Raw genomic sequence first — 53437 nt, 5'->3', positions numbered from 1 at the left:
CGGCACCGTCCTGGCCACCGACAACCAGGGCCAGCCCGTCAACGACCCCACCGGCAAGCCCCTGATGGTCCCCACCCTCACCGGCATCGCCACCACCACCAAGATCGGCGGGGTGCCCAGCGACACCTGGACCACCCTCGGCTCGGACGGTGACATCACCGGCAACGGCAACGCCGCCCTCTGGGGCACCAAGGCCGACGGCTCCATCGACATCTGGTGGGGCAAGGTCACCACCCCGGGCAACCCGACCGCCGGCTACACCTGGCAGGTCGGCCCCAACACCATCGCCAACACCGCCGTCAACCCGTCCCAGTGGGTGCTCGACGGCCGCACCAGCGGCGACACCGGCGACACCAACAAGCTCTACCGCAACGGCGACGACCCCAAGAACAGCTACCCGACCGGGGCCACGCTGACCGCGGACCACAACCGCACCGCCAACAAGGCCACCGCCTTCGACGGAGCGTCGGTCTACCGCACCACCGCCCCCGTCAACAGCGGTCTCGACACCTCCCGCAGCTACAGCGTCTCGGCCTGGATCAAGGTCAACAACCTCGACAACTTCCAGACCGCCGTCTCCCTCACCGGTGACGTGGCCAGCCCGTTCTACCTGCAGTACTCGAAGACCTTCCACAACTGGGCCTTCGTCGCCCCCAGCAGCGACAGCACCAACCCGACGGCCTGGTACTCCGCCTACGACCGCAGCGGCCGCACCAACGCCACGGTCGGCCAGTGGACCCACCTGACCGGCACGTTCAACGCCGACACCTCGACCATCACGCTGTACGTCAACGGCGCGGCCGTCGGTTCCGACAAGATGCCCAGCGGCTGGAAGCCGGCCCCCGGCAGCCTGAACGCCGGCGGCGCCGCCTACAACAAGTCCGCCGCCAGTGACCTGGTCAACGGCGCGATCAGCGACGTCCGGGCCTACCCGTACGCGCTGACCGACCAGCAGGCCAACACGCTCGCCACCACCGACTCGGCCATCCAGATCCGCAGCGCTGTCGACAGCCGCAAGTGCCTGGACAACTGGGGCGGCAACGCCGGCGCCCAGCTCCGGATCTACGACTGCTGGAACGGCGAGGGCCAGCACTTCGTGATGACCAAGGACAACCGGATCAAGATGCCGATCTCCGGTCGCTGCCTCGGCACCGCGGACGCCGCGGCCGTCAACGGCACCCCGGTCGTCGCGCAGGACTGCGGCAGCAACCCGGCCTCCCAGGCCTGGGTCCGCCGCTTCGACAACTCGCTGTACAACCCGACGTCCGGCCTCTGCCTGGACCTCAACGGCTGGAACACCGCCAACGGCCAGGGCCTGGACGTCTGGCAGTGCGCCGACCAGGGGAACCACCACTGGATCTTCGAGGCCCAGCAGACGGTGTAACACCCGCAGGACCTCGTCACCGCACAGCGCTGTCCCCCGTCGGGAGTCCACCCGGCGGGGGACGGTGTCGTTCGGGCGCCCGGCGCCGGACCTCCCCGGGGATTTTGCTCCGGCACCACCCGGTGTGATCAACCTGCTTCTCCGAGTAAGGTCCAGCCACGGCCGGGTACCGGTCGGTGACGAACCCTCCGGAGCCGAGGAGTGCGACCGTGCCCGAGCAGGACCGGCAGGCAGGCCAGTTCGAGCACCTGCGGCCGCGGATGCGGGCCCTCGCGTACCCGCTGCTGGGCTCGCACGCGGAGGCGGAGGTCGCGGTGCGGGAGGTGTGGGTCAGGCTCGGCCGGATCGATCCGGAGGAGGTGGCGGACCTCGCCGAGTGGTTGACCACGGTGACCGGGCGGGTCTGCCTGGGGCTGCTGGGTTCGCGGGACGCCCGGCCGCGGCGGGCGCCGGAGGCGGTGGCCGGGCCCGCGCGCCCGGTGCCGTCGGACGGGTCGGTCGGGCCCGCGCTGCTGGCCGCGCTGGAGGCGCTGGCCCCGGCCGAGCGGGTCGCCTTCGTGCTGCACGAGGTGTTCCGCCTGCCCGTCGACCTGGTCGCGACCGCCCTCGACCGGACCACCGCGGACACCCGCGGGCTCGCCGAGCAGGCCCGCCGCCGGGTGCACGGGCCCCGTGCGACGGGTGCCGGGGGCAGCCCGGCCGGCCCGCGGCGGTGGACGTTCTCGGTGCGGCGCCCCGCCACGGGGACCGGGCGGCACTGACGGCCCGGCGGCCCGGCGGCCCGGCACGGGTCACTGCGGCCCAGCTGCGCCGGTCAGCTGCCCGCGGTGTCCAGGCGGTGGCGCTGGTCCGCGTCGAGGACCAGGTCCAGGGCGGCCAGGCTCTCCTCCAGGTGGGCGACCGAGCCGGCGCCGATCACCGGGACGGTGGGGACGGGGTGCCCGATCAGCCAGGCCAGGACGACCTGGTTGACGGTGGCGCCGGTCTCCTGCGCGACCTCGGCCAGGGCCGCGAGCCGGGCGTCCGTCCCCGGCCAGCGGTACTCCTCGCGCAGGGGGCGGTCGGGGCGGGTGTAGGAGCCCCCGAGGAGCGGCGAGTAGGCGAGCAGAGTGAGGTCCGGCCGGTCCGCGAGGTGGGCCAGCAGGGCCCGGTCGGCGTGCCGCTGGATGCCGAGGTCCGCGCCGGGCCGGGGCTGGAGGTGGCTGTGGCGCTGCTGGACGCACCGGTAGCCGGGCCAGCCGCGCGCGTCGGCGAGGTCGTTGGCCGCGGCGAGGTCGGCGGCGCGGTGGTTGCTGCAGCCGAGGGCGGTGACCTTGCCGTCGGCGACCAGGCCGGCGAAGGCGCCCATGGTCTCCTCGACGGGGGTGGCCGGGTCCGTGACGTGGGCGTAGTAGAGGTCGATCCGGTCCGTGCCGAGCCGGCGCAGGCTGCCCTCGGCCGCGCTGCGCAGGGCGGGGGCGGAGAGGCCTTCGAGGTGTTCGGGGTAGGGCAGTCCGGGGACGGGACGGGCGCCCGCCTTGGTGGCGAGGACGAGCCGGTCGCGGTTGCGGCGGCGGGCGGTCCAGCGGCCGAGGAGTTCCTCGCTCTCGTGGCCGGTGCCGCCGGGGGCCCAGAACGCGTAGTTGTTCGCGGTGTCGATGAAACTCCCGCCGGCCTCGGTGAACCGGTCGAGGATCGCGGTGGCGGTCCGCTCGTCGACGGTGGTGCCGAAGGTCATCGCGCCGAGGCACAGCGCGCTGACCTTCGGTCCGTCAACTCCCAGGCTGAGGTGCAGCATCGGTGGTCCCCTCCCCTGGTCCGAGGGATCGACCCTACGGCGTCCGCCGCCCGGCCGCGAGCACGATCCCGGCGCAGGTACTGCCCAGCAGGGCGCCGGCCAGGACGTCGCCCGGGTAGTGGACGCCGGTGTGCACCCGGGAGTAGCCGACGGCGGCGGCGAGCAGGCCGAGCGGGGCGGCGGTGGCGGGCAGCAGGGTGCCGACGGCGGTGGCCAGGGCGAAGGCGGAGGCGGTGTGGCCGGAGGGGAAGGAGGCGCTGGCCGGCATCGGGACGTGCCGGCCCAGCACCACCCGGGCGGCCTCCCGGTCCGGGCGGGGCCGGCGGACCAGCTGCTTGCCGAGGACGTTGGCGGTGAAGGAGGCGAGGGCGACGGCGGCCGCGCCGGTGAGCCCGGCGCGGCGGCAGCGGCCGGGGACGAGGGCCAGGGCGGCGGCGACGGAGAGGTTGATCTTCGAGTGGTCGGCGGCCGCGGAGAGGGTGCGCAGGGCGGAGTCGAGGGCGGGGGTGTCGGTGGCGGCGACGGCGGCGTAGAGCGCCGCGTCGAGTGCGGTGAGGTCGCGCAGGACCGGGCCGGTCACCGGTGGCCCCCGGAGGGCCGGGCGGCCTGCGCCGGGTGCGTGCCCGCCCCGGACAGGGCCAGCCGGGTGACGTCGCGCCAGTCCAGCGGGTGGGCGTGGGGCCGCTGGGCCGGGTCGGCGCCGGGGCGCTCGCGCGGGACGCGGACCCGCAGGGCGCGGTGCCGCAGGGTGCAGACCACCGGGGTCGGCAGGGTCAGCGCCTCGCCGTCGACGGCGACGGCGATCTCGGGGACGTCGGCGTGCACGGTGACCTGCCGTGCCGAGAGCAGGGTCAGTGCGGCGGCCCGCTCGCCGAGCAGGACGAGTTCGGCGGCCTGGGCGGCGCCGTCGACCCGGACGCCGACCACGCCCAGCAGGCCCTCGTCCAGCCGGGGGCGGCGGCCGAGGTCGACGGGGTCGGGGGCGGCGTACGGGTTGTTGCTGACGAGCAGGGCCTGCGGGGCGTCGATGCGGTGCCCGTCGGCGCGGGCGGTGAGCGTGGGCCCGGCCTCGCCGGTCAGCAGGTCGGGCAGGGCGCCGAGGGCGGTGGCGGTCTTGGCGTCGCGGTACTCGGGGCTCTGCACGATCTCGGCGTAGGCGCCGAAGGAGACGGTGTTGACGAAGGTCCGGTCGCCGACCCGGCCCAGGTCGACGGTGAGTTCGACGCCGTCGCGGAGGGCGTCGAGGCAGGTGGCGGGGTCGGTGCGGTCGAGGCCGAGGTCCATCGCGAAGTGGTTGCGGGTCCCGGCGGAGACGACCAGGAACGGCAGGCCGTGTTCGGCGGCGACGGCCGCGACCAGGGCCTGGGTGCCGTCGCCGCCGGCCACGCCGAGCAGGTCGGCGCCGTCGGCAATCGCCCGGCGGGCGAGTTCGGCGACGTCCTGCTCGGCGGAGGTGTCCAGCAGCACCACCCGGGCGCCCAGTTCCTCGGCGCGCCGGACCAGGTCGAAGCGTTCGACCTTCCCGCCGCCGGACTTCGGGTTCATGATCAGGACGGGCTGCCGCGGCGGCGGGGTCTCCCGGGCGGGCATCGGGCGCGGCGGCCGGGCGGCGCGCAGCGCGGCGCGGCCGCACGCGAGGGCGGCGAGCCAGAGGGCCACGGCGGCCACCGTGAGCGCCAGCACCCCGGTGTCGTAGGCGAGCAGGACGCCGGCGGCCGGCGCGGCGACGGCCAGCAGCGCGCCGATCAGCCGCCACAGGGCCCGCCGGGTGATCGCCCACCAGACGCCGACGGCGGTGACCACCAGGCCGACGAACTCGGCGAGCAGCACCAGCGGCCCGTGCGGGCCGGTGAAGGCGAGCACGACCACGGCGGCCAGTGCGCACAGCAGGGCGAGCCGCGCGAGTCGGCGCGGTCGGCGCCGGTCCACCACGTCCGCCACGTCCCCCGCACCCTCCACGTCCGCCATACCCTTCACCGACCCGCTCCCCGTCGACCCACCCGCCGTCGACCTCGACCCGCTCGCCATCGGCCCGCCCTCCTCCGTTCGGCCCCGTCCGGTCCGGTCACCGTAACCTGAGGGCCCGTTCGGGGCGCGTCGAACGGGCCGTGCGGCGCGGCCGGTTCAGGGGCCCGGCGGGCCGCTCCCGAATGTCCAAAAACAATTCCGGGGCCGCCCGCCGGGGGCCCCGCCCCGGAGAATCCGTCCGGACGCCCCGACGAAGCCGGCACGTGTACGAAGCATCTGCGTCAGCCATGGTCAGCCCAGGATCACGTACGATAGCGCGGGGGTTATGGCGAGAATTCGCCGGGCGTACAGAAACCTCCCGCACGGACTGTCCGGTTAATGCTGTGACTGTAGTGTCCACGGGGGAATCTGGTGTATACCAATACGCTGAGCGCGTTTCGGTTGACGGGGAGGAAGGCATGCTGCTACGGCTGCTGGGGTCGGTCGAACTGGTCCATGAGGGGCGCTCGCTGGACCTGGGGGGCCCGCGGCAGCGGGTGGTCCTGGCGATGCTCGGACTGAACGTCGACCGGACCGTCTCCACCGAACAGCTGATCGACGCGGTGTGGGGGGACGCACCGCCGACCACGGCCCGCGGACAGATCCAGGTCGCCGTCTCCACCCTGCGCAAACGTTTCACCCAGGCCGGCCGGCCGGAGGCGATCACCACCCGCTCCCCCGGCTACGCGCTGGAGCTGGAGCCCTCCGACGTGGACGGCCTGGAGTTCGAGCGGCTGGTCGCGCTCGCCCGGGAGGAGGGCGGCGCGGGCCGCGTCGAACGGGCGGCCGCCACCATGCGCGAGGCGCTGGCCCTGTGGCGCGGACCGGCGCTGGACGGGGTGCCCGGCGAGCTGGCCCAGCGGGCCGCGACCCACCTGGACGACCGGCGGCTGACCGTCCTGGAGGAACGCGTCCGGCTGGACCTGCTGCTCGGCCGGCACGGCGAGCTGGGCGCCGAACTCGCCTCGCTGACCGCCCGCCACCCGCTCCGGGAGCGGCTGTACGGGCACCTGATGCTGGCGCTGTACCGCTCGGGCCGGCAGGCGGACGCGCTGGAGGCGTTCCAGCGGGCGCGCCGGGCCCTGGTGGAGGAGATCGGCATCGAGCCGGGCCAGGAGCTGCGGGAGCTGGAGCGGGCGATCCTGTGCCAGTCCCCCGGACTGGACCTGCCGGGGCACCGCGACGGGCACGCCCGGCACGCCGCCGCCGACCCGGCCGCACCGTCGCTCGCCCCCGCACCGGCGCCCGTACCCCCGGTGCCCCTGGTGTCCGTGGCGCCGCTGTCGCCGCCCGCCGACCGGGGCACGGCGGACCCGGGCTCCGCTCCCCCGCCCGCGCCCACGGCTCCCGCCGCCGCCGCGCACCCCGGCAACCCCGGCCACCTCGTCCACACCGGCCAGGCCACCCACACCACCCACACCGTCCAGGCCACCCTCACCACGCACCCGGCACACCCCGCCGCCGAGGCCGCCTTCCGCCTCACCCCCCGCCAACTCCCGGCCAGCATCAGCGACTTCATCGGCCGCCGGAGCCAGCTCGACGAGATCAAGAAGCTGATCGTGCCCTACGCCGGCACCCAGGCCCCCGGCTACGCGGTGCCGATCGTCAACATCTGCGGCCCGGGCGGGGTCGGCAAGTCCGCGCTGGCGGTGCGCGCCGCGCACGAGGCCGGCGCCCACTTCCCGGACGGCCACCTCTACGCCGACCTGCACACCCCGACCACCGAGCCGGGCGCCCCCGGCGAGGGCGGCGAGGGCCGGACCGGGACGCTGCTCGCCCGCTTCCTGCGGGCGGTCGGGGTGCCGGCCAAGGCGATACCGGAGGACCCCCAGGAGCGGGCCGAGATGTACCGCAGCCGGCTGGCCGACAGCCGGGTCCTGGTGGTCCTGGACGGGGTGACCAGCGCGGAGCAGGTGACGCCGCTGCTGCCGGGCAGCGCGAGCTGCGCGGTGCTCGCGACCAGCCGGGTCCGGCTGTCCCGCGTCCCGGGGATCCACCGGGTGGACGTCGAGGTGTTCGACATGTCCAACGCGCTGGACCTGCTCGCCGGGATCATCGGCAGACCGCGGGTCCAGGCCGAACTGGACACCGCCGTCGAGCTGGTGCACCTGTGCGACGGGCTGCCGCTGGCGCTGCGGATCGCCGGCGCCCGGCTGGCCTCGCACCCGCACTGGCCGGTGGAGCGGCTGGTCCGGCGGCTGCGCAACGAGCGCCGCCGGCTGGACGAGCTCAGCCACCACGGCCTCGAACTGCGCTCCACCATCAGCCTCACCTACCGCGCCCTGCCGCCTTCGGCGCAGCGGCTGTTCCGGCTGTTCTCCCTGGTCCAGCTGCCGGACGCGCCCGCCTGGATCGCGGCGGCGCTGCTGGACTGCGATCCGTACACCGCCGAGGACACCCTCGACCTGCTGGTCGAGGCCCAGGTGATGGACATCGTCCAGTACCCGAACCAGCCGGGGCCGCGCTACCGCTTCCACGACCTGGTCCGCGCCTACGCCCACGAGCAGCTGGTGGCCACCGAGGACGCGGCCGAGCGGGAGGCCGCGCTGACCCGGATGCTGGGCGGCTGGCTGGCCCTGGCCGAGGACGCCCACCGCCGGGAGTACGGCGGCGACTACACCGTCATCCACGGCACGGCCGAACGCTGGCGGCCGCCGCTGGAGGGCCGCTCCGGCGCGGCCGGGACCGGGGTGGACGGCTGGGACACCGAGCGGCTGGCCCTGGTGACGGCCGTACGGCAGGCCGCCGCGGCCGGGCTGGACGAACTCTGCTGGGACCTCGCGCTCACCTCGGTCACCCTGTTCGAGGCCAAGGGGCACTTCGACGACTGGGAGGAGACCTCCCGGCTGGCCCAGGAGGCGGCCGTCCGGGCGGGCAACACGGTCGGTCGGGCCGCGATGCTCTACTCGCTCGGGACCCTGCACATGTTCCAGACCCGGCACGAGCAGGCCCAGGAGCACTTCGCGCTCGCCCGGGAGCTGTTCGAGGCGGCCGGGCACGACCACGGCCGGGCCCTGGTGCTGCGCAACGACGCCTTCCTGGACGGGGTGCGCGGCGACGACCTGGCGATGCGGGAGAAGTACGACGAGGCGCTGACCGTGATGCGGCTGGTCGGCGACCGGATCGGCGAGGCCCACATCCTGCGCAGCCTGGCCGGCTGGTGGATGACGGCGGGCCGGCCCGAGCAGGCCCGCACCCTGCTGGAACAGGCCCTGGTGATCTGCCGGGCGGAGCACTGCGTCCGGGTGGAGGCCCAGGTGCTGCAACGCTTCGCCGAGCTGCACCTGTCGGCCGAGCGGACGGACCTGGCCGAGGACGCCCTGCGGGAGGTGCTGCGGATCGTCCGGGCCGGCGGCGACCGGATCGGCGAGGCCTACGCGCTGCACGGCCTCGGCACGGTGCACCGCCGGGAGGGCCGGCTGGACGGCGCGGTGGACACCCTGACCCGGGCGCTGGAGCTGTCCCGGCAGGTCGGCGAGCGGGCCGTGGAGGGCCGCTCGCGCTACGCGCTGGCCGAGATCGCGCTCCGCCGGGCCGACCGCGCCCAGGCCGCCGGGCACCTCAAGGCCTGCCGGACGCTGTTCACCGAACTCGGTTCCAAGCCCTGGCTGGAGCGCACCGAGGACCTGCTGGCCGAGTCGCGGCGCAGCCCCGAACCGGCCGCCGAGGCCGGACCGGCGCTGCGCCTGGGGAGCCGCCCGGACCGCTGCTGACGGCGGACCACCGCCCGGCCCGTCCTGCCTACTGCCCTGCCTACTGTCCTGCCGCGAGGGGCTGTTCGTCCGCCGCCCGCCCGATCAGCTCGGCCAGCTCCGCCACGGCCAGGCTGCCGGGCTCGCGGCGCTCCCGCACCCAGCGGTGCACCAGCTCCTGGAGCAGCTCGTTGACGGGCGTCGGCACCCCGCAGCCGCGCCCCAGCAGCACGACCTCCCCGTTCAGGTAGTCCACCTCGGCGGACCGGCCGCCCCGCTTGAGGCTCTGCCAGGTCGAGCCGTGCCCGGCCCCCGGGTCCGACGGCCGGCGCTCGACCGCGCCGAGGCGCAGTTCGGTCAGCTCCTCGGGCGTCGCGAACGCGATGCCCGAACGCTCCAGCACCGCGACGGCCTCGGCCCGCGCCCGGACGGCCAGCTCCGCGGATTCGGCCCCGGGCCGCTGCCCGCACAGCGCGTCGACGGCGTTGGCCAGGTTGTCGACCAGCTTGCCGTACTTCCAGCGCAGCACGTCCTCGACCACCTCGGCCCGGAAGTCGGCCGCGGTGAGGTCGGCGGCGATCTGCCGGACGGTGTCGTCGGCGCCGTCCGGGTAGCGGCCCAGGGCGAGGGCGCCGGTGCGCGGCCCGCACCAGGTGCGCACCTCGCCCGGGGTGAGGAAGGCGGCCGGCAGTACGACCATGGCGCCGTACACCCGGCGGAAGTGCCGCAGCGCCAGCCGCTCGTTCTCCACCCCGTTCTGGAGGCAGACCAGCGGCAGCCGGGCGCCGGCCCGCGCACCGGCCGGGCCGACCGGGCGGTCGGCCCAGTCGGCCAGCGCGGCCGCGGTGTCCTGGGTCTTGACGGCCAGCAGCAGGACGTCGCCCTCGCGCAGCTCGACCTCCTGCGGACCGGCGGCCACCGGGATCCGGGCGGTGTCCGCCCCCGCCGGGCCGTGCACGGTCAGCCCGTGCTCGCGCAGCGCCGCGCCGTGCTCGCCGCGCGCGACCAGGACCACCTGCCGCCCGGCCCGGTGCAGCCGCGCGCCGACCACGCCGCCGACCGCCCCGGCGCCGATCACGATGTACCGCTCGTCCATCGACTCCTACTCCTCCCAGCTGATCCCGTTCGCGTACCACGCGGCCAACTCATCGGCGTTGGCGGCGATTTCGGCCGCGTCCCGGCCAATGATCACATAGCCGCCGAGGTAGTCCCCGGACTTCTCGCCGCCGTGGTAGCGGTGTCCGACCGTGCCCTTGATCCGCTCCTCGACCACGAAGGACGGCGGGTCCTGCGGCAGCCCGGTCAGCCGGCCCTGCCCGGGGTAGAACAGCACCCAGCCGCCGGAGCCGCCCGGCGGCACGGCCCGCAGCTCCTCGGCCCGGGGGATCCGCTCGCCGAGCTGGGCGGCGAACCAGCGCTGGTCCAGGTCGAAGCCGGTGGCGGCGCGGATCGCCCCGGTGGTGCGGGCCCCGCCGGTCCGGCTGGCGACCTCGCAGAGCACCAGGCGGTCGTCGGGGGTGAGGAAGACCTCCAGGTGGAAGTTGGTGCAGTCCGGCGTCGGGAGCACCGCCAGCACCGTCTCGGCGTACTCGATCAGGCGCTCCACCAGCGGCTCGCCGCGGTTCATCTGGGCCGAGCCGAGGTAGCCGCCGGAGTGGAAGGTGAGGCAGTCGTTGAGGTAGTGCGAGACGAACACGGCGGCCAACCGGCCCTCGGTGACCAGGCCGTCGACGACGTACATCCGGCCGTCGACGAAGCGCTCCACCTCGGCGTGCTCGGGCAGGCCCCCGGCGAGCAGTTCGGTGAGGTCGGCCTCGTCGCGCAGCACCACGGTGCCCTTGGAGCCGGAGCCCAGGGCGGGCTTCACCACCACCGGGTAGCCGTGCTCGCGGAGGAAGCCGAACAGGTCGAGGGCGACCCGCACCGGCGCGAACTCCGGTACGTCCAGGCCCTTCTCGCGCAGCATCGTCTTCATCAGGACCTTGTCGCGGAAGGCCAGGGCGCTGTCCCAGTGCTGGCCGGGCAGGCCGAGCAGCTCGCGCAGCCGGGCGGCCCGCAGCACGTCCCGCTCGCCGCGGGCGATCACCGCGGCGAAGTCCTGGTCGGCCAACTCCATGGCCACCCGCTCCAGTTCGCTGCCGCCGTGGTAGCCGGAGATCGACCGGGCGGCCGGCAGGTGGGCGTACTGCGGGTACTTCTCCTCGGAGACCAGCAGGGTCAGCCGGACGCCGAGTTCGGCCGCCCAGACGTCGTACGGGGTGTCGGCGTGGTCGCTGTCCACCAGCACCAGGGCGTGCGGGGCGGTCGCCCCGGTGGCCGGCTGCTGCGGCGGTCGTGCTTCCGTCTCCATTGCTCCTCCAGTCGGATGGTGGGCGGGGGCCGGCTCCCGGCCGGGGTCTACTCCCGACGGGGGCCGACTCCCGGCCGGGGGTCAACTCCCGCGCCGGGGTCAGCTCCTGGCCAGGGCGGGCTGGGCCACCGGCTGCATCACGCCGTGCAGGTGGACCAGGCTGTCGCCCGGCGCGCCCCGGCGGACCTCCGTGACGGCGGCCGTGACCACGTGGTGGTCGCCCAGGGTGCGGACGTCGTACCGGGTGCAGACCAGCCAGCTCAGGCAGCCGTCGAGCAGCGGGACCTGGTGCGGCCCGGGGTGCCAGCGGGTGTCCGGGCCGAAGCGGTCGGCGCCCGGGGTGGCGAACAGCCGGGCCAGCTCCTGCTGGTGGGCGCCGAGGATCTGGACGCCGAACCACTCGCTGTCCCGGACCCGCGGCCAGGTGCTGGACGTCTCCGCCAGGGCGAAGGAGACCAGGGCCGGGCTGGCGCTGACCGAGGTGAAGGAGGTGATCGTCACCCCGACCGGCCCGGGCGCGGTGAGCACCGCGATCCCGGCCGCGTGCGGGCGCAGCGCGGCGCGCAGTTCCTTGGCGTCGACGCTCACTCGGCGGCCCCCGGGCCGGGGGCCGGGGCGGCGCCGACCAGCCGGTCCGGGCGGGCCGCGATGGTGGCCAGGGTGCGGGCCGGCGGGCCGGTCTCGGCGGGCGCGGTCCGGATCGCGATCCGGGCGGCGAGGGCGCTCGCCCGCTCGGCCGCGTCCCGGCCGTCCCGGCCGCGGGCCAGCACCAGGCCGCAGCGGTCGTAGGACCAGGCGATCGGCACCACGGTGTCGCCCGGGGCGACGCTCACCGAGGCGTCGACGACCGCCGGGTCGGCGAGCACCCCGTCCAGGCCCTCGACCGAGGCGACCACGCCGGGTTCGGCGGTCAGGAAGCGGATCGAGGCGCCGCAGGACGGCTCCCCGGGCCGGACCGGGTCGGTGCGCCCGGCGTACCAGAGGAAGGCCAGGGCGTCGGTGTCGATCCCGTAGACCTCCTTCACCAGGTCGGTGATCCGGTCCCCGCCGCGCCGGCTGTGCGACTCGACCAGCCGGGGCCCCTGTTCGGTGAGGATCACCTCGGTGTGCGCGGGGCCGTCGGCCAGGCCGACGGTGTCGAGCATCGCGAAGACCAGGTCCTCGACCCGGCGGGCGGTGGCGTCCTCCAGCGGGGCGGGCTGGGTGTGGCCGACCTCGACGAAGGAGGCGAGCTTCTCCTTGGCCGTGAAGGCGAGCACCACGTGCCGGCCGGCGTAGCTGAAGGTCTCCACGCTGATCTCGGTGCCCGACAGGAACTGCTCCATCAGGAAGGAGTGCAGTCCGAAGCCGGCCGCCCAGGCGCCCGCCTCGTCGACGGCGGCGAGGTCCTCGACGAAGCGCACCCCGAGGCTGCCGGAGCCGTAGCGCGGCTTGATCACGGTCGGGCCGTGCTCGGCCACGAAGGCGCGGATGTCCTCGGTGCCGTGCCCGATCCGGGCCGCGACGGCGTCCACGCCGCGCTCGGCGAGCAGGGTGCGGAAGGCCAGCTTGTCCTGGAGCACCTGGACGAGGTCCAGCCCGTTGCCGGGCAGGCCGAGCCGGGTGGTCGCGGCGGCGGCCGGCTCCAGGCCGTCCTCGATGATCGAGACCACCCGGACCAGCGGGCGGGACCGGTGCACGGTGGCGAGCAGTTCGGCGACGGCGGCGGGCTCCCGGTAGTCCGTCAGGTAGGCCTCGGCGACGTGCGCCAGGCCGGCCGGGTCCAGCTCCTGCGGCCCGTACACCCAGACGATCTCGAAGCCCGCGGCGCGCACCTTGCGCAGGGTGGCGGGGGTGCCGCCGATCACGGCGATCCGCGGCGCGGGCGCGCCCTCGGCGGGGCTGGTGCGCTCGCTCATGACCGCAGCTCCCGTCCGGCCTCGGACTCCAGCCAGCGGACCAGCTCGACGTTGTCGGCCTGCTCCGGCAGCTTCTCCCGGGCGTCCTCCCAGAGCGCCCGGCAGGCCCGGCCCAGGTCGGAGCGGCCGCCGGCGGCCGCCAGCAGCCGGTCGGCGATCCGCAGGTCCTTGAGCATCAGCCGCAGGGCGAAGCCGGAGTCGAAGGTGCCGGTCAGCACGTGCGCCGGGAACTTGGTCTCGGAGGCGTGGTTGCGGCCGGTGGAGGCGTTCACCACCTCCAGCATGACGGCCGGTTCGAGGCCGAACGCCCGCCCCGCGAGCAGGACTTCGGCGGTGGCGGCGAGGCTGACCGAGGACAGCAGGTTGTTCAGCGCCTTCAACGCGTGGCCGGCGCCGGACGGGCCGACCCGGTACACCCGGCCGAGGGCGGTGAGCGCCGGCTCGGCCAGGTCGAGGGCCTGCGGGTCGCCGGCCGCCATCAGGGTCAGCTCGCCGCCGCGGGCCGCCGCCGGGCTGCCGGAGACCGGGGCGTCCACCACGTGCACGCCGTACCGGGCGGCCAGTTCGCGCAGTTCCCGGGTGTCGGCCGGGTCGCTGGAGCCGGTGTCGACCAGCACCGAGCCGGCCGCCATGGCCGGCAGCAGCTGCTCGGCGACGGCCCGGACGGCGGCGCCGTCCGGCAGCATGGTGACCACGACCGGCGCGGCCAGGCCGGCGGGCGCGGCCGCGGCGGTGATGCCGCTCTGCTCGGCCGCCCGTTCGGCGGCGGCGGCGTCCAGGTCGAAGGCCGCCACCTCGAAACCGGCCTCGGCCAGGCGCCGGCACATGCCGCCGCCCATCGTCCCGAGTCCGGCGAATCCGATCCGCATGGTCGGTCTCCCTACGTTCGCATCCATCACGTTGTCGTCAATTCGGTTTCCCGGGACGGGAGTTTGGCGTGCCCGGCGAGCGCGACCCGCTCCGCCGCGGCACCGGTCAGCGCGAACACCGCGGCCGCGCCGATCCAGCCGACCGCGCCGGAGCCGAGCAGCAGCCCGGTGACCACCACCGGTCCGAGCACCCGCTGGCCGGCCAGGCCGAGGCCGAACACGGCCAGGTAGCGGCCGCGCGCCTCGGGCGGGGCGAGCTCGATGGACAGGCTCCAGGTGGCCGAGGTGCTGACCACCTCGCCCACCGACAGCGCCACGATCGCCAGCACCAGCATCAGGACGGACGCCGCGCCGTGCACCGCGCCCGCCGCGGCGAAGCACAGGCTGCAGGCGGCCAGCGCGATCCCGCCCCACAGCAGCATCCGGCTGCTGCGCCGCACCTCGTCGGCGAGCCGGCTCACCGGCAGCTGGGCGACCACCACCAGGACGGTGTTGAGCGCGTACAGCACCGACACGGTGGCGTGCGGGGCGGTGGTGTGGTCCAGCACCCAGACCGGCATCGCCACCAGCAGCAGCACGTCGAAGAAGGACAACAGGAAGTTCAGGCCGGTCAGCGCCAGGTAGTGGCGGTCCGGCAGGGCCCGGGGGCCGCCGCCGACGGGGGTGGCGGCGGCGGCCGGTCGGGGCGGGGCGGGCACCCGCAGGACCAGGACGGCGCCGCCCAGGAACGCCGCGGTGATCAGCACCATGGTGATCCGGTACGCCTCGACGGTGTCGAGGGTGAGCGTCACCCCGCCGGCCATGGCGCCGAGCCCCAGGCCGATGTTGCGCACCACGTTGACCAGACCGAGCAGCCGGCTGCGGTCGCGCTGCTGCGGCAGCGCGGCCGCGACCAGGGCCTGGAGCACCGGCGGGCCGGCCCGGTCGAAGGCCACCGAGAAGAGGGTGACCAGCAGGTACTGCCAGAGGTCCGTCACGAACGCGAAGGCGAGGAAGCAGAGTCCGCGCCCCGCGTACACGGTGGCGAGCACCCGCCGGGCGCCGTGCCGGTCGGCGAGCACCCCGGCCAGCAGCGAGCCGGCCAGGGCGGCGGCGCCGGCCACCGCGAGGCCGGTCGCCACCTGGTTGGCGGACAGCCCGACGTGCCGGGTGAACCAGGCGATCGAGCTGGCCGTGAACAGGCCGATGCCCAGGGACTGGACGAGTGCGGCCAGGGCCAGTCGGCGCCCTTCGGCGGAGAGCTCCCGCAGACCGACCGGCCGCCGCATCACTCGACCCCGAAGTCGAAGTCGACCAGTTCGGTCAGCTCCATCTCGCGCACGATCCGGCGGATGCCGGAGAAGTCGCGCACCAGCAGGTTGCTGCCCGCGGCCCGCCGGCAGTCCTCGACGATCTCGTCGGCCTTCTCGAACCCGGCGTGCTTGAGGATGCCGGGCCAGACCGCGAAGTCCTGGGCGACGAAGGCGTTCAGGGCCTCGGGCAGGGCGCCGACGAAGGCCCGCTGCTGCTCCTTGTTCAGGTGGGTGTAGAGGCCCTTGGCGACCTCGACCATCACGGAGGAGTGGGCGGACTCGTCGCGGGCGTGCAGCCGGGGCACCAGCGCGTGCAGCGGCTGGACGGTCTCGTCCCGGGAGAGCAGCTCCAGGTAGGCGTTGACGCTGATCTCCGAGACGGTCGTCCAGACCAGCTTGAGGAGGTCGCGCTCCCACTTCTCGGAGACCTTGGCCTCGGCCTCCAGCAGCCGCCGGTAGGTGACGGTGTGCGGGTAGGCCGGCTCGGCGGTCACCTCGCGCAGCTCCCGGGTGCGCTGCATGGCGACCATGTGCATGTAGGTGTGCCACACCTCGTCGACGTGGGTCTGCTGCACCGCCCGCTTGGTGTGCACGCCGTCGGCGCCGGGGAAGACGCCGTGCATGATCATCGCGAAGGTCGGGTTGGCGACGTACTCCTCGGCCGCGATGACCCGCTCGTTGTAGACCAGCCAGGCCAGCGTCTGCACGGTCCGCCGCTGCTCCGGGGTGGCGGCCAGCCAGAGCGGGTGCTCGGCGAAGGGCAGCAGCCGCTCGGGGTAGTCGGGCAGCGCGGCGTCGTACTCCGCGGGGTCGGGGTCGGTGATCCGGTCCAGGTCGGTGCGGACGGTGGCGCGGCGCGGCCAGGACGCGGCGAGCCGGCGCAGCACCGTCTCGTCGATGCCGTGGGCGTGGTCGTCGGGCCCGTCCGCGGCCTCCGGGGCGCCGGGGGTGTCGAGGTCGTGCAGCAGATCGGTCATCGGTCCTCCTCCTTGCGGGACACCGCGTCGATGACGTCGGCGAGCAGCGTGATGCCGTGCGTCAGCCGGTCCTCGGCGAGCACGATCGGCGGCATGATCTTGAGCACCTGGCCGCGCGCACCGGTGGTCTCCACCAGCAGCCCGGCGGCGAACGCGGCGCGCGAGACCTTGTCCGCGAGGGCGGGGTCGGTGAAGCCGAGGCCGCGGATCAGGCCCCGGCCGCGCGGGGTGCAGCCGAGCGCGGCGAAGCGCCGGGCGAGGTCGGCCAGCAGGCCGTCCAGCACCTTCACCCGGGCGGCCAGGCCCTCGGTGAACGCCGGGTCGGCCCAGTGGTCCAGGACGGCGGCGGCGGTGACGAAGGCCAGGTTGTTGCCGCGGAAGGTGCCGCTGTGCTCGCCCGGGCCGAGCTGGTCCAGCTCCGGCTTGACCAGCACCAGCGCCATCGGCAGCCCGTAGCCGCTGATCGACTTGGACAGGCACACCAGGTCCGGGGTGATGCCGGACTCCTCGAAGCTGAAGAAGGTGCCGGTCCGGCCGCAGCCGGCCTGGATGTCGTCGACGATCAGCAGGATGTCCCGCTCCCGGGCGACCTGCGCCAGCCGGCGCAGCCACTCGGGGGTCGCGGTGGCCAGGCCGCCCTCGCCCTGCACGGTCTCCACCACGAAGGCCGCGGGCTTGTCCATGCCGCTGCCCGGGTCGTCCAGCATCCGGGTCAGGTAGTCGATGGTGTCGACGCCCTCGCCGGCGAAGCCCTCGTACGGCATCCGCACCACGTTGCCCAGCGGGACGCCGGCCGCGTCGCGCTTGAAGGCGGTGGCGGAGGCGGCGAGCGCGCCGAGCGAGAGGCCGTGGAAGCCGCCGGTGAAGGCGACGATGTCGGTGCGGCCGGTGACCCGGCGGGCCGTCTTGAACGCGGACTCGATCGCGTTGGTGCCGGTCGGGCCGGTGAACTGGACCCGGTAGGAGAGGCCGCGGGGGGCCAGCACGACCTCCTGGAAGCGCTCCAGGAAGCGGCGCTTGGCGCCGGTGTGCAGGTCCAGCCCGTGCACCGGACCGTCCGCGAGCAGGTAGTCCACCAGCGCCTGGCGGGCGTCGGCCGGGTTGTGACCGTAGTTCAGCGCGCCGGCACCGGACAGGAAGTCCAGGTACTCGCGGCCGTCCTCGTCCCACATCCGGTGCCCGCTGGCCCGGGTGAAGACCGCCGGGAAGCGCCGGCAGTAGGTGCGGATCGCGGACTCCAGCTGGTCGAAGACCTCGGTGCCGGAGGAGGGGCCGGTGGGCAGGGTGGTGGTCGTCATCGGGCGCTCCAGGGCTCGGTCGCGGAGATCCGCTCGGTCTCCTCGGGGGTCAGGACGGTGCGCGGCGACAGCGGGAAGCTGCCGTCCAGGGTGAGCCCGATCAGCTCGCGCAGGCGGTCCGCGATCAGGTCCGGGGTGTAGCGGGTCGGGGCCTCGGCGGCCTCGATCACCGCGGTCGGCGGGAAGAACCGGCCGCCGCGGGCCGGGCGGACCACCGCGTCCCAGACGTTGAGGCTCTGTCCGCCCCACTCGGCCCGGCCGCTGAACACCGAGTACAGCGGGATGCCGGCGGCGTGCGGGCGGCTCAGCGCCCGGTTGACGGGCTCGCTGACCATCTCGACGATCAGGCCGGCCGCGCCCGCGTCCCGCACCCGGCGGGCCTGGGCGAACATCCGCTCCGCGTCCTCGACGCTGTCGCCGTGCCGGCTCAGCTCGCCGCGCTGCGGGGTGTAGCCGAGGTGGCCGAGGGTGGTGCCGCCGGTCCGCGCGAGCGCCTCCAGGCAGTCGAGGTCGCCGTCGCCGGCCAGCTCGACCTTCACCGCGTCGGCGCCCGCCGCCCGGAACCGCTCGCCGGCGGCGAGGGCGGCCGCGGGGCTCGCGGTCGCGCCGTCCGGCAGGTCGGCCAGCAGGAAGGGCCGGCGGTGGGCCGGGAAGTGCGCGTCGATCGCCTCGCGCACCTCGGCGACCAGCCCGGTCAGGGTGGCCATCGCCCACTCGCGCTCGGCGTCGTCGGCCAGCGCGGTGCTCGGGCGGCCCAGGTGGGTCATGAAGTAGGAGTCGCCGACCATCACGCACTCCAGCGGGCAGTCGGCCAGTTCGGGCCCCTCCAGCGCCCGGGCCAGGCCCTCCACCTCGTAGCCCCGGTAGGCGTTGACCTTGAGGCCGACGCGCGACGGCGCGTCGTAACGGCGCAGGAACGGAGCCAGGCCGGAATGCTCCAGGACCACCGTGTCAGTGCTCATCGATGCCCTCCCCGTAGATCTTGTTGATGCGGTCGATCGCCTCCGCCACCAGCGGCGGCGTGGCGGCGGTGAAGCAGAGCCGGGCCCAGTCGGCGCAGTGGGCGCCGAACACCCGGCCGGGGGCCAGTCCCACGCCCAGCTCGGCGCAGCGGCGGACGAAGCGTTCGCCGTCGCCGTAGGCGGCCAGGTCGAGGAAGGTGTACAGCCCGCCGGAGACCGCGGTGTGCGGGACCTCCAGCTTGGAGTCCGCGAGCCACCAGGCCGCGGCGGCCCGGTCGCGGCGGCGGGTGAGCTCCTCGGCCGGGGTGCGCAGCGCCTCGTACGCGGCGAACTGGGCCGCGGTGGAGACCGAGTAGAGCGAGTGCAGGGACCACTTGGTGAGCGCCTCGGCCAGGCCGGGCGGCGAGACCAGGAAGCCCACCCGGGCGCCCGGCATCGCGTAGGTCTTGCTGCAGCTGTACACCGAGAAGGTGCGCTCGGCGGCCCGCCCGACGGTGGCCGGGTCGACGAAGCCGGTCCGGGTGAAGTCGTAGTTCTCGTAGGCGTTGTCGGCGATCAGCCACAGGTCGTGCCGCTCGGCCAGCTCGGTGAGCGCCGCCAGCTGGGCCTCGCTGAGCCGGTAGCCGGTCGGGTTGTTGGGGTTGTTGAAGTAGATCGCCCGGGTGCGGTCGGTCACCGCCCGCTCGATCACCGACAGGAAGTCGAAGTCGGCGTCGGCGCTGAGCTCCAGGAAGACCGGCACCTCGCGCGGCACCCCGCCGGCCGCCCACACCAGGCCGGTGGCGAACAGCCACTGCGGGGACAGCACCAGCACCTCGTCGCCCTGGCCCAGGATCGCGTGCAGCAGCACCGAGATGGCGTGGGTGCCGCCGTTGCTGACCAGCACCTGCGCGGGCTCGACCGGGCTGCCGCGGCGGGCCGCCAGGTGCTCGGCGAAGGCCTCGCGCAGCTGTCGGACGCCGCCGGGCGGGGCGTGCTGGTGGGCGGCGGTGGCGAACTCCTCGGCGTTCCACGGCCGGGGGCGGGCGCAGGGCTCGAAGACCGTCTTGCCCTGGTGCAGGCCGATCGGGGCCAGGTCGCCGCTGCGGCTGAGCAGTTCCTCGACCTGGACCAGGGGCGAGGGGGGAATCTCTCTGAGGTCTCGTGCCAGTGACGGCATGCTCGGATGCTCCTCGGGTTCTCGGATGACGTGCGAGCTGTTCAGACGTTCTCGGCGCGGGCGGCGGCGCCGTGGGCGGGGCGGTCCAGGCCGAGGTTCTCGCGCAGCGTGGTGCCCTCGTACTCGGTGCGGAACAGGCCGCGGCGCTGGAGTTCGGGGACGACGAGGTCGGCGAAGTCGGTCAGGCCGTCCGGCAGCACCGGCGGCATCACGTTGTAGCCGTCGGCCGCGCCGCCGGTGAACCACTCCTCCATCGCGTCCGCGATCTCCTCCGGGGTGCCGATCAGCACCCGGTGGCCGCGGCCGCCGGAGACGGACTGGTAGAGCTGCTTGATGGTCAGCCCCTCGCGCCGCGCCTTGTCGTAGACCAGCCGCTGCCGGCTGGTGCTGCCCTGGGTCTCGGGCAGTTCGGGCAGCGGGCCGTCCACCGGGCTGCCGGAGACGTCGACGTCGCCGAGCAGCTGGGTGAGCAGGCCGAACCCGACCACCGGGTCGACGAGTTCCTGAAGTACGGCGTACTTGTCCTCGGCCTCGGCGCGGGTGCGGCCGACCACCGGGAACAGCCCCGGCATGATCTTCACCTGCTCCGGGTCGCGCCCGTGCGCCCGGACCTGCTCGCCCATCGCCCGGTAGAAGGCCTGCCCCTCCTCCAGGGTCTGGCTGGCGGTGAAGATCACCTCGGCCCACCGGGCCGCGAAGTCCTGGCCGTCGGCGGAGGCGCCGGCCTGGATCAGCACCGGGTAGCCCTGCGGCGGGCGGGCCACGTTGAGCGGGCCGGCGACCGAGAAGTGCTCGCCCTTGTGGCCGAGGACGTGCAGCTTCTCGGGCCGGAAGAACTGCCCGCCGTCCTTGTCGAAGAGGAAGGCGTCGTCCTCCCAGCTGTCCCACAGCCCGGTGACCACCTCCATGAACTCGCGGGCCCGGTGGTAGCGGGCGCCGTGGTCCGGCTGGGAGTCCCGGTTGAAGTTGCGGGCCTCGGCGTCGGTCACCGAGGTGACGATGTTCCAGGCCGCCCGGCCCGCGCTCAGGTGGTCGATCGAGGCGAACTTGCGGGCCAGGTGGAACGGCTCGTTGTAGGTGGTCGAGGCGGTCGCGGCCAGGCCGATCCGCTCGGTGTGCACCGAGAGCGCGGACAGCAGGGTGATCGGGTCGAACTGCAGGAACCGTCCCCAGCGGCTGAGTTCGTCGGCGTCCTGGTACGGCGTGCGGATGCCGACGCCGTCCGCGACGAAGAACATGTCGAACTTGGCCCGCTCGGCCGTGCGCACCAGGTCCCGGTAGTGGCCGAAGTCCAGGCCGCCGTCGGCCCGCGCCGCCGGGTGCCGCCAGGAGGCGACGTGGTACCCGGGGACGAGCATGAACGCCCCCAGCTTCATCATCCGGCGTGTCCCGCCCATGACCTTTTCCTCCCTGTCCGTTGACGATCGGTCCCGACCCCGCGGGTCGTTCACTCGCCCGTCGTTCACTCGCCGGTCGTTCACTCGCCGGGGGCGAACTCCGGCCCGGTCACACCCCAGTGGGTGTCGTCGGTGACCGGCGCGCCCCAGTGGGTGTCGTCCGCGACCGGCACCGGTGCACCCCAGTGGGTGTCGGCCGAGGAGTGCGCCATGCCCCAGTGGGTGTCGTCGACCGACCCGCTGCCCGGGCCGGCGACCGCCAGGACCACCCCGACCGCCATCGCGCCGGCCGCCAGGCCGAGCACGGTGCGGATCATGATCCGGGTCTTCGTCATTGCGCTCTCCCCCATGTGCTGTTCGCTGTGCTGTCGTGCGCCTTCGCCCGGCCCGGGGTGTGGTCCCGGTCCGGTTCCGCCGGGCGGCCCCGGCTGGGACCAGTCCAGACCGGTGCGCTTTCCAACCACCTTTCACGGGGCCTCCGCCGCGGCCCGAGTGTCGAAAGGCGATCAGAAGGACTCCAGAAGGGGGTTGCGCTCACGGCCCCCGGGACGGCGGTTCCGCGTGAGCCTCCGGGCGGGGCCTTCGGACGGGCTTCCGGCCGGGCTCGCGGACGGGAACGCGCGTGCGGGAACGCCGAAGGGCCGCCCCCGCCGGATGGCGGAGGCGGCCCTCGGGGCCTGTCTCTTGGATCTTGGTACGGGCGGCCGGGTGTCAGGCCTTGACGCGCAGGACGAGCTTGCCGGTGGAGCCGCGGGCCTCCAGGATCTCGTGCGCCTTGACGGCCTCCTCCAGGGCGAGTTCGGTGGTCTCGATCCGGACGGCGCCGGTGGCGAGCTGGCGGGCGGCCTCCACCAGGTGGCCGTGGACCAGGTCGGGCTGCTGGTCGGCGAGGCCGCCGATGTTGTAGCCGGCCACCGTCTTGGCGGTGTACCACATCTGGTTGGCCTCGTAGGTGTGGTCCTGCTGCGAGGCGTTGCCGAAGACCACGTGGCGGCCGAGCGGGGCCAGCAGGTCCAGGGCCTTGGCGCGCAGCGGGCCGCCGATGGAGTCCAGCAGGATGTCGACGCCGCGGCCGCCGGTCACCTCGGCGAGGCGCTCCTCCAGCTCGTCGTAGGTGAACACCTCGTCGTAGCCGAACTTCTCCTTGGCGAACGCGGCCTTGTCGGCGGTGCTCACCGCGCCGTAGACGGCGCCGGCGCCCAGGTTGCGGGCGATCTGCGCGGCGCCGCTGCCCACGCCGCCGGCGCCGGCCAGCACCAGGACGCTCTCGCCCTCGCGGACCCGGGCCACGTCGTGCAGGATCGCCCAGGAGACCGGCAGGTTGCAGGGGAAGGCGGCCGCGACCGGGCCGGGGATGGCGTCCAGCTCGCCGTCGAGGGCGACGGTCAGCCGCTCGCGGGCCACCGCGACCTCGGCGTAGCCGCCGCCGGCCAGGGTGATCGCGGAGACCCGCTGGCCGGGGCGCAGGGTGGTGACGCCCTCGCCGACGGCGCGGACGGTCCCGGTGACCTCCAGGCCGGGGACGTGCGGGGTGCCGGGCTGGAACTGGCCGCGGCGGAACATCACCTCGGCGAAGTTGACGCCCGCGTACTCCACGTCGATCGACACCTCGCCCGCACCGGGCTCGGGGATCTCCACCTCGACGAGGGTCAGGACCTCGGGGCCGCCGTAGCTGTCGAAACGAATGGCGCGCATGGGAATGCCTCCTGGCTGCTGTGCTGTCGAACTGCTGCTGCTACTGGTCTGCCGGCGCCGCGGCGAGCCGCGTGGACCGCGGCGCACCGCGTGAACTGCCGGGTACTGCGTGAACTTCCGCTCACGGCGGCGTACTTCGGTGGACCGGGCCGGTCCGCTTCGAGCCGCTTCGCGCCCTTGCGGGGCGCGTCGAGCCGCCGAACAGCGGACCGGATCGGTCGGGGGGCGCCCACCCGGGCCGGGGGGACCCGGGCGGGCGCCGGGGGGTGGGACGGTCGGTCGGTCAGTGCTGCGCCGCGCCGTGGCCGAGGCCGGGCAGCCGGCTCCAGCCCCCGCGGTCGGCGTGCTCGGTCAGCACCGGGTCGTCGCCCACCACCGTGGGGTGGCCGACGAGTCGGAGCAGGTCGAGGTCGGAGGAGTGGTCGCCGTAGGCGTGGCACTCCCGCGGGTCGAAGCCGCCCCGGTCGAGCAGCTCGCGGGCGGCGACGGCCTTGGCCGCGCCGATCATCGGCCGCTCCAGTTCACCGGTGAGGATCCCGTCGGCCACCAGCGGGCGGCTGCACAGGACGGTGCCGGCGTCGACGTACCGGGCGATCGGGTCCAGGCAGCCGGGGAAGGACCCGGAGACCAGGACGGTGTGGTGGCCCTGCTCGGTGTGCCGACGGAAGGCGGCCAGGGCGGGGGCGTGGAAGAGCTCCCCCTCCCCGGTCCGCTGCCGGAACCACTGCTCGCCCTGCTCGGCGAGGTCGGCCTCCCGCACGCCGGTGAACAGCCGGTAGTACGCCCGGTTGACCTCCTCGCGCGGCACGCCGCCGTCCGCCAGCCGGCGGAGGGCGCCGTGGTCCCGCGCGTAGTCGGACTCCGGGCGGCCCTCGACCCGGTACCGGAAGGCCAGGAAGTCGAACATGCTCTTGACGTTGATCAAGGTCTCGTCGACGTCGAAGAAGGCCGCGGGGCCGGTCGGGCGGGTCACTGGGTGCTCCTGGGGTTCGTCATGGCGTCCGGGGTCCGTCCGGGATGAGTCCGCGGCCGGTCGGGCCGGGTGGGGTGGGTCAGCGCGAGCCGACGACGACCAGCTCGCCCTCCCGCTCCTGCTCGGTGCGGGCGAGGCGGACCTGCTCGACGGTGCGGGCCGCGCGCTTGCCCTCCTTCTGCGAGATGACGTCGCTCTCGAAGGCGGTGAACTCGACCCGGGACAGCGAGGCGCGGGCGCCGCCCTGGTGGACGGCGATCTCGACGCCGAAGGACAGCCGCTCGGGGTTGTCGATGCTCGCGCTGAGGATCTCGTAGTCGACGGTGGCGTCCAGCGGGAACAGGAAGTTCTCGAAGTCCGTGTCGAAGCTCTTGATCACGTAGTAGTACTGCCGCTCCGGCCAGGCCGAGGCGTAGAACCGCTCGGTGACGGCCAGGAACATCTGCCGCGCCGCCTCGATGATGATCATGCCCTGGATGTGCTGGCCGGTGGTGTGGTCCAGGAGCAGTTCGTTGTCGTTGTCCAGTCTCAGGTCCGCCTGGTAGCGCAGCGCGTCGATCTGGCGCAGGCCGGCGATCAGGACGTTCTGCTCGCGGTGCTTGTGCGCCTCGTCCCGATAGGCCAGGCTCGGCTGCAGCCCGGGCACCGAGATGCGGTCGGCCGCACCGTAGCGGGTGATCTCACGGGCCACCCAGTCCCACTCGTACGAGCTCATGCCCTGACCGTTGATCAGCGTCAGGCGGAGCTCGGGGTCACTGTAGCGCCCCGCCCGCAGCTCCTTGACGAACCCACCCGCGGTGGCCACTCCGTCGTTCGTGGCCAGAGCGCCGAAGCGGTCGCCGACCAGGTACAGAACCTCGGTCCGATGCGTCATGTCAATGCCCCCATCACATGAAGTGCGCGTGGCGCGCGTCTCTGAACAGGCAAAAGGCTGAATTGCAGCCCTCTCCCGCCTTCCTGACGGGAGGCCAGCTGCCCAGGACAGTATCAGCATTCGTAGACAGCTTACGACCCTGTCTCATATCAAGACTTCCTCAAGAATCCCGATGCAAGGTCAACCGACCGCCTTGACGGCCGCCACGGCGAACCTATAGCGTCCTCTGTCATGAGTAAGAACCCTGATACCAACCAGGGTTCTTGCTGCTAATCGAACTCATCGACACCTTCGACATCGGAGTCCTCGACCCATGAAGAGCTACCCACGCACCACGCTCGCCGCGGTGTGCATCGCCGGCGGGCTGCTCCCCGCCTCGCTCACCGGCGCCTCGGTGGCCCTGCCGAAGATCGCCACCGACCTGGGCGCGGGCCTCGGACCGCTCCAGTGGGTGGTCAACGGCTACAACCTGACCTTCGCCAGCTTCATGCTCGCCTGCGGCGCCATCGCCGACCTGGTCGGCCGCCGCAGAATGCTGGGCATCGGCATCACGCTCTTCGGCCTCTGCTCCCTGGTCAGCGGCCTGAGCAGCAACATCTACCTGCTGGACGGCGCCCGCCTGCTGGCCGGCGCGGCCGCCGCCGCGGTGCTCACCGCCGGCAGCGCGGTGCTCGCCACCACCTTCTCCGGGCCCGCCCAGGCCAAGGCCTTCGGCGTCCTCGGGTCCTCCTTCGGCGTCGGACTCGCCCTCGGCCCCTCCACCTCCGGCCTGCTGGTCTCCTCCTTCGGCTGGCGCTCGGTCTTCCTGCTGCACGCGGCGATCGACCTGGCCCTGCTGCTGGCCCTGCCGCGGATCACCGAGTCCCGTGACCCGGGCGCCCGCGGCGTCGACTGGGGCGGCACCGTCACCTTCACCACCAGCCTCGCGCTGGTCACCCTCGCCATGGTCGAGGGCCCCCAGCAGGGCTGGACCAGCCCCGTCGTGCTCGGCCTGCTGGCCGGCTTCGTGCTGCTGCTCGCGCTCTTCGTGATCGTCGAACTGCGCCAGGAGCGCCCGATGTTCGACATCTCCCTGTTCACCCAGGGCCGCTTCGTCGCGATCTGCTTCGTCCCCGTCGCGCTCGCCTTCGGCTTCGTCTGCCTGCTGGTCTTCCTGCCCTCCTACTTCATGGGCGCCAACCGGTTCAGCAGCTCCGAGGCCGGCGCCGTGATGCTGCTGCTCACCGCCCCCGTGCTGGTCTTCCCGATCATCGCCGGTCGCCTCGCCCAGAAGATCTCGGTCCGCACCCTGCTGGCCGTCAGCCTGCTGCTGGTCGCCGGCGGCGCCGCCTGGCTCACCACCATCCACCCGGGCATCGGCGTGGCCGGCCTGATCGGTCCGTTCCTGATCATCGGCACCGGCGTCGGCATCTCCTTCGGCCTGCTGGACGGCGCCGCGATCGGCTCCGTCCCGCCGGAGCGGGCCGGCATGGCCGCGGGCATGTTCAACACCATGCGCCTGGCCAGCGAGGCGATCGCCATCGCCGGCATGGGCTCCGTCCTGGTCAGCCTGGTCAGCTCCAACGTCTCCGAGAACCTCGACTCCTACGGCAGCGGCTTCACCGGCAACCCGGACGGCCTCGCCGCCAAGGTCGCCCAGGGCAACCTGGCCGACCCGGAGTCCGGTGTCGCCGAGGCCGGCCGCCAGGCCTTCCACACCTTCCTCGCCGACGGCTACACCGACGCGCTGCGCACCGTGCTGTGGATCCTGGCCGGCGTGGCCGCGCTCAGCGCCCCGCTGATCGCCGTGATGCTCCGTGACCGCAAGGCCGCCGCCTCCGCGGTGACCGCCCCGGAGGCCGAGCAGGCCCCGGAGCCGGTCGGCGCCGGGCGCTGACGCCCGCCTCGACCGGCCTGACGGCCAGACCCGAGCGACCGGTCCGGGAGGGGCGCGGTGAACCCGCCGCCCCGCCCGGACCGCTCCGCCTCCGCACCTCCCGCACCTCCGCCACCCGCTGCACCCGCTGCCGTCCGCCGCACCCCCGAACCACCGCGAAGGAAGAGAACATGCACAGCCGCCAGCTCGGCCCCACCGGCCTCGACGTCGGAGCCATCGGCCTCGGCTGCATGGGGATGACCGACTTCTACACCACCGGCGGCTACGACGAGGCCGCCTCGGTCGAGGTCGTCCACCACGCCCTCGACCAGGGCATGAACCTGATCGACACCGCGGACGTCTACGGCCCGCACAGCAACGAGGAGTTGCTCGGCCGGGCACTGGCCGGCCGCCGGGAGCGGGCCGTCCTGGCCACCAAGGTCGGGCTGGTCCAGGAGCCGGACCGGCCGATGTACCGCAACGGCCGCCCCGAGCACATCCACGCCTCGATCCGTGCCTCGCTCAAGCGCCTCGGCACCGACCACGTCGACCTGTACTACCTGCACCGGGTGGACCCGGACGTCCCGCTGGCCGAGTCCTGGGGCGCGATGGCCGAACTGGTGGAGGCCGGCCTGGTCCGCGGCATCGGCCTCTCCGAGGTCGGCGTCGAGGAGCTGGCGGCCGCGCAGGCCGTCCACCCGGTCGCCGCCGTCCAGACCGAACTGTCGCTGTGGAGCCGGGAGGTGCTCGCCGACGTGCTGCCCTGGTGCTCGGCCCACGGCGCCGCCTTCGTCCCGTACTCCCCGCTCGGCCGCGGCTTCCTCACCGGCGGCTACACCAGCCCGGACGCCTTCGCGCCGGACGACTACCGCACCGCCAACCCGCGCTTCGCCCGGGAGGCCTTCGCCGCCAACCTCGCCATCGTCGAGACCCTGCGGCGGGTCGCCGAACGGCACGGCGCCACCCCGGGGCAGGTCGCCCTGGCCTGGACCCTCGCCCAGGGCGAGCAGGTCGTCCCGATCCCCGGCACCAAGCGGATCGGCCACCTCGCCGAGAACGCCGGCGCGGCCGACCTGCGACTGTCCGACGCCGACCTGACCGAGCTGGACTCCGCGCCGGCCCCGGTCGGCTCGCGCTACTGACACCCCGTCACCCGCGCTCCTCCCCAGCCCGCTCCACCACCCCCGCCCCCACGCCCCACCCCCCGACCCGCACCAACCACGAGGAGAGACCTTCCATGGCACAGCAGCGCACCCTGGGCGCCGAGGGACCCGCCGTCGGCCCGATCGGCCTCGGCTGCATGGGGATGAACTGGGTGTACACCTCCCAGCTGCAGAGCACCGAGGAGTCGATCGGCGCCATCCGGCACGCCGTCGACCTCGGCATCACCCTGCTCGACACCGCGGACCTCTACGGCCCCTTCACCAACGAGGAGTTGCTCGGCGAGGCACTCCGCGGCGGGCTGCGCGAGCAGGTCGTGCTCGCCACCAAGGGCGGCCTCAAGGCCGGCCCGGAGTCCCACCTCGGCTCGGTGCAGGTGTCCGCCGACGGCCGGCCGGAGCACCTGCGCGCCGCGGTGGAGGGCTCGCTGCGCCGACTGGGCACCGACCGGATCGACGTCTACTACCTGCACCGGGTCGACCCGAGGGTCCCGCTGGTGGAGAGCTGGGGCGCCCTGGCCGAGCTCCAGCAGGCGGGCAAGATCGTGCAGTTGGGCCTGTGCGAGGTCTCCGCCGGCCAGCTGGACGCGGCGCACGCGATCGCCCCGGTCGGCGCCGTGCAGTCCGAACTGTCGGTGTGGAGCCGGGACCCGCTGGCCGAGGTGCTGCCCTGGTGCAAGGCCAACGGCGCCGCCTTCGTCCCGTTCTCCCCGCTCGGCCGGGGCTTCCTGGCCGGCCGCTTCGACGGCGAGAACGCGCCGGACCAGGACGACTTCCGGGCCCGGCTGCCGCGCTTCCAGGAGGAGGCGCGGGCGCAGAACCAGCGGATCTCGGACGGCATCCAGGAGGTCGCCACCCGCCACGGCGCCACCCCCGCCCAGGTCGCCCTGGCCTGGACGCTGGCCCAGGGCGAGCACGTCGTGCCGATTCCCGGCAGCACCCGCCGGCTCCACATCGAGCAGAACGCCGCGGCCGCCGAGGTCCTGCTGAGCGCCGATGATCTGGCCGCGTTGGACTCCCTCCCGGCTCCGGTCGGAACCCGCTACTGACTTGCCCCGCAGACGAGTTCGTTTTCCGAGTTGTCAATCAGGGCTCTACGAAGTATTAAGGTTCTGAGTAGCAGTTCAGGTTCCGACCACCGAGGAGGCCCCGTGGCTCCCCCCGACCAGGACGTCCCCTCCCGAAGGCTGGGACACCTCCTCAAGCAGTGCGAGCAGACCATGATGGCCGCGCGCGGTCGGGCGCTGCGCACGGTCGGCCTGACCGTGCCGCAGTACCTGACCCTCCGGGTACTGGCCGAGCACCCGGACGCGTCCGGGGCCCAGCTGGCCCGGCACTGCCTGGTCACGCCGCAGACCATGGCCACCCGGCTCGCCTCCCTGGAGGGGCGCGGGCTGGTCCGCCGGCAGGTCTCCTCGGTCCACTCGCACGTCTTCACCGCGCGGCTGACCGAGGAGGGCCGGGCCCTGACGGTCCGGGGCGAGGCGGCCGAGCACACGGCCGAACAACGGCTGGTCAGCTCGTTCCTGGCGGAGGAGGTGGTGGTTTTCCGCTCACTGTTGCGGCGCGCCGTGGCAGCGGTGTCCGTACCGGAAGCCGACCCGGTTGGCCCGAATCAGTTCGTACGTAGCGACTGATCAGCCCACTGATGTACCTTAAAGTCCGAATAATCCGCCGTGGGGGGCAGCCAGGGATGCGATCACTGTGACCGAAAACAGCTCCAACCAGCCGAACTCAGCTCCGCTCGATTTCCACGACCGCCTGGGCCATGCCATCAAGCGGGCCGAGCAGGCGCTGATCGGCGAGAAGACCCGCGCGCTGCGCACCGTCGACCTGACGGTTCCGCAGTACGTGACCCTGCTCGTGCTCCAGCAGTCCTCCGGAATGTCCGGGGCGCAGCTGGCCCGGGAGTGCATGGTCACGCCGCAGACCATGACCACGATCCTGACCAATCTGGAGAACAAGGGCCTCATCACCCGTGAGACGTCGAGCGTGCACCAGAAGGTGCTCGTGGCCAAGCTCACCCGCTCCGGCCGCACACTGGCGAAGAAGGCCGACACCTTGGCCCGCGGGGTCGAGAAGCGGCTCACCGACGCCTTCGACGACACCGAGCAGGCCCAGCTGCGCGAGCTGCTGGAGCGCTCGGCGGCGGCTCTGCGCAAGACCGACTGAGCCGCACCGCGGCAGCACCGCAGTACGGGGCGGAAGGCCGCCCCCTGGACGCCCGATCACCACCCGGGGCGTCGAGGGGGCGGCCTTTCCCATGTCCGGGGTCGGACGCCCCACGCTCCGGAGGCCTCATGCTTCGGACACAGCCTATGGTCCACCCATTCATTAACATTGCGATACTGGACAAGGCATTGACCTAAGTCAGGCCTCTGATACTGTATCGATCATGCAGACAGCGCAGCAGCACGCGTCGTCCATCGGCATCCTCGGCACCGGGTCGCACCTGCCCGCGAACGCCGTCGACAACACCCTGGTCGGCTCCCGGGCCGGCGTGACCGCCGAGTGGATCCACCGCAAGACCGGCATCAGCGAGCGGCGCTACGCCGCCGAGGGCGAGGCCACCTCCGACCTCGCCGCGCACGCCGCCCGGGCCGCCCTCGCCGACGCCGGGATCCGCCCCGGCCAGCTCGACCACATCGTCGTGGCCACCTCCACGCCCGACCACCCGCAGCCCGCCACGGCCGCCATCGTGCAGGACCTGATCGGCGCCGAGCAGGCCGCCGCCTTCGACCTGAACTCGGTCTGCAGCGGCTTCGCCTTCGCCCTGCACACCGCCCACCGCCTGATCGCCGACGGCGGCCACGCGCTGGTGATCGGCGCCGACGTCTACTCCCGGATCATCGACCCCACCGACCGCCGCACCGCGATCCTGTTCGGCGACGGCGCCGGCGCCGTCGTGCTCGGCCCCGTCCCGGCCGGCTACGGCATCGAGACCTCCCTGCTGGAGACCTTCGGCCGGCACCACCGCACCATCCGGGTCCCGGCCGGCGGCAGCCGTAGACCGGCCTCGCCCGAGAGCCTGGCCGAGGGCGACCACTGGTTCGCCATGAACGGCCGCGAGGTCCGCGAGTTCGTCACCGACCGGCTGCCGCTCACGGTCAAGGAGCTGCTCCGCCGGGCCGACCGCACCGGCACCGAGGTCGACCACTTCGTGCCGCACCAGGCCAACGGCCAGATGCTGGCCGAGATCCTGCCCTCGCTCGGCCTGGAGCGCGCCCGCACCCACCTCACCGTCGCCGAGTACGGCAACACCGGCGCCGCCTCCGTCCCGATCACCCTCGACGCCGCGAACCGCGCCGGCGCCCTGCGCGACGGCGAACTGGTGCTGCTCTCCGGCTTCGGCGGCGGCATGTCGATCGGCAGCAACCTGCTGCGCTGGCACGCCGCCGCGTAGTCCAGCCGCACCGCCCGCCCCCGAACGACCTCCCCTGACGACGACGGGGCCCGCACCGCAACCGGCCCGGCACCCGCCCGACACCCGTACGAGAGAAGAGACGTGACCAGCAGCGCCGACCCCACCGCCCCCCGCCCCACCGGCAGACGGCCCGTCCTGATCGTCGGCGCCGGCCCGGTCGGACTCACCTCCGCGGCCGAACTGCTGCGCCGCGGCGTCGACATCCACCTGGTCGACCGAGCCCCGGCCCCCTCCCCGCTCACCAAGGCCCTGCTGGTCTGGCCGCGCACCCTGGAGGTGCTGCGCCGGCTCGCCGACCCGGCCGGCACCGCCGACCGCAGCCTGCCGGTCGACGCCTTCCACTACTACTCCGAGGGCCGCCCGATCGCCACGCTCGACCTGACCGGTCGCGCCCAGCCGGTGATCCTCCCCCAGCCCGAGATCGAGGACCTGCTCGGCGCCGCCGTCACCCGGCTCGGCGGCGAGGTCGAACGCGGCACCGCGCTCACCGGGCTGGAGCAGCACCCCGACCACGTGGTCGCCGTGCTGCGCGGCGCCGACGGCACCGAGCGGCGCGCCGAGTACGCGTACGTCCTCGGCTGCGACGGGGCCGGCAGCACCGTCCGGGAGCTGCTCGGCCTCAGCTTCGAGGGCCTCACCTACCCCAACACCTTCATGCTGGTCGACGCCTACGTGGACGGCCCGCTCAAGCACGACGCCGCCCACTACTTCTGCTCCTCGCGCGGCGTGCTGGTGATCATCGGACTGCCCGGCGGCCGCTCCCGGGTCTTCACCTCGCTCCCGCCCGGCCTCGCCCCCGAGGACGCCACCCTGGAGCTGATGCAGCAGGTCGTGGACGAGCGCGGCCCGGGCGGCCTCACCCTCCGCGACTCGGCCTGGACCAGCACCTTCGCGGTGCACGCCCGGCACGCCGAGCGCTACCGCGAGGGCCGGGTGTTCCTGGTCGGCGACGCCGCCCACATCCACAGCCCGGCCGGCGGCCAGGGCCTCAACACCGGTGTCACCGACGCCCAGAACCTCGCCTGGAAGCTCGCCCTGGTCTGGCGCGGCGAGGCCGGCGCACCGCTGCTCGACAGCTACCACACCGAGCGCACCCAGGTCGCCCGCGCCGTCGTCCGCCAGGCCGACCTGCAGACCCGCGCCTGGCTGCTGCGCAAGCCCGCCCAGGTCACCGCCCGCGACCGGGCCGCCGCGGCCGCCTCCCGGTTCGGCCTGTTCGACCTCGACTACATCCCCTGGCTGGCCGGCCTGCGCACCGTCTACGGCGAGGGCCGGGAGACCAGGCTGCGCAGCTGGAAGCTCTGGGGCCACCGCTTCGTGCCCGGGGCGCTCACCCCCGACCGGCAGGTCTGGGACCGCCGGCTCGGCCGCCGGCTGTCGCTGCGCGAGGCCGTCTCCGACCTCCAGCACACCCTGCTGGTCGAACTGCCCGGAACCGCCCTGCCGCCGCGGGTCGCCCGCGCCCTGGAGCAGGCCGAGAAGCGCCACCCCGGGCTGCTGGACGTCCGGGTGCTGGACGCCACCGGCACCCTGCACGACGGCGCACCGGCCGAGCCCGACCCCGCCCGCGGGTCGTCCGGCCGCGGGTCCGGCCGCGGCTCCGTGGTGCTGGTCCGCCCCGACCAGCACGTCCACGCCCGGCTCCCGCTGCACGAGGCGCACCGGGTCACCGCCCTGCTGGACGAGGCCCTGCACCACCCCGCCCGCTGATCCCGCCCGTTGGCCCCGCCCGCCGACCCCTACCCCTGAGGACCGCCCCGATGCGCTTCGACCCACCGCCCCGGATCGCCGCCGTGGTCGACTGGCTCCCCCCGACCACGGACACCGCGGCAGCGGCGGTCGCCGGGGGGCGGGTCACCGCCGAGAACGCCGCCAAGGACGGCTACCTCGAACTGCCCGTCAGCGACGGCCCCTCGGGCCCCGAGATGGCCGTCCTCGCCGCCGCCAAGGCGATCGGCGAGGCCGGCTGCCCGCCCGAGTCGATCGGCCTGGTCGTCCACGCCTGGATCTACCACCAGGGGCACGACTTCTGGTCCCCCGCCCACTACGTCGCCCAACACGCGGGCGCCGTACGGGCGGTGCCGCTCGGCGTCCAGCAGATGTGCAACGGCGGGGCCACCGCGGTCGAGCTGGCGGCCGTCCGGCTGGCCGCCGACCCGGCCCTGGAACGGGCCCTGGTCACCACCGGCGACCGCTTCGCCGCCCCCGGCTTCGACCGCTGGCAGGGCGACTACGGGGTCGCCTACGGGGACGGGGCGACCGCGCTCGTGCTGGACCGCGAGCGCGGCCCGTACCGGCTGCTCGCCGCGCACACCGCCGCCGCCCCCGACCTGGAGTCCATGCACCGCGGCCACGACGCCTTCTCCCCCGCGCCCCGCGCCAACGGCGAGACCCTCGACATCCGGCGCACCAAGAAGGCCTTCCTCGGCGACGGCCTCGGCCCGCACTTCGCCGCCACCGCGGGCGAGGGCGTGGCCCGGGCCGTCCGCGGCGCCCTCGCCGACGCCGGCCTCGCCCCGGACGACCCCCGGCTCGGCCACCTGCTGCTCCCCCGGCTCGGCCGCACCGTCCTGGAGACCGCCTACCTCCCGGCCGTCGAGCGCCTCGGGCTCACCGGCGTCGAGGTGCTCGACCTGGGCACCCGCACCGGCCACCTGGGCGCGGGCGACGCCGCCGCCGGCCTGGCCCACCTGCACACCCGCGGCTTGCTCGAACCCGGCCGGATCGCCATCCTGCTGAGCGCCGGTGCCGGCTTCACCTGGACCGCCCTGCTCGTCGCCGCCGAGTGAGCGACCGGCCGCCACCCGTCACGACCGACCACCGAGGAACCCCGATGCCCAACTCCCCCGCCGCCCTCACCCCCGGCACCGTCCTGGTGCTGGTCGACCTCCAGCAGTGGATCGTCAGCCGCCCGGTCGCCCCGCTCAGCGGCCCCGAGGTGGTCCGCTCCGCCGCCCGGCTCAAGACCGCCTTCGAGGCCGCCGGCCGGCCCGTCGTCCTGGTCCGCTACGCCCGGATGGACGGCAGCGACGGCGGCCCCGACTCCGCCTTCAACCGCTTCGCCCCCGAGGTCGCCGCCCGCCCCGGCAACGAGGTGGTCACCAAGTACGGCATCGACGCCTTCGCCGGCACCGACCTCGCCGACCGGCTCAACCGCCTCGGCGCCACCGACCTGGTCATCGCGGGCATCGCCACCGAGTACGGCGTCGGCGAGACCGTCCGCACCGCCGTCAACCTCGGCTACCCCACCACCGTCGTCGAGGACGCCGTCGCCGCCCTCTCCCCCCAGGGCCACACCGCCGCCGTCGACGCCTTCCACCGCATGGGCGTCACCCTCACCCGCACCGACCCCCTGCTCACCCCCGCGGCCTGAGCGCCCCCACGCACCGGCACCATCGAGCCCCCGCCCGGGACCTTCCCCGGGCGGGGGCTCCGCGCGCTCCCACGCTCAGGCCGCGGCGCGGACCGGGGCGGGAACCGGGGCGGACGTCGGGGCGGACGTCGGGGCACCGGACAGCCGGCGCGTCTCCCACAGGGTCAGCAGGCCGATGACGACCATCGCCACCCCCGTCGGGCCGTGGACGCCGAACGCGGCCCCGGCGGAGCCGTGGTGGGCGAGCACGGTGGCCATGTCGCCGAACGGGACGACGGACCCGGCCAGCAGGACCCAGGCCAGGGCGCGGCGCTGACCGGTCAGCAGCAGCACCCCCAGGATCAGGGCGTTCGCGACGTCGCGGACGCCCTTGAGGACCAGGAAGCCGCCGCCGTCGCCGGCGGGCCAGCTCGGCAGGCCGAAGGTCGGCGCGATGGTCCCGGGGGCCAGCACGAAGGTCAGTCCGAACCAGAGGACGAAGAGGATGCCCGCGGTGGTCAGGGCGGTGTTCACGGTCTTGAGGGACATCGGGGTCTCCTTGCGGAAGTCGGGCGTGCCGGAGTCGGGCGTGCCGGAGTCGGGCCTGCGGGCTCAGACGAGGGCGGCGACCAGCAGGGCGAAGGCGGCGACGATCACGGCGACCCGGGCGTAGTGGTAGCGGTCCCAGCGGTCCGACTGCTCCTGCCAGTCCGCGGGGCGGTTCTCCGGGGTCCAGGTCTTGCTCCGGTTGTTGATCGGGACGAGCAGCAGGACCGACATCAGCACGCTGACGATCAGCAGCGCGCCGGCGGTGACGAGGAGCCAGGTGCCGTGGTGGTGCCGGTCGGCGACGGCCCAGACCGCGACCAGGACGAGCGAGCCGATGTACCAGAACGGCATCACGGCGCCGAGCATCCGCCCCCCGTGGGCGCGGCCGAGCTGGCCGGCGTCCTCGGGGAGCGCCTTGAGGATCCGGTTGAGGACGACGGCGACGGCGAACTCCACCCCCACCATCACGCCGAGTTCCACGGTGGTGAGGACCTTGAGTGCGGCGAGCATGATTCCCCCTGGTATCTAGCACTGCTAGCTGACATGTCGATGCTAGACCTGCTGCCGCTTGAATGTCTAGCGGTGCTAGGATCGAGTCATGTCGGTACAGGAACGAAAGCAGCGCGAGCGGGCGGAACGTGAGCGCCTCATCGTGGCGACGGCCCGTGAACTCGCCGAGCAGCAGGGCTGGGAGGCGGTCACCACCCGCCGGCTCGCCGAGCGCATCGAGTACAGCCAGCCCGTCCTCTACAGCCACTTCCGCGGCAAGCGGGAGATCATCGGTGCCGTCGCCCTGGAGGGCGTCACCGAGATGGCCGCGGCACTGCGGGCCGCGACCCGCGCCGCGGACGGCCCGCGCGCCCGGGTCACCGCCCTGGCCCGCACCTACCTCGACTTCGCCGCCCGCAACCCGGCGGTCTACGACGCCCTGTTCCAGCTCGACGGCGGCCTGGCCTTCGCCGAGGAGGACACTCCCGAACCGTTGAAGGACGGCTTCGCCGCCCTGCTGGAGACCCTCGCCGACGTCGCCGGGGAGGGCGTGGACCCGGGCCTGTTCACCGAGGTGTTCTGGGCCGCCCTGCACGGACAGGCCACCCTGACCAGGGCCCGGCGCCTGCCCCCGGAGGACACCGGGCGCCGGGTGCAGCTCCTGGTGGACCGGCTCGCCGTGCTCTGAACCGCCGCCGTGCTCCGAACCACCGCCGGGCGCCGTCCCGAGGACGGCGCCCGGTCCATCGGTCCGCGGATCAGAGGTGGGGCGAGGACGGGTCGCCGCCGAGGCGGAGCTCGCCGACGGCGTCGAGGACGCGTTCGGCGGAGGCGACGTGCCGGCCGGCCGTGATGACGTCGCGCAGGCAGCGGTCGAGCGGGGTGCGCTCAGTGTAGACGGCCGCGGAGCCGACCAGGTCGTAGAGGTGCTGGACGGCCTCCCGGCAGGCGCGGTGGGCGTACTGGCGGGCGAGGGCGGCGGTGCCGCGCTCCGGGGCTCGGCCCGCGGCCTGGGCGGCCCAGGCCCGGTCCAGGGTGGTGTAGACGTAGGCGTCGGCGGCGCCGATCAGGGCCTCCGCGTGGGCCAGGTCGGCCGGGGCGGAGGGCCTGGGCAGGGCGGGGCCGCGGGCGGTGAGCAGCTCCCGGGCGCAGGCCAGCGCGGAGCGGGCGATGCCGAGCGGGATGCCGGCCATCTTGAGGGCGAGGTTGTCGGCGCGCAGGTGGAGCGGCTGCGGGGCGCCGGCCGCCGGGGGCGCGAAGGTGTGCCGGTCCGGGACGAACAGGTCGGCGACCTCGACGTCGTGGGAGCCGGTGCCGCGCAGCCCGGTGGTGTGCCAGGTGTCGAGCACCCGGACGTCCGCGGTGCGGAGGACGGCGACCCGCGGGGTGCCGTCGGGGGTCAGGAACCCGGCCAGCAGCCGGTCGGCGTGGGTGATCCCGCTGGCGTACGTCCACCGGCCGGACAGCAGGTACCCGCCGTCGTGCCGGACGGCCCGGCCGAGCGGCGGCAGCACCGTGGCGGTGATCAGGTCCGGGTCCGGGAACAGCTCGGCGAACACCTCGGCGGGCAGCGAGACCACCGCGAGCGAGGCGTTGAGCGCGACGGCGGCGCACCAGGCGACCGAGGCGTCGCCCTCGGCCAACAGGTCGACGGCCCGGGTGAGTTGCGGCGCGGTCAGCTCGACCCCGCCCAGGGCGGGCGGCAGGGCGGCGCGCAGCAGCCCGGTGGCCCTGAGGCCGTCGAGCAGGTCGGCCGGGATCCGCCCCCGCCGCTCCACCTCCGGCGCGCGGGCCGGCAGGGTCGCGGCGAAGGCCCGGACCCGGTCCAGTACGTCACCGGCGGTGGGCCCCGATCCGGGGGCCCGGGGCGGCAGTTCGACGACGGTCATCCGCTCGTCCTCCAAGCTCGGCCGGTCCGGCCGGCGGGTGTCGGTCACAGGTCGCCCAGCGCCTTGTCGAGCTCGGCCGCCAGGGCGGGGAGGTGGGGCGGGCGCATGACGGTGTAGTGGTCGCCGGGCAGGTCGACGGCCTCGGCCGCGTCGCCGAGCAGGTCCAGCCACCGGCGGGTGGTGCCGGTGGTGGCGCCGTCCATGGCGCGCAGCAGCCGGACCCGGCCCCGGTACGGGGTGGGCCGGTGCCCGGCCAGGGCGCGGCTGAGGTGCAGGAAGCGGCCGGCGAGCCGGTCCAGGGTGGCGGGGTCGACGTCGTCCGGGAGGACGGCGGCCCGCCGGGCCCGGGTGAGCAGTTCCTCGGTCGGGGTGCGGTCGCCGGTGGGCTCGAAGGCCTCCGGGCCGGGGTTCCAGTCGCGTCCGGCCAGCCCGGCGAGGTCGCGGGCGAACCGGGCGAGCAGGTCGGCGTCGGACTGCGGTCCGGCCGGGCCGGGCGGCTCCAACAGGTCGACGGCCGCGACGAGTTCGACGGTGGCGCCGCGGGCGGTGAGCAGCGCGGCGGCCTCCAGGGCGAGCACGCCGCCCATGGACCAGCCGCCGAGCCGGTACGGGCCGTCGGGGAAGCGCGCGGTGATCGCGTCGGCGTAGTGGGCGGCCAGCTCGGCCACGGTCGGAGCGGGTTCGGGGTCGGGGTACTGGAGCGCGTGCACGGGCTGGTCCGGGTCCAGCAGGGCGGCGAGCCCCGCGTAGCAGAGCACGTCGCCGCCGACCGGGTGGATCAGGAACAGCGGCGGCCGGCTGCCGGTGGCCCGGATCGGGACGAGCGCCGCCCGGCCCTCGTCGGCGGGCCGTTCGCGCAGCACCTCGGCGAGCGACTCGACGGTCGGGCGGGCGAGCAGGGTGGCGACGGGGAGCGAGCGGCCGGTGTCCCGGTGGATCCGGGCCATCATCCGCACCGCGAGCATCGAGTCGCCGCCGAGGTCGAAGAAGTTCTCGGTGACGCCGAGCTCCCGGGCGGCCGCATTCGGGAAGAACTCGGCCCAGATTCGGGTGAGTTGACGTTCGACCGCGTCGCGCGGCGGGATGGTCGCGGCGGTGCGCGGGGCCGTCCGCTCGGGCGCGGGCAGCCGGCGGCGGTCCACCTTGCCGTTGTCGGTCAGCGGTAGTTCGTCCAGCCGGACGATCCGGGCGGGCACCATGTAGCCGGGCAGTTCCCGGCCGAGCGCCGCCCGCAGTTCCTCCTCCGGGAGCTCGGCCGACGCGGCGTCGCCCACCACGTACCCGAGCAGCCGTCGGGGCCCGCCCGGCTCGCCCTCGGCCACCGCGGCGGCCGCCCGGACGCCCGGTCGGCGCAGCAGCGCGGCCTCGACCTCGCCGAGCTCGATCCGGTGCCCCTGGACCTTCACCTGGAAGTCCGCGCGGCCCAGGAACTCGATCTCGCCGTCCGGCAGGTAGCGGCCGAGGTCGCCGGTGCGGTAGAGCCGCTCGCCGGTGACCGGGTGGTGCGGGAAGGCGGCGCGGGTCCTGGCCTCGTCGCCGAGGTAGCCGCGGGCCAGGCCGGTGCCGGCGATGTACAGGTCGCCGGGGACGAGGGCCGGGCGCGGGCGCAGCGCCTCGTCCAGCACGTGGAAGCGCTGGTTGCGCATCGGCCGGCCGTACGGGATGCTCGCCCGCTCCCGGTCCGTCCGCTCGACCGGGTGCTGGATCGACCAGACGGACGCCTCGGTCGCGCCGCCCAGGGCGTGGACGCGCGCGCCGGGCAGCAGCTCGGCGACGCTCTCGGGGAGGGTGACGGGGATCCAGTCACCGCTCAGCAGCACCAGGCGCAGCGGGGGCGTGCCGCCGACGGCCCGCAGGTGGTCGGTGAACATCTCCATCAGCGCGGGGACGCTGTTCCAGACCGTCACCCGGTGCCGTTCGGCCAGCTCCAGCCAGGCGGCCGGTTCGCGCCGCGCGGCCTCGTCGGGCAGGACGAGGGCGCCGCCGGCCGCGAGCAGGCCGAAGACGTCGTAGACGGAGAGGTCGAAGTTGAGCGCGGACAGGGCGAGGACGCGGTCCTCGGCGCTCACGCCGTACCGGTCGTTGACGTCCCGGAGGGTGTTGACGGCGCCGGTGTGCTCGATCATCACGCCCTTGGGCACGCCGGTGGAGCCCGAGGTGAAGATGACGTACGCGAGGTCCTCGGGCCGGGCCGGGGAGGGCGGCAGCGGCTCGCCGGAGTCGTCCCCCTCCGGCTCGGTGTCGACGTTCAACAGCTGGGTGCCGTCCGGCAGTTCGAGGGTCTCCGCGAGCGCCGAGCGGGTCAGGACCAGCCCGATGCCGGCGGTCTCGACGATCATCCGCAGCCGGCGGGCCGGCATCGCGGCGTCCACCGGCACGTAGGCGGCGCCGGCCTTGAGGACGCCCAGCGCGGCGACCACCTGCTCCCAGCCCTTGTCCGTCACGATGCCGACCGGCACGCCCGGGCCCGCGCCGTGCGCGATCAGCCGGCGGGCGATCCGGTCGGAGCGGCGGTCCAGCTCGCCGTAGCTCAGCGTCCGGTCGGCGGTGATGACGGCGGGGGCGGTGGGCCGGGCCGCGGCCTGCCGCAGGAAGCCGTCGTGCAGCAGCTCGGCCGGGACGGGGGCGTCGGTGGCGTTGGCGGCCCGTCGCAGGGCCAGGTCGGCGGCGGGCACGGGCACGGCCGCCGGTCGGCGCCACGCCCCCTCGCCGCACAGCTCCCGGACCAGTTCCCGGTAGGCCTCCCACATGCCGTCGACCACGCCGTCGGGGAACACCTCCTCGACCACGTCCCAGTTCAGGACCAGTTCGCCGGCCTCCTCCAGGGCCTGGTGGTCGAGCCAGACCTGCGGGGTGCGGACCGAGCTGGAGGCCAGCCGGCCGGAGCGGCCGAGCCCGGTCAGCGCCGTGAGGGCGCCGCCGCCCTCGCCGGAGGCGTCCTGCGCCGAGAAGCCGATGGTGCTGGTGAACACCACGGGCATGCTCGCCAGGCCCGTCCCGGCCCGGGTGCGGTTGAGTTCGCGCAGCACCTCGACGCCGCTGACGTAGCCGTGGTCGAGGTCGGTCAGCAACTGGCGCTGGAGCCGCAGGGCGCCGGTGGCGAAGGACTCGGCGGGGGCGGCGTCGACCTCCAGCAGGGTGGTCGCGCTGAGGTTGCCGAGGACCCGGGCGACGTCCTCGTGCAGCGGCCGCCGGTGGAACGCCAGCAGGTTGAGCGTGAAGCGCGGCGACTCGCTCCAGGCGCCCAGCACCTGCGCGTACGCGGCGCACAGGGCCGCCGAGGGCGAGACGCCCGCCGCGTCGGCGTTCGCCCGGAAGCGCTGCCAGGCCGCGGGCTCGATCCGGTCCGTGCGGTGGGTGAACACCGGCCGCCGCGGTGCCGCCCCGGGGCGCAGCGGCAGCCGGGGCGCGGACGGCAGGGTGGCGAGGCGGGCCTGCCAGTAGGCGAGCGACTCTTCGCGCCGCTCGGCGTCCGTGCGGGCGGCGGCGAGCACGTAGTCGCGGTAGCTGACGCCGGGGGCGGGCGTCGCGGGGGCGCCGTCGCGGTAGGCCTGCGCCCACTCCCGGAACAGCACGCCGGAGCTGCGGCCGTCGACGATCAGCGCGTCGAAGGTGAGGTGCAGCCGGGTGGTGCGCTCGTCCAGCAGGGTCGCCCGGACGTCGAACAGCGGCCAGGCCTCGGTGTCGAACACCCGGTCGCGCAGCTCCCGGTGGGTCGCGGCGAGGCGCTCCGCCCGCTCGGCCCCGTCGAGGGTCCGCAGGTCGGCGGTGGCGATCCGGTACGCGGGGACCTCGGCGAGCACCCGCTGGTACCCGTCCCGGGAGATCACCGCGCGGAGCATGTCGTGGCGGTCGATCAGCTGCCGCAGGGCGGCGGCGAGCCGGTCGAGGTCGGTGTCGGTCAGGTCGAGCTCGACCAGGAAGGAGGTGGCGACGTTGCCCAGCTCGAAGGCGTCCGTCCGGCCGACCAGGTAGGCCTGCTGGAGGTCGGTGAGCGGGAACGGCTCGTACCGGGCCGCCGGGTCGGCGACCAGCGCCGCACCGGGCCGCTCCGCCAGGGCGGTGGCGGTGGCGGCGGCGCCGTACGAGGCCCGGACGCGCTGCGCGAGTTCGGCCACGCTCCGGCCGTCCAGCAGTTCGGGCAGCGGGAGGTCGACGCCGAGCCGCCGGGCGAGGGTCTGCCGGATGTCCATCGCGATCAGCGAGTCGGCGCCCAGGCTGCGCAGCGGTCGGTGCAGGTCCTCGCCGGTGACGGCCGCGCCGCGCGCCCGGCCGACGATGCCGACCACCAGCGCGGCGACGTCGACGTCCTGGTCCCCGGGTACGGCCTCCCCCGCTACGGCCCGCTCCGGTACGGCCTGTTCCGGCCGCGCGGCGCTCGGCACCGCCTCCAGCCGTACGCCCTCGGCCAGGGCCACCGGCGCGCCGTCGGCGCCGACCAGCCGCACCTGGGCGACCAGCGGCCCGCCACTGTGCGCCGGTGCCCCCTCCGGCCGGGGGCCGCCGTTCCACAGCCAGTAGCGCTCGCGCTGGAACGGGTAGCCGGGCAGCGGCACGGGCGGGCCGACGGGCTCGCCGTGCACCCGCGCCCAGTCGATCCGGGCACCCCGGACGTACAGCGCGCCCAGACCGTCCAGCAGGGTGCGGCGGGCCTCCTCCCCCGCGCGCAGCGACGGCAGGAACCCGGCGTCCCCGGCGTCCCCGGCGTCCGCCCGGGCCCGGTCGAGGAGCGGGGAGGCGGGGCCGAGCACCACGAAGGCGCGGTGCCCCTCGCGCAGCAGCGCGGCGAGGCCCTCGGCGAACCGCCGGTCCGCCTCGGCGGCGGTAGCGGCGGTACCGGTGGCGGCGGTACCGGTGGCGGCCGGGCTCGCCGTGCCCGCGACGCGGGCGGCCACCGCCTCGCCCTCGGCGCCGTGCCCGAGGACGGCGGCGGGCTGCACGCCCCAGGACCGCCACAGCTCGGCCAGCGCGTACTGGACGGCGGACGCCGAGGGCCGGTCACCGGGCTGCTCGGCGCACCGCTCCAGGGCGCTGCGGAAGACCGGCTCGGTCGCGGCCAACTCGGCCGCCGCGTCGGCGAACCGCCCCTCCGGGCCGCCGGTGAACAGGAACACCGGTCCGCGCCCGCCCTCCGGGGTGCGGGCCCCGCGGCGGACCCCGGCGGGCCGTTCCCCGTCCGGGCCGGTCCGGGCGAGCAGCCCGCGCAGCTCGGCGGTGGAGGAGGCGACGGCGGTGAGCCGGTGCGGGAAGTGCGCCCGCCCGAGGCCGGTGGTCCGGCAGATCTCCGCGAGCGACCGTCCGGCGAGCCCGGAGTCGAGCGACTCGGCGTAGCGGACGGCGAGTTCGGCGAGGGCGGCCGGTGTCTTCGCCGACAGGGTGAGCAGCTCCGGACGGTCCGGCGCCGCCTCCGCGCCGTCGCCGGGGACGGCCGCCGGGGCCTCCTCGATGATCACGTGGGCGTTGGTGCCGGTGATGCCCTGCGAGGACACCCCGGCCCGCCGGGGCCCCGCGCCCGGCGGCCAGTCGCTCGCCTCCGCGACCAGCTCGACCGCGCCCGCCGACCAGTCGACGTGCGGGGTGGGCTCGGCGACGTGCAGGGTGGCGGGGAGCCGGCCGTACCGCATCGACAGCACGGTCTTGATCACCCCGGCGACGCCCGCCGCCGCCTGGGTGTGCCCGATGTTGGGCTTGAGCGAGCCGAGCCGCAGCGGCTGCCCGGGGTCGCGGTCGCGCCCGTAGACGGCCAGCAGGGCGCGGGCCTCGATCGGGTCGCCGAGCGGGGTGCCGGTGCTGCTCGCCTCCACCACCTGGACGTCGCCGGGCGAGAGCCGGGCGTCGGCCAACGCCTGCCGGACGACCCGCTGTTGGGCCGAGCCGCTGGGCGCGGTGAAGCCGTTGCTGGCGCCGTCCTGGTTCACCGCGCTGCCGCGCACCACGGCCAGCACGGGGTGGCCAAGCCGCCGGGCGTCCGACAGCCGCTCCACCAGCAGCACGCCCACGCCCTCGGCGAGCCCGCTGCCCGCGGCCTGCGCGGAGAACGGGCGACATCGGCCGTCCGGTGACAGCCCCTGCATCCGGGTGAACTCGGTGAACAGCTGCGGGGTGGCCATCACCGTCGCGCCGCCCGCCAGCGCCATCGCGCACTCGCCGCGGCGCAGCGACTGCACGGCCAGGTGCAGCGCCACCAGGGAGGACGAACAGGCCGTCTCCACGGTCAGCGAGGGGCCGCGCAGGCCCAGCGTGTACGAGATCCGGCCGGCGGCGGCGCCGCCCACCGAGCCGGTGGTCAGGAAGCCCTCCGCCTCCTCGGGCACCTCGCCGCGCCCCTGCCCGTAGTCCAGGCAGGACAGCCCGGTGAACACCCCGGTCTCGCTGTCGCGCACCGACTCCGGGTCGATCCCGGCGTCCTCGAAGGCCCGCCAGGCGGTCTCCAGCAGCAGCCGCTGCTGCGGGTCCATGGCGAGCGCCTCGCGCGGGCTGATGCCGAAGAAGGCCGCGTCGAAGTCGGCCGCGTCGGGCAGGAAGCCGCCGGAGCCGGTCAGGCTCGGGCCCCCGCCGGCGGGGTCGTGCAGGCCCTCCGCCCAGCCGCGGTCGCGGGGGAACGCGCCGACGGTCTCCCCCTCGGAGGCCAGCAGCCGCCACAGGGCCTCGGGCGAGTCGATGCCGCCCGGGTAGCGGCAGGCCATGCCGACGATCGCGATCGGCTCCTGCGGCCCCTCCTCCAGTTCGCGCAGGCGCTCGCGGGCCTGGTGCAGGTCGACGGTGAGGCGCTTGAGGTAGCCGAGCAGCTTCTCGTCGGCTGCCGGTGTCACTGCTGCTGATGCCATGACGGATCGGTCCTTGCGGGGAGGGTGGGGGTGGCCGGTGGGGGGTGGGGGCGGTGTCAGGTCAGCTGGGCGTCGATGAAGGCGAACAGCTCCTCGGCGGTGGCGGCCTCGATCAGCGCCGCCACGTCCTCCGCCGGGTCGGCCGGCTCCGCCGCCACCTGCGGTTCCGCCGCCGTCACGGGTTCCGGTTCGGCGGCCTCGGCCGGTGCGAGCGCGGCGTCCAGCACCGCGACCAGCTCCGGCAGCGTCGGCGCCTCGAACAGCAGGGTGACGGGCAGCTTGACCTCCGTCGCCGCGCCGAGCCGGTTGCGGAACTCGACCGAGGTGAGCGAGTCGAAGCCGAGCTCGCCGAACGGCCGGTCGGCCGGGACGGCCTCGGGCCGGCAGCCCAGGACGGCGGCCGTCTGGGTGCGGATCAACTCGGCGAGCAGCTCCGCGCGTTCCTCGGCACCCAGCCCGGCCAGCTCCTCCCGCAGCGGCCGGTCGCGCCGCCCGGGGGCGTTCCCGGGCCGCTGCGGCCCGGCGGCGGCCAGGACGGAGCGCAGCACCGGCGGCAGGTCGCCGCCGAGCTCGCGCAGCGCCGCGCGGTCCAGCCGGGCGGGCAGCAGGGCGGCGTGCGGGGAGAGCAGGGCCGCGTCCAGCAGGGCGAGGCCGAGCTCGGGCGCCATCGCGACCAGTCCGGCCCGGGCGAAGCGGGCGCGGTCAGCGGCGCCGAGCCCGCCGAGCATGCCGTCCGGGTCGTCCCACAGGCCCCAGCCGAGGGCGAGCCCGGGCAGGCCCTGGGTGCGGCGGTGCCGGGCGAGCGCGTCCAGGAAGGCGTTGGCGGCGGTGTAGCCGCCCTGCCCGGCGCCGCCGAGCGTCGCCATCACCGAGGAGATCAGCACGAAGGCGGTGAGCGGGTGGCCGGCGGTCAACTCGTGCAGGTGCCAGGCGCCGTCGGCCTTGGTCCGCATCACCCGGTCGATCCGGTCGGGGGTGAGCGAGGTGATCGGGGCGTCGTCCACCACGCCCGCGGCGTGGACCACGGCGGTCAGCGGGTGCCGCTCGGGGACGGCGGCGATCATCGCGGCCACCGCGGCCCGGTCGGCGACGTCGACCGCGGCGAACCGCACCTCGGCGCCCGACTCCGCCAGTTCGGCGGCGAGTTCGGCCGCGCCGGGCGCGTCCGCGCCGCGCCGTCCGGCCAGCAGCAGCCGTCGGGCGCCGTGGGCGGTGACCAGGTGCCGGGCGAGGGCCCGGCCGATGGCGCCCGTGCCGCCGGTGATCAGGACGGTCCCGTCCGGGTCGAGGACCGGCGGCACGGTCAGCACGACCTTGCCGACGTGCCCGCCCCGGCTCAGCAGCCCGAAGGCCTCGGGTGCGCGCCGCACGTCCAGGTCGGTCACCGGCGCCCGGCCGAACGCGCCCTCGGCGAACAGCTCGACCACCCGGCGCAGCAGCCGGCCGAGGTGCTCGGGCGGCAGCTCCAGCAGGTTCATCGCCCGGTAGCGGGCCCCGGGGTGGGCGGCGGCCACCTCGGCGGGGTCGCGCCGGTCGGCCCGGCCGAGTTCGACCAGCAGGCCGCCGGGGCGCAGCGACCGCAGGGACTCGTCGACGGCCGCACCGGTCAGCGAGTTCAGGACGAACGCCATCCCCCGAGCGCCGGAGGGGAGTTCGGCGAAGCGCGCGCCGAAGCCGGGCTCACGGGAGGAGGCCAGGTGGGCGTCGTCCAGCCCGAGGGCGCGCAGGGCGGGCCACTTGGCGGGGGCGGCGGTCGCGAAGACCTCCGCGCCCAGGTGCCGGGCGAGTTGGACGGCGGCCGTGCCGACACCGCCCGCCCCGGCGTGGATCAGCACGGCGTCGCCCGCGCGCACCCCGCCCAGGTCGACCAGGGCGTGCAGGGCGGCCAGGTGGGCGACCGGCACGGCGGCGGCCCGGGTGAAGGACCAGCCCTCGGGGATCCGCACCAGGGTGCGGTGGTCGGCGTGGGCGACGGTGCCGAGGGCAGCGGGGAACAGGCCCATCACCCGGTCGCCGACGGTCAGCCCGGTGACCCCGGGGCCGGTCGCGGTGACCACGCCCGCGCCCTCCAGCCCGAGCGGGCCCGGGTCCCCGGCGTGCAGGTCCAGCGCGCCCAGGACGTCGTGGAAGGTGAGCCCGGCGGCGCGGACCGCGATCCGGACCAGGCCGGGGCCCGGTGCGGCGGCGGCCTCGGGGCAGGGGCGCAGCTCCAGGGCGTCGAGGGTGCCGGGCCCGGAGAGGTCCAGCCGCCAGTCCACCGCGTCCTTCGGGACCGTCAACACGCGCTCCCCCGCCGCGGATCGCAGCCGGGGCACCAGGACGGATCCGTCCCGGGCGGCCAGCTGGTGCTCCTCCGGCGTCAGCGCCTCGGCCGGGACCCCGGCCGTCTCCGGCCCGAGGTCGACCAGGACGAACCGGCCCGGGTGCTCGACCTGGGCCGTCCGCACCAGCCCCCAGGCCGCCGCCTGGGCGAGGTCCCGGACGGTCTCGCCGCCTCGGACGGCGACCGCCCCGCGGGTCACCAGCACCAGCCGGGCCCCGGCGAGCCGCTCCTCGGCCAGCCAGCGGCCGAGCAGGTCCCGCGTTCGACGGGTCACGGTACGGGCCGCCGTCGCCGGATCGGTCCCGTCCGCGCCCGCCGGACAGTCCACCAGGACGTGTGCGGGCGGCCCGGCCGCCGTGCACAGCGCCTCCAGGTCAAGGGCGTCCCACGGAACGGGTGCATGATGTTCCGTCAGATCGCTTTCGAGAGATCCCAGTTGCTCCCAGCCGAGCGCGAATAGCGAGTCCCGCGCGGCGGCTTCGGGATCGACCGAGCCGCCGGTCTCCGCGACCGGGCACAGCTCGACCGACTCGACCAGCCCCACCGCCGCCCCCGAGGCGTCCCGCAGGGTCAGCCGGAGGCCTCCGCCCGCGGCGCGCACCGCGTGCACCCGCAGGGCCGTCGGGCCGGCACCGCCGGTCAGCGACACGCCGCGCCAGCGCAGCGGCTGGGTGCGCCGCCCGTGCTGCCCCAGCGCGTCGGCGATCAGCCCGTGCAGGGCTGCGTCGAGCAGGGCGGGGTGCAGGCGGTGGGCCCCGGCGGCCCCGGCGGCCGGCTCGGGCAGGACGGCCTCGGCGAACCGTTCGCCGTCGCGCCGCCAGGCGGCCCGCAGTCCCTGGAACACCGGCCCGTACGCGTGGCCGTGCAGGGCGAGGTCCTGGTACGCGCGCTCCGGCGGCACCGGCACGGCGCCGGTCGGCGGCCACTCCCCGGCCTCCCCGGCCTCCTCGAACGGTACGGCTCCAGCGGCCCCGAGGGTGCCGGTGGCGTGCTCGGTCCACTCCCCGCCGGTCGCCCGGCCGGAGATCCGGCAGGTCCGCAGCCCGGCGCCATCCGCGCCGGTGATCCGGACCCGCAGGTCGACGGCGCCGTCCGCGGGCAGCACCAGCGGTGCGGTGACGGTCAGTTCCTCGATCCGGGCCGCCCCGGACCGGGCACCCGCGTGCAGGGCCAGGTCCAGGAAGGCGCTGCCGGGCAGCACGACCGCACCGGCGAGGGCGTGGTCGGCCAGCCAGGGGTGGCTGCGGGTCGCCAGCCGTCCGGTGAACACCGTTTCGCCGTCGCCGAGTTCGACGGCCGCGCCGAGCAGCGGGTGGTCGGCCGGGGCCTGGCCGAGGCCGGCGGTGCCGGTCGGTCCGGCGGTGGCGGTGAGCCAGTAGCGGCGCCCCTGGAAGGGGTAGGTGGGCAGCTCGGGGCGGTCGGCGGCGGTGCCGGTACCGGTGCCGGTGAGCCGGTCCCAGGCGATCGGCAGGCCCCGGACGTGGGCCTCGGCGGCGGAGGTGAGGAAGCGGCGCAGTCCGCCGTCCTCGCGGCGCAGCGAGCCCGTCACCGTCCCCTCGACCCCGGCCTCCTCCAGGATCCGGCCGATGCTGGCGACCAGCACCGGGTGCGGGCCGACCTCGACGAAGGTGGTGTGGCCGGCGGCGATCAGCGCCTCGACGGCCTCCTGGAAGCGCACGGTGTGCCGCAGGTTGGCGTACCAGTAGGAGGCGTCGAGCCCGGCGCCGTCCTGCCAGTCGGCGGTGACCGAGGACATCAGCGCCGTGCCGCCGCCGCGCGGGGTCAGCGGCGCCAGGCCGGCCAGGATCCGTTCCCGGATCGGTTCGACCGCCGGGCAGTGCGAGGCGAAGGCCGCCGGGATCACCCGGGCCTCGACGCCCTCGGCCCGGTAGCCGTCGACCAGTGCGGCGATCGCCGCCGGCGGCCCGGCCACGGCCGTACTGCCGGGGCCGTTGACCGCGGCGACGGCCAGCGGCTCGACGAGCCGTTCCCGCACCCGCGCGGCGGGCAGCGGGACGACGGCCATCGCGCCCTTGCCCATCAGCTCGATCGCCACGCTGCTGCGCAGCGCGATGGCGCGGGCGCCGTCCTCCAGCGAGAGCGCCCCGGCCACCACGGCGGCGGCGATCTCGCCCTGGGAGTGGCCGACCACGGCGTCCGGGACGACCCCGGCGGCGCGCCACAGTTCGGCCAGCGACACCATCACCGCCCACAGCGCGGGCTGCACGACGTCGATCCGGTCCAGCAGCGGCGCCCCGGCCAGGACGTCCGCCAACGACCAGTCCACGTACGGCGCGAGCGCCCGCTCGCACTCGGCCAGCCGGGCCGCGAAGACCGGGCTCTCGGCGGCGAGCGCCGCCGCCATCCCCTGCCACTGGCCGCCCTGGCCGGGGAAGACCAGGACGGTCCGCCCGGGCTCACCGGCCCGGCCGGTGACGACGGCGCGGTTCTCCTCGCCGCGGGCCAGGGCGTCCAGCGCCCGGTCGGCCTCGGCGCGGTCGGCGGCGATCACCACGGCGCGCTCGTCGAAGGCCGTACGGGCGGTCAGGGCCGGTGCGGCCGCGGTCGGGTCGAGCGGGGCGGCGGCCAGCCGCCGGGCCTGCTCGCGCAGCGCCTCGGGGGTGCGGGCGGACAGCACCACCGGCACCACCGGCGGGCGCTGCGGCTGCTCCGCGGTTCCGGCGTCGGTCCCGGCGTCGGTTCCGGCCTCGGTCCCGGCGTCGGTTCCGGCCTCGGTTCCGGCCGCGACGACGGGCGGCTCGGTGAGGATGACGTGTGCGTTGGTGCCGCTGATCCCGAAGGAGGAGACGCCGCCGCGCCGGGGCCCGCCGGTCCGCGGCCAGGGCCGGGCCCGGTCGAGCAGGGCCACCGCTCCGGCCGTCCAGTCCACGTGCGGGGACGGCCGGTCGACGTGCAGGGTCGCGGGCAGGGTGGCGTGCCGGATCGCCTGCACCATCTTGATCACGCCGCCGACGCCGGCCGCCGCCTGGGCGTGCCCGATGTTGGACTTGAGCGAGCCCAGCCACAGCGGCCGCCGCCCGTCCCGGTCCTGACCGTAGGTGGCGAGCAGGGCGTTCGCCTCGATCGGGTCGCCCAGCGCGGTGCCGGTGCCGTGCGCCTCGACGGCGTCGACCTGGCGCGGGGTGAGTCCGGCGTCGGCGAGGGCGTCCTCGATGACGCGCTGCTGGGCGAGGCCGTTCGGCGCGGACAGCCCGTTGGAGGCGCCGTCGGAGTTGACGGCGCTGCCCGCGACGACCGCCAGCACCGGGTGGCCGTGGCGGCGGGCGGCGGAGAGCCGCTCGACCACCACCATCCCGGCGCCCTCGCCCCAGCCGGTGCCGTCCGCCTGCGCGGAGAACGCCTTGCAGCGGCCGTCGGCGGCCAGCACCCGCTGGCGGGAGAGCTCGACGAACATGCCGGGGGTGGCCATCACGGTGACGCCGCCGGCCAGGGCGAGCGTGCACTCCCCGGAGCGCACCGAGCGCACCGCCTGGTGCAGCGCCACCAGCGAGGCCGAGCAGGCGGTGTCCACGGTCAGCGCGGGGCCGTTCAGGCCGAGCAGGTAGGCGATCCGGCCGGAGACCACGCTCACGCTGGTGCCGGTCAGCAGGTGCCCGGCGACGCCGGGGCCGGCCGTCTCCATGCCGGGCCCGTAGTCGGCGTGCATCGCACCGGCGAACACGCCGGTCCGGCTGCCCGCAAGCGCCGTCGGGTCGATCCCGGCGCGCTCCAGGGCCTCCCAGGCGACCTCCAGCAGGAGCCGCTGCTGCGGGTCCATGGCGAGGGCCTCGCGGGGGCTGATCCCGAAGAACTCCGCGTCGAAGTCCGGCGCCTCCCGGACGAAGCCGCCCCGGCGGACGTACGAGGTCCCGGTCCGCTCCTGGTCCGGGTGGAAGAGCGCGGCCAGGTCCCAGCCGCGGTCGTCCGGGAAGTCCCCGGTGGCGTCCGTCCCGGTGTCGACCAGGCGCCACAGGTCCTCGGGCGAGCGCACCCCGCCGGGGTAGCGGCAGGCCATGCCGACGATGACCACCGGGTCGTCCTCGTCCGGCTCCGGCGCCGCGTCGGTCCCCGGCGCAGCGGTCACGGCTGCCTCCGGGGGCTGCGCCACCGGCTCCGGGCCGGCCCGGAGCGCCCCGATCGCGCCGGCCAGGGCGGCCGGGCTGGGGTGGTCGTACAGGACGGTGCTCTCCAGTGCCCGGCCGGTCGCGGCCGACAGCCGGTCGCGCAGTTCGAGCGCCATGGCGGAGTCCAGGCCCAGTTCCCGGAAGGTCCGGCCGGGCCGGACCTCGGCGGCCGAGCCGGCGTCCAGCACCACGGCGGTGTGGCTCCGGACCAGCTCCAGCAGCGCCCGCTGGTCCACGGCGGGGGCCTGCGGTGCGACGGGGTCCTGCGGCGTGACGGGAGCCTGAGCTACGGGTGCGTCCGCCGTGCCCCCGCTCTCCTGCGGCGTCGCCCCCGGCAGCCCCGCCGGCCAGCAGGAGCGCCGCTGGAACGGGTACGTCGGCAGGTCGACCAGCGGCGCCGTGCCGGGCAGCAGCGCCGCCCAGTCCACCGCGACGCCCCGGACGAAGGCCTCGGCCGCCGCCGTGAGGAAGCGGCGGCGGTCCCCGCGCCCGCGCCGGAGCGTGCCGAGCACCGCGCCCGCGCCGCCGCGCGCGTCGACCGCCTGCCGGAGGCCCAGCGCGAGCACCGGGTGCGGGCTGATCTCCAGGAAGGCGGTGTGGCCCGCGTCCAGCAGCCGCTCGACGGCCGGCCCGAAGCGCACCGGCTCGCGCAGGTTGCGGTACCAGTAGAGGGCGTCCAGCTCCGCGGTGTCCACGGGCGCCGCCGTGACGGTGGAGTGGAACGGCACGTCGACGGCGCGCGGGGCGACCCCGGCGAAGGCGGCGAGCAGCTCCTCCCGCAGGACCTCGACGGCCGCGCTGTGCGAGGCGTAGTCGATCGGCACCCGGCGGGTGCGCACCCGCGGCCCGTAGTGGGCAGCCAGCGCGTCGAGCGCGTCGGCCGGGCCGGCCACCACGGTGTGCGCGGGGCCGTTGACGGCCGCGACCGACAGCGCCGGGTGCACCGCCGCGAGGTCCGACCCGACCTCCCCGGAGGGCAGTTCGACGGACAGCAGGCCGCCCCGGCCGGCGATCCGGTTCAGCGCCCGGCTGCGCAGCGCGACGATCCGCGCGCCGTCCGCCAGCGACAGCGCGCCCACGGCGGTGGCTGCGGCGATCTCGCCCTGGGAGTGGGCCACCACGGCGGCGGGCTCCACCCCGGCCGAGCGCCACAGCGCGGCCAGCGACACCATCACCGCCCACAGTGCGGGCTGGATCACCTCGTCGCCCGCCAGGGCCGGCGCTCCCTCGGCGCCGCGCAGCACGTCCGTCAACGACCAGTCCACGTACGGGCGGAGGGCCTGCGCGCAGGCGTCGATCCGTTCGGCGAAGACCGGCGATCCGTCGAGCAGTTCCGCCGCCATGCCGGCCCACTGCGAGCCCTGGCCGGGGAAGACGAAGACCGGACGGACCGGCGGCCCGTCGTGCCGGCCCTCGACCACGGCCGCCGACGGCTGCCCGGCCGCCCGTGCCGCCAGGGCGGCGAGGAAGGCGTCCCGGTCGTCCGCGACGACGACGCAGCGCTGTTCGAAGGTGCTGCGGGTGAGGGCCAGCGAGCGGCCCACCGAGGCCGGTCCGAGCTCCGGGCGCTCCGTCACCCGGGCCCGAAGCCGCTCCGCCTGGTCCCGCAGCGCGGGTTCGTCCCGCCCCGAGAGCACCCAGGGCAGCGCCCCGGCCGCGCCCCCGCCGCCCGCCGGCGCGGGCTCGCCCGCGCGCCAGTCGGCCAGCAGCACGTGGCAGTTGGTGCCGCCGATGCCGAAGGAGCTGACCCCGGCGAGCAGCGGCCGCTCGGGCGCCGGCCAGTCCCGGAGCCCGGTGTTGACCGCCAGGTTGAGGTCGTCCAGCGGGATCCGCCCGCCGGGCCCGGTGTGGTTCAGGCTGGGCACGAGTTCGCGCGCGCCGACGCACAGCACGGCCTTGATGAGCCCGGCGATCCCGGCCGCGCCCTCCAGGTGGCCGATGTTGGTCTTGACCGATCCGACCAGCAGCGGGTCGCCCGCCGCCCGGGCGGTGCCCAGCGCCGCGCCGAGCGCGGCGGCCTCGACCGGGTCCCCGGCCCGGGTGCCCGAGCCGTGCAGTTCGACGTACTGGACCTCGCCCGGCTCGACGCCCGCGTCGGCGCAGGCCGCGAGCAGCACCCGCCGCTGCGAGGCCCGGCCGGGGGTGGGCAGCGTCTCGGTGGCCCCGTCGTTGTTCAGGGCGCTGCCGCGGATGACGGCGTGGATCCGGTCGCCGTCCCGGACGGCGGCCTCCAGCGGTTTGAGGACGACGATCCCGCCGCCCTCGCCGCGGACGTAGCCGTCGGCGCGGGCGTCGAAGGTGTGGCAGCGCCCGGCGGGCGAGAGCGTCCCGGCGCGCTCCAGGGCCAGGGTGCTCTGCGGCGCCAGGATCAGGCTCACCCCGCCGGCCAGCGCGAGTTCGGACTCACCGCTGCGCAGGCTGGCGCAGGCCAGGTGCACGGCGGTCAGCGAGGAGGACTGCCCGGTGTCGACCACCAGGCTCGGCCCGTGCAGGCCCAGCGCGTAGGAGATCCGGTTGGCGGTCACCCCGCGCTGCAGTCCGGTCAGGGTGTGCCCGGTGACCGCCTCGGGGCCGAGGCCGTGCAGCAGCGCGGCGTAGTCGTCGGCGATCACGCCGAGGAACACGCCGGTCCGGCTGCCGGCGAGCCCGGCCGGTCCGGTCCTGGCGTCCTCCAGGGCCTCCCAGGCCAGTTCGAGCGCCAACCGCTGCTGCGGGTCCATCGCGACGGCCTCGCGGCGGGAGATGCCGAAGAACTCCGGGTCGAAGCCGTCCACCCGGTCGAGGAAGCCGCCGCGGGCCGGCCCCCGGTCGCCGGGGCGCCCGGTGACCGCGTCCCCGCCG

General features: G+C 75.3%; 35 protein-coding genes and 1 pseudogene (1 of these 36 running past the window's edge). 13 read left to right on the top strand and 23 right to left on the bottom strand.

The annotated features are described in order from the left end of the window. Positions 1–1384 (top strand): LamG-like jellyroll fold domain-containing protein (locus ACFXOZ_RS02425; RefSeq protein ID WP_380586727.1); only part of this gene is annotated, 1384 nt, incomplete at its 5' end. A 209-nt stretch (positions 1385–1593) separates the two neighbouring features. Beyond that, complete coding sequence (locus tag ACFXOZ_RS02420; protein ID WP_380586724.1) at positions 1594–2145, top strand: hypothetical protein; 552 nt, start codon at positions 1594–1596, stop codon at positions 2143–2145. A 53-nt stretch (positions 2146–2198) separates the two neighbouring features. On the opposite strand, the gene ACFXOZ_RS02415 is transcribed toward ACFXOZ_RS02420, so the two are convergent. From ACFXOZ_RS02415 to ACFXOZ_RS02405, 3 genes are read right to left on the bottom strand one after another with little or no spacing between them, the layout of a single operon-like run. After that, positions 2199–3161, bottom strand: coding sequence for an aldo/keto reductase (locus tag ACFXOZ_RS02415; protein WP_380586721.1), 963 nt, complete (start codon positions 3159–3161; stop codon positions 2199–2201). A gap of 34 nt (positions 3162–3195) precedes the next feature. Continuing rightward, complete coding sequence (locus ACFXOZ_RS02410) at positions 3196–3741, bottom strand: phosphatase PAP2 family protein (RefSeq protein ID WP_380586718.1); 546 nt, start codon at positions 3739–3741, stop codon at positions 3196–3198. After that, positions 3738–5129 (bottom strand): diacylglycerol/lipid kinase family protein, encoded by a 1392-nt coding sequence (locus ACFXOZ_RS02405; RefSeq protein ID WP_380586738.1) that lies wholly within the window; start codon positions 5127–5129, stop codon positions 3738–3740. Before ACFXOZ_RS02405 ends, ACFXOZ_RS02410 begins: the two co-directional genes overlap by 4 nt. Before the next feature lie 458 nt (positions 5130–5587). Here ACFXOZ_RS02405 and ACFXOZ_RS02400 point away from each other — a divergent pair, with 458 nt between their 5' ends. Continuing rightward, on the top strand, positions 5588–8881 hold the full coding sequence (locus ACFXOZ_RS02400; protein ID WP_380523175.1) for a BTAD domain-containing putative transcriptional regulator: 3294 nt from the start codon (positions 5588–5590) through the stop codon (positions 8879–8881). A 40-nt stretch (positions 8882–8921) separates the two neighbouring features. Here the strand turns inward: ACFXOZ_RS02400 and ACFXOZ_RS02395 are convergent, their stop codons facing one another. The 15 genes from ACFXOZ_RS02395 to ACFXOZ_RS02325 form a co-directional block, all read right to left on the bottom strand. Further along, positions 8922–9956: a ketopantoate reductase family protein gene (locus ACFXOZ_RS02395; RefSeq protein WP_380523176.1), complete on the bottom strand. Its 1035-nt coding sequence runs from the start codon at positions 9954–9956 to the stop codon at positions 8922–8924. A 6-nt stretch (positions 9957–9962) separates the two neighbouring features. Continuing rightward, positions 9963–11210: an acetyl-CoA carboxylase biotin carboxylase subunit family protein gene (locus tag ACFXOZ_RS02390; protein ID WP_375887322.1), complete on the bottom strand. Its 1248-nt coding sequence runs from the start codon at positions 11208–11210 to the stop codon at positions 9963–9965. Positions 11211–11309: 99 nt separating this feature from the next. Next, entirely contained in the window at positions 11310–11798 is a 489-nt protein-coding gene (locus tag ACFXOZ_RS02385) for a flavin reductase family protein (protein WP_380586715.1), read from the bottom strand. After that, positions 11795–13108, bottom strand: coding sequence for an ATP-grasp domain-containing protein (locus ACFXOZ_RS02380; RefSeq protein ID WP_380396593.1), 1314 nt, complete (start codon positions 13106–13108; stop codon positions 11795–11797). Before ACFXOZ_RS02380 ends, ACFXOZ_RS02385 begins: the two co-directional genes overlap by 4 nt. Further along, positions 13105–13977 (bottom strand): NAD(P)-dependent oxidoreductase, encoded by an 873-nt coding sequence (locus ACFXOZ_RS02375; protein WP_380586712.1) that lies wholly within the window; start codon positions 13975–13977, stop codon positions 13105–13107. Before ACFXOZ_RS02375 ends, ACFXOZ_RS02380 begins: the two co-directional genes overlap by 4 nt. A 26-nt stretch (positions 13978–14003) precedes the next feature. Further along, positions 14004–15245 carry an MFS transporter gene (locus ACFXOZ_RS02370; protein WP_375887313.1) on the bottom strand — a complete coding sequence of 414 codons (1242 nt, stop codon included), beginning with the start codon at positions 15243–15245 and terminating at the stop codon, positions 14004–14006. Next, positions 15245–16246, bottom strand: coding sequence for a diiron oxygenase (locus tag ACFXOZ_RS02365; RefSeq protein ID WP_375887310.1), 1002 nt, complete (start codon positions 16244–16246; stop codon positions 15245–15247). The genes ACFXOZ_RS02370 and ACFXOZ_RS02365 overlap by 1 nt, the downstream gene beginning before the upstream one ends. Further along, entirely contained in the window at positions 16243–17544 is a 1302-nt protein-coding gene (gene ectB, locus ACFXOZ_RS02360; RefSeq protein WP_380523179.1) for a diaminobutyrate--2-oxoglutarate transaminase, read from the bottom strand. Before ectB ends, ACFXOZ_RS02365 begins: the two co-directional genes overlap by 4 nt. After that, entirely contained in the window at positions 17541–18506 is a 966-nt protein-coding gene (locus tag ACFXOZ_RS02355) for a 3-methyl-2-oxobutanoate hydroxymethyltransferase (protein WP_380586709.1), read from the bottom strand. The genes ectB and ACFXOZ_RS02355 overlap by 4 nt, the downstream gene beginning before the upstream one ends. Then, on the bottom strand, positions 18496–19665 hold the full coding sequence (locus ACFXOZ_RS02350; protein ID WP_375887303.1) for a pyridoxal phosphate-dependent aminotransferase: 1170 nt from the start codon (positions 19663–19665) through the stop codon (positions 18496–18498). Before ACFXOZ_RS02350 ends, ACFXOZ_RS02355 begins: the two co-directional genes overlap by 11 nt. A 41-nt stretch (positions 19666–19706) precedes the next feature. Further along, positions 19707–21062, bottom strand: a complete 1356-nt coding sequence (locus ACFXOZ_RS02345; RefSeq protein WP_380396588.1) for an LLM class flavin-dependent oxidoreductase — start codon at positions 21060–21062, stop codon at positions 19707–19709. An 80-nt stretch (positions 21063–21142) separates the two neighbouring features. Then, positions 21143–21397 carry a hypothetical protein gene (locus ACFXOZ_RS02340; RefSeq protein ID WP_375887298.1) on the bottom strand — a complete coding sequence of 85 codons (255 nt, stop codon included), beginning with the start codon at positions 21395–21397 and terminating at the stop codon, positions 21143–21145. Between the two features lie 376 nt (positions 21398–21773). Further along, positions 21774–22757 carry a zinc-binding alcohol dehydrogenase family protein gene (locus ACFXOZ_RS02335; protein WP_375887295.1) on the bottom strand — a complete coding sequence of 328 codons (984 nt, stop codon included), beginning with the start codon at positions 22755–22757 and terminating at the stop codon, positions 21774–21776. A gap of 283 nt (positions 22758–23040) precedes the next feature. Further along, positions 23041–23730 carry an HAD family hydrolase gene (locus ACFXOZ_RS02330; RefSeq protein WP_375887293.1) on the bottom strand — a complete coding sequence of 230 codons (690 nt, stop codon included), beginning with the start codon at positions 23728–23730 and terminating at the stop codon, positions 23041–23043. Between the two features lie 79 nt (positions 23731–23809). Further along, a complete protein-coding gene (locus ACFXOZ_RS02325) occupies positions 23810–24604 on the bottom strand; it encodes an AfsA-related hotdog domain-containing protein (RefSeq protein ID WP_380586705.1) in 795 nt (264 codons plus the stop codon). Between the two features lie 313 nt (positions 24605–24917). Here ACFXOZ_RS02325 and ACFXOZ_RS02320 point away from each other — a divergent pair, with 313 nt between their 5' ends. From ACFXOZ_RS02320 to ACFXOZ_RS02280, 9 genes are all read left to right on the top strand, one after another. Next, positions 24918–26480: an MFS transporter gene (locus ACFXOZ_RS02320; RefSeq protein ID WP_375887288.1), complete on the top strand. Its 1563-nt coding sequence runs from the start codon at positions 24918–24920 to the stop codon at positions 26478–26480. A gap of 170 nt (positions 26481–26650) precedes the next feature. Continuing rightward, complete coding sequence (locus ACFXOZ_RS02315) at positions 26651–27601, top strand: aldo/keto reductase (protein ID WP_375887286.1); 951 nt, start codon at positions 26651–26653, stop codon at positions 27599–27601. A 95-nt stretch (positions 27602–27696) separates the two neighbouring features. Further along, the gene (locus ACFXOZ_RS02310; RefSeq protein ID WP_375887284.1) at positions 27697–28668 is read left to right on the top strand and encodes an aldo/keto reductase; all 972 of its coding nucleotides are present in this window, start codon (positions 27697–27699) and stop codon (positions 28666–28668) included. A 102-nt stretch (positions 28669–28770) separates the two neighbouring features. Continuing rightward, entirely contained in the window at positions 28771–29256 is a 486-nt protein-coding gene (locus ACFXOZ_RS02305) for a MarR family winged helix-turn-helix transcriptional regulator (protein WP_375887281.1), read from the top strand. 67 nt (positions 29257–29323) lie between these two features. Continuing rightward, positions 29324–29791 (top strand): MarR family winged helix-turn-helix transcriptional regulator, encoded by a 468-nt coding sequence (locus ACFXOZ_RS02300; RefSeq protein WP_375887278.1) that lies wholly within the window; start codon positions 29324–29326, stop codon positions 29789–29791. Positions 29792–30014: 223 nt separating this feature from the next. After that, positions 30015–31022 carry a 3-oxoacyl-ACP synthase III family protein gene (locus ACFXOZ_RS02295; protein ID WP_380586702.1) on the top strand — a complete coding sequence of 336 codons (1008 nt, stop codon included), beginning with the start codon at positions 30015–30017 and terminating at the stop codon, positions 31020–31022. 102 nt (positions 31023–31124) lie between these two features. Further along, the gene (locus ACFXOZ_RS02290; RefSeq protein WP_380586700.1) at positions 31125–32753 is read left to right on the top strand and encodes an FAD-dependent monooxygenase; all 1629 of its coding nucleotides are present in this window, start codon (positions 31125–31127) and stop codon (positions 32751–32753) included. A 50-nt stretch (positions 32754–32803) separates the two neighbouring features. Beyond that, positions 32804–33832 (top strand): 3-oxoacyl-[acyl-carrier-protein] synthase III C-terminal domain-containing protein, encoded by a 1029-nt coding sequence (locus tag ACFXOZ_RS02285; RefSeq protein ID WP_380523184.1) that lies wholly within the window; start codon positions 32804–32806, stop codon positions 33830–33832. 44 nt (positions 33833–33876) lie between these two features. Then, the gene (locus ACFXOZ_RS02280) at positions 33877–34416 is read left to right on the top strand and encodes a cysteine hydrolase family protein (RefSeq protein WP_380523185.1); all 540 of its coding nucleotides are present in this window, start codon (positions 33877–33879) and stop codon (positions 34414–34416) included. A 75-nt stretch (positions 34417–34491) separates the two neighbouring features. Here the strand turns inward: ACFXOZ_RS02280 and ACFXOZ_RS02275 are convergent, their stop codons facing one another. Both ACFXOZ_RS02275 and ACFXOZ_RS02270 read right to left on the bottom strand, forming a co-directional pair. After that, positions 34492–34944 (bottom strand): DUF4267 domain-containing protein, encoded by a 453-nt coding sequence (locus ACFXOZ_RS02275; protein ID WP_380586697.1) that lies wholly within the window; start codon positions 34942–34944, stop codon positions 34492–34494. Positions 34945–35007: 63 nt separating this feature from the next. Further along, a complete protein-coding gene (locus ACFXOZ_RS02270; protein ID WP_380586694.1) occupies positions 35008–35454 on the bottom strand; it encodes an anthrone oxygenase family protein in 447 nt (148 codons plus the stop codon). Positions 35455–35542: 88 nt separating this feature from the next. Here ACFXOZ_RS02270 and ACFXOZ_RS02265 point away from each other — a divergent pair, with 88 nt between their 5' ends. Next, entirely contained in the window at positions 35543–36121 is a 579-nt protein-coding gene (locus ACFXOZ_RS02265) for a TetR/AcrR family transcriptional regulator (RefSeq protein ID WP_375887262.1), read from the top strand. A 70-nt stretch (positions 36122–36191) separates the two neighbouring features. Here ACFXOZ_RS02265 and ACFXOZ_RS02260 read toward each other — a convergent pair whose 3' ends face one another. The 3 genes and pseudogenes from ACFXOZ_RS02260 to ACFXOZ_RS02250 all read right to left on the bottom strand — a co-directional run. Beyond that, positions 36192–37322 carry an acyl-CoA dehydrogenase family protein gene (locus ACFXOZ_RS02260; RefSeq protein ID WP_380586691.1) on the bottom strand — a complete coding sequence of 377 codons (1131 nt, stop codon included), beginning with the start codon at positions 37320–37322 and terminating at the stop codon, positions 36192–36194. A 44-nt stretch (positions 37323–37366) separates the two neighbouring features. Continuing rightward, the gene (locus ACFXOZ_RS02255) at positions 37367–41878 is read right to left on the bottom strand and encodes an amino acid adenylation domain-containing protein (protein WP_380586736.1); all 4512 of its coding nucleotides are present in this window, start codon (positions 41876–41878) and stop codon (positions 37367–37369) included. Positions 41879–42259: 381 nt separating this feature from the next. Further along, positions 42260–53437: pseudogene (locus ACFXOZ_RS02250) on the bottom strand (type I polyketide synthase) (its annotated part continues 113 nt past the right edge of the window); the annotation flags it as partial.

The organism is Kitasatospora sp. NPDC059160 (assembly GCF_042755465.1).
Lineage (GTDB): Bacteria > Actinomycetota > Actinomycetes > Streptomycetales > Streptomycetaceae > Kitasatospora.
This window is presented reverse-complemented; position numbering and strand designations above follow the sequence as displayed.

What these genes read in the sequence shown, in the direction of transcription:
- ACFXOZ_RS02415 (WP_380586721.1), bottom strand. Translation starts at nt 3,161, where the DNA reads ATGCTGCACCTCAGCCTGGGAGTTGACGGACCGAAGGTCAGCGCGCTG.
- ACFXOZ_RS02405 (WP_380586738.1), bottom strand. Translation starts at nt 5,129, where the DNA reads ATGGCGGACGTGGAGGGTGCGGGGGACGTGGCGGACGTGGTGGACCGG.
- ACFXOZ_RS02400 (WP_380523175.1), top strand. Translation starts at nt 5,588, where the DNA reads ATGCTGCTACGGCTGCTGGGGTCGGTCGAACTGGTCCATGAGGGGCGC.
- ACFXOZ_RS02395 (WP_380523176.1), bottom strand. Translation starts at nt 9,956, where the DNA reads ATGGACGAGCGGTACATCGTGATCGGCGCCGGGGCGGTCGGCGGCGTG.
- ACFXOZ_RS02390 (WP_375887322.1), bottom strand. Translation starts at nt 11,210, where the DNA reads ATGGAGACGGAAGCACGACCGCCGCAGCAGCCGGCCACCGGGGCGACC.
- ACFXOZ_RS02380 (WP_380396593.1), bottom strand. Translation starts at nt 13,108, where the DNA reads ATGAGCGAGCGCACCAGCCCCGCCGAGGGCGCGCCCGCGCCGCGGATC.
- ACFXOZ_RS02375 (WP_380586712.1), bottom strand. Translation starts at nt 13,977, where the DNA reads ATGCGGATCGGATTCGCCGGACTCGGGACGATGGGCGGCGGCATGTGC.
- ACFXOZ_RS02370 (WP_375887313.1), bottom strand. Translation starts at nt 15,245, where the DNA reads ATGCGGCGGCCGGTCGGTCTGCGGGAGCTCTCCGCCGAAGGGCGCCGA.
- ACFXOZ_RS02365 (WP_375887310.1), bottom strand. Translation starts at nt 16,246, where the DNA reads ATGACCGATCTGCTGCACGACCTCGACACCCCCGGCGCCCCGGAGGCC.
- ectB (WP_380523179.1), bottom strand. Translation starts at nt 17,544, where the DNA reads ATGACGACCACCACCCTGCCCACCGGCCCCTCCTCCGGCACCGAGGTC.
- ACFXOZ_RS02355 (WP_380586709.1), bottom strand. Translation starts at nt 18,506, where the DNA reads ATGAGCACTGACACGGTGGTCCTGGAGCATTCCGGCCTGGCTCCGTTC.
- ACFXOZ_RS02350 (WP_375887303.1), bottom strand. Translation starts at nt 19,665, where the DNA reads ATGCCGTCACTGGCACGAGACCTCAGAGAGATTCCCCCCTCGCCCCTG.
- ACFXOZ_RS02345 (WP_380396588.1), bottom strand. Translation starts at nt 21,062, where the DNA reads ATGGGCGGGACACGCCGGATGATGAAGCTGGGGGCGTTCATGCTCGTC.
- ACFXOZ_RS02340 (WP_375887298.1), bottom strand. Translation starts at nt 21,397, where the DNA reads ATGACGAAGACCCGGATCATGATCCGCACCGTGCTCGGCCTGGCGGCC.
- ACFXOZ_RS02335 (WP_375887295.1), bottom strand. Translation starts at nt 22,757, where the DNA reads ATGCGCGCCATTCGTTTCGACAGCTACGGCGGCCCCGAGGTCCTGACC.
- ACFXOZ_RS02325 (WP_380586705.1), bottom strand. Translation starts at nt 24,604, where the DNA reads ATGACGCATCGGACCGAGGTTCTGTACCTGGTCGGCGACCGCTTCGGC.
- ACFXOZ_RS02320 (WP_375887288.1), top strand. Translation starts at nt 24,918, where the DNA reads ATGAAGAGCTACCCACGCACCACGCTCGCCGCGGTGTGCATCGCCGGC.
- ACFXOZ_RS02315 (WP_375887286.1), top strand. Translation starts at nt 26,651, where the DNA reads ATGCACAGCCGCCAGCTCGGCCCCACCGGCCTCGACGTCGGAGCCATC.
- ACFXOZ_RS02310 (WP_375887284.1), top strand. Translation starts at nt 27,697, where the DNA reads ATGGCACAGCAGCGCACCCTGGGCGCCGAGGGACCCGCCGTCGGCCCG.
- ACFXOZ_RS02295 (WP_380586702.1), top strand. Translation starts at nt 30,015, where the DNA reads ATGCAGACAGCGCAGCAGCACGCGTCGTCCATCGGCATCCTCGGCACC.
- ACFXOZ_RS02285 (WP_380523184.1), top strand. Translation starts at nt 32,804, where the DNA reads ATGCGCTTCGACCCACCGCCCCGGATCGCCGCCGTGGTCGACTGGCTC.
- ACFXOZ_RS02280 (WP_380523185.1), top strand. Translation starts at nt 33,877, where the DNA reads ATGCCCAACTCCCCCGCCGCCCTCACCCCCGGCACCGTCCTGGTGCTG.
- ACFXOZ_RS02275 (WP_380586697.1), bottom strand. Translation starts at nt 34,944, where the DNA reads ATGTCCCTCAAGACCGTGAACACCGCCCTGACCACCGCGGGCATCCTC.
- ACFXOZ_RS02270 (WP_380586694.1), bottom strand. Translation starts at nt 35,454, where the DNA reads ATGCTCGCCGCACTCAAGGTCCTCACCACCGTGGAACTCGGCGTGATG.
- ACFXOZ_RS02265 (WP_375887262.1), top strand. Translation starts at nt 35,543, where the DNA reads ATGTCGGTACAGGAACGAAAGCAGCGCGAGCGGGCGGAACGTGAGCGC.
- ACFXOZ_RS02260 (WP_380586691.1), bottom strand. Translation starts at nt 37,322, where the DNA reads ATGACCGTCGTCGAACTGCCGCCCCGGGCCCCCGGATCGGGGCCCACC.